General features: G+C 61.6%; 55 protein-coding genes and 2 pseudogenes (1 of these 57 only partly in view). 25 read left to right on the forward strand and 32 right to left on the reverse strand.

The genetic code is table 11. The features are described 5' to 3' along the window. Nucleotides 1–123: 123 nt before the first annotated feature. From B9Z48_RS17175 to B9Z48_RS17190, 3 genes and pseudogenes are all read right to left on the reverse strand, one after another. Nucleotides 124–1,110: a hypothetical protein gene (locus tag B9Z48_RS17175; RefSeq protein ID WP_146186320.1), complete on the reverse strand. Its 987-nt coding sequence runs from the start codon at nt 1,108–1,110 to the stop codon at nt 124–126. 73 nt (nt 1,111–1,183) lie between these two features. After that, a pseudogene (locus tag B9Z48_RS22130) lies at nt 1,184–1,441 on the reverse strand (GNAT family N-acetyltransferase); the annotation flags it as partial. 678 nt (nt 1,442–2,119) lie between these two features. After that, nucleotides 2,120–3,058, reverse strand: coding sequence for a LysR family transcriptional regulator (locus tag B9Z48_RS17190; RefSeq protein ID WP_108380130.1), 939 nt, complete (start codon nt 3,056–3,058; stop codon nt 2,120–2,122). Between the two features lie 253 nt (nt 3,059–3,311). Here B9Z48_RS17190 and B9Z48_RS17195 point away from each other — a divergent pair, with 253 nt between their 5' ends. Continuing rightward, nucleotides 3,312–4,823 (forward strand): CoA-acylating methylmalonate-semialdehyde dehydrogenase, encoded by a 1,512-nt coding sequence (locus B9Z48_RS17195; protein ID WP_108380056.1) that lies wholly within the window; start codon nt 3,312–3,314, stop codon nt 4,821–4,823. A gap of 222 nt (nt 4,824–5,045) precedes the next feature. On the opposite strand, the gene B9Z48_RS17200 is transcribed toward B9Z48_RS17195, so the two are convergent. Further along, nucleotides 5,046–5,765 carry an enoyl-CoA hydratase/isomerase family protein gene (locus B9Z48_RS17200; RefSeq protein ID WP_089952334.1) on the reverse strand — a complete coding sequence of 240 codons (720 nt, stop codon included), beginning with the start codon at nt 5,763–5,765 and terminating at the stop codon, nt 5,046–5,048. Nucleotides 5,766–5,928: 163 nt separating this feature from the next. After that, entirely contained in the window at nt 5,929–7,311 is a 1,383-nt protein-coding gene (locus tag B9Z48_RS17205) for a Fic family protein (protein ID WP_108380131.1), read from the reverse strand. Between the two features lie 323 nt (nt 7,312–7,634). Between B9Z48_RS17205 and B9Z48_RS17210 the strand changes: the two are divergent. Together B9Z48_RS17210 and B9Z48_RS17215 are read left to right on the forward strand one after the other, a co-directional pair. Continuing rightward, a pseudogene (locus B9Z48_RS17210) lies at nt 7,635–8,045 on the forward strand (aldehyde dehydrogenase family protein); the annotation flags it as partial. A gap of 303 nt (nt 8,046–8,348) precedes the next feature. Then, nucleotides 8,349–9,107 (forward strand): TSUP family transporter, encoded by a 759-nt coding sequence (locus B9Z48_RS17215; RefSeq protein ID WP_089952623.1) that lies wholly within the window; start codon nt 8,349–8,351, stop codon nt 9,105–9,107. Between the two features lie 7 nt (nt 9,108–9,114). Here the strand turns inward: B9Z48_RS17215 and B9Z48_RS17220 are convergent, their stop codons facing one another. The 7 genes from B9Z48_RS17220 to alr form a co-directional block, all read right to left on the reverse strand. Continuing rightward, a complete protein-coding gene (locus tag B9Z48_RS17220; RefSeq protein ID WP_228769046.1) occupies nt 9,115–10,047 on the reverse strand; it encodes a DMT family transporter in 933 nt (310 codons plus the stop codon). Between the two features lie 78 nt (nt 10,048–10,125). Continuing rightward, nucleotides 10,126–11,160: a DctP family TRAP transporter solute-binding subunit gene (locus B9Z48_RS17225; RefSeq protein WP_089952336.1), complete on the reverse strand. Its 1,035-nt coding sequence runs from the start codon at nt 11,158–11,160 to the stop codon at nt 10,126–10,128. Between the two features lie 36 nt (nt 11,161–11,196). Next, nucleotides 11,197–12,495 (reverse strand): TRAP transporter large permease, encoded by a 1,299-nt coding sequence (locus B9Z48_RS17230; RefSeq protein ID WP_089952339.1) that lies wholly within the window; start codon nt 12,493–12,495, stop codon nt 11,197–11,199. After that, nucleotides 12,492–13,010: a TRAP transporter small permease gene (locus tag B9Z48_RS17235; RefSeq protein ID WP_089952341.1), complete on the reverse strand. Its 519-nt coding sequence runs from the start codon at nt 13,008–13,010 to the stop codon at nt 12,492–12,494. Before B9Z48_RS17235 ends, B9Z48_RS17230 begins: the two co-directional genes overlap by 4 nt. A gap of 156 nt (nt 13,011–13,166) precedes the next feature. Then, nucleotides 13,167–14,141: an alpha-ketoacid dehydrogenase subunit beta gene (locus tag B9Z48_RS17240; RefSeq protein WP_089952343.1), complete on the reverse strand. Its 975-nt coding sequence runs from the start codon at nt 14,139–14,141 to the stop codon at nt 13,167–13,169. Continuing rightward, entirely contained in the window at nt 14,132–15,103 is a 972-nt protein-coding gene (locus tag B9Z48_RS17245; RefSeq protein ID WP_089952628.1) for a thiamine pyrophosphate-dependent dehydrogenase E1 component subunit alpha, read from the reverse strand. Before B9Z48_RS17245 ends, B9Z48_RS17240 begins: the two co-directional genes overlap by 10 nt. Nucleotides 15,104–15,276: 173 nt before the next feature. Further along, entirely contained in the window at nt 15,277–16,371 is a 1,095-nt protein-coding gene (gene alr, locus B9Z48_RS17250) for an alanine racemase (protein WP_089952345.1), read from the reverse strand. Nucleotides 16,372–16,562: 191 nt separating this feature from the next. On the opposite strand from alr, the gene B9Z48_RS17255 reads away from it, so the two are divergent. The 3 genes from B9Z48_RS17255 (at nt 16,563) to B9Z48_RS17265 (ending at nt 18,659) form a co-directional block, all read left to right on the forward strand. Beyond that, a complete protein-coding gene (locus B9Z48_RS17255; protein ID WP_089952347.1) occupies nt 16,563–17,198 on the forward strand; it encodes a DedA family protein in 636 nt (211 codons plus the stop codon). A gap of 11 nt (nt 17,199–17,209) precedes the next feature. Continuing rightward, nucleotides 17,210–18,106: a DMT family transporter gene (locus B9Z48_RS17260; RefSeq protein WP_089952630.1), complete on the forward strand. Its 897-nt coding sequence runs from the start codon at nt 17,210–17,212 to the stop codon at nt 18,104–18,106. Nucleotides 18,107–18,176: 70 nt separating this feature from the next. Then, nucleotides 18,177–18,659: a glutathione peroxidase gene (locus B9Z48_RS17265; protein WP_108380058.1), complete on the forward strand. Its 483-nt coding sequence runs from the start codon at nt 18,177–18,179 to the stop codon at nt 18,657–18,659. Between the two features lie 138 nt (nt 18,660–18,797). Here the strand turns inward: B9Z48_RS17265 and B9Z48_RS17270 are convergent, their stop codons facing one another. Continuing rightward, nucleotides 18,798–19,184: a hypothetical protein gene (locus B9Z48_RS17270; protein ID WP_233261178.1), complete on the reverse strand. Its 387-nt coding sequence runs from the start codon at nt 19,182–19,184 to the stop codon at nt 18,798–18,800. Between the two features lie 155 nt (nt 19,185–19,339). Next, nucleotides 19,340–19,951, reverse strand: coding sequence for an MSMEG_1061 family FMN-dependent PPOX-type flavoprotein (locus B9Z48_RS17275; RefSeq protein ID WP_108380062.1), 612 nt, complete (start codon nt 19,949–19,951; stop codon nt 19,340–19,342). 233 nt (nt 19,952–20,184) lie between these two features. On the opposite strand from B9Z48_RS17275, the gene B9Z48_RS17280 reads away from it, so the two are divergent. Genes B9Z48_RS17280 through B9Z48_RS17295 form a run of 4 tightly spaced genes read left to right on the forward strand, consistent with a single transcriptional unit; the run spans nt 20,185 to nt 23,207 of the window. After that, nucleotides 20,185–20,748 (forward strand): isochorismatase family protein, encoded by a 564-nt coding sequence (locus B9Z48_RS17280; RefSeq protein WP_108380064.1) that lies wholly within the window; start codon nt 20,185–20,187, stop codon nt 20,746–20,748. A 20-nt stretch (nt 20,749–20,768) separates the two neighbouring features. Beyond that, nucleotides 20,769–21,014, forward strand: a complete 246-nt coding sequence (locus B9Z48_RS17285; RefSeq protein ID WP_108380066.1) for a DUF1272 domain-containing protein — start codon at nt 20,769–20,771, stop codon at nt 21,012–21,014. A 49-nt stretch (nt 21,015–21,063) separates the two neighbouring features. After that, nucleotides 21,064–22,005, forward strand: coding sequence for a GlxA family transcriptional regulator (locus B9Z48_RS17290; RefSeq protein ID WP_108380068.1), 942 nt, complete (start codon nt 21,064–21,066; stop codon nt 22,003–22,005). A 50-nt stretch (nt 22,006–22,055) separates the two neighbouring features. Further along, entirely contained in the window at nt 22,056–23,207 is a 1,152-nt protein-coding gene (locus B9Z48_RS17295; protein ID WP_108380070.1) for an ATP-binding protein, read from the forward strand. Nucleotides 23,208–23,225: 18 nt separating this feature from the next. On the opposite strand, the gene B9Z48_RS17300 is transcribed toward B9Z48_RS17295, so the two are convergent. From B9Z48_RS17300 to B9Z48_RS17340, 9 genes are all read right to left on the reverse strand, one after another. After that, nucleotides 23,226–24,452, reverse strand: a complete 1,227-nt coding sequence (locus B9Z48_RS17300; protein WP_233261179.1) for a type II toxin-antitoxin system HipA family toxin — start codon at nt 24,450–24,452, stop codon at nt 23,226–23,228. Beyond that, nucleotides 24,449–24,793 carry a DNA-binding protein gene (locus B9Z48_RS17305; protein ID WP_089952357.1) on the reverse strand — a complete coding sequence of 115 codons (345 nt, stop codon included), beginning with the start codon at nt 24,791–24,793 and terminating at the stop codon, nt 24,449–24,451. Before B9Z48_RS17305 ends, B9Z48_RS17300 begins: the two co-directional genes overlap by 4 nt. Nucleotides 24,794–24,852: 59 nt before the next feature. Next, complete coding sequence (gene glcF, locus B9Z48_RS17310; protein ID WP_108380072.1) at nt 24,853–26,094, reverse strand: glycolate oxidase subunit GlcF; 1,242 nt, start codon at nt 26,092–26,094, stop codon at nt 24,853–24,855. An 11-nt stretch (nt 26,095–26,105) separates the two neighbouring features. Then, entirely contained in the window at nt 26,106–27,251 is a 1,146-nt protein-coding gene (gene glcE, locus B9Z48_RS17315; RefSeq protein ID WP_108380133.1) for a glycolate oxidase subunit GlcE, read from the reverse strand. A gap of 286 nt (nt 27,252–27,537) precedes the next feature. Further along, nucleotides 27,538–28,497 (reverse strand): SMP-30/gluconolactonase/LRE family protein, encoded by a 960-nt coding sequence (locus B9Z48_RS17320; protein WP_089952635.1) that lies wholly within the window; start codon nt 28,495–28,497, stop codon nt 27,538–27,540. Between the two features lie 60 nt (nt 28,498–28,557). Continuing rightward, a complete protein-coding gene (locus tag B9Z48_RS17325; protein ID WP_108380074.1) occupies nt 28,558–29,367 on the reverse strand; it encodes an SDR family NAD(P)-dependent oxidoreductase in 810 nt (269 codons plus the stop codon). 115 nt (nt 29,368–29,482) lie between these two features. Beyond that, a complete protein-coding gene (locus B9Z48_RS17330; RefSeq protein ID WP_108380076.1) occupies nt 29,483–31,027 on the reverse strand; it encodes an ammonium transporter in 1,545 nt (514 codons plus the stop codon). A 23-nt stretch (nt 31,028–31,050) separates the two neighbouring features. Further along, nucleotides 31,051–31,389 (reverse strand): P-II family nitrogen regulator, encoded by a 339-nt coding sequence (glnK, locus tag B9Z48_RS17335; protein ID WP_089952365.1) that lies wholly within the window; start codon nt 31,387–31,389, stop codon nt 31,051–31,053. A gap of 28 nt (nt 31,390–31,417) precedes the next feature. Continuing rightward, nucleotides 31,418–32,167 (reverse strand): TorF family putative porin, encoded by a 750-nt coding sequence (locus B9Z48_RS17340; RefSeq protein ID WP_108380078.1) that lies wholly within the window; start codon nt 32,165–32,167, stop codon nt 31,418–31,420. 198 nt (nt 32,168–32,365) lie between these two features. Here B9Z48_RS17340 and B9Z48_RS17345 point away from each other — a divergent pair, with 198 nt between their 5' ends. Next, nucleotides 32,366–33,898 carry a YifB family Mg chelatase-like AAA ATPase gene (locus tag B9Z48_RS17345; protein ID WP_108380080.1) on the forward strand — a complete coding sequence of 511 codons (1,533 nt, stop codon included), beginning with the start codon at nt 32,366–32,368 and terminating at the stop codon, nt 33,896–33,898. Between the two features lie 694 nt (nt 33,899–34,592). Beyond that, a complete protein-coding gene (locus tag B9Z48_RS17350) occupies nt 34,593–34,949 on the forward strand; it encodes a hypothetical protein (RefSeq protein ID WP_108380082.1) in 357 nt (118 codons plus the stop codon). A 27-nt stretch (nt 34,950–34,976) separates the two neighbouring features. On the opposite strand, the gene B9Z48_RS17355 is transcribed toward B9Z48_RS17350, so the two are convergent. Genes B9Z48_RS17355 through B9Z48_RS17365 form a run of 3 tightly spaced genes read right to left on the reverse strand, consistent with a single transcriptional unit; the run spans nt 34,977 to nt 38,047 of the window. Beyond that, entirely contained in the window at nt 34,977–35,747 is a 771-nt protein-coding gene (locus tag B9Z48_RS17355; RefSeq protein ID WP_108380084.1) for an SDR family NAD(P)-dependent oxidoreductase, read from the reverse strand. Between the two features lie 3 nt (nt 35,748–35,750). Beyond that, nucleotides 35,751–36,728, reverse strand: a complete 978-nt coding sequence (locus B9Z48_RS17360; RefSeq protein WP_108380086.1) for a tripartite tricarboxylate transporter substrate binding protein — start codon at nt 36,726–36,728, stop codon at nt 35,751–35,753. Beyond that, on the reverse strand, nt 36,722–38,047 hold the full coding sequence (locus B9Z48_RS17365; RefSeq protein ID WP_108380088.1) for an MmgE/PrpD family protein: 1,326 nt from the start codon (nt 38,045–38,047) through the stop codon (nt 36,722–36,724). The genes B9Z48_RS17360 and B9Z48_RS17365 overlap by 7 nt, the downstream gene beginning before the upstream one ends. A 129-nt stretch (nt 38,048–38,176) precedes the next feature. On the opposite strand from B9Z48_RS17365, the gene B9Z48_RS17370 reads away from it, so the two are divergent. The 6 genes from B9Z48_RS17370 to B9Z48_RS17390 all read left to right on the forward strand — a co-directional run bounded on the left by B9Z48_RS17370 (nt 38,177) and on the right by B9Z48_RS17390 (nt 42,599). After that, the gene (locus tag B9Z48_RS17370) at nt 38,177–39,415 is read left to right on the forward strand and encodes an MFS transporter (RefSeq protein ID WP_108380090.1); all 1,239 of its coding nucleotides are present in this window, start codon (nt 38,177–38,179) and stop codon (nt 39,413–39,415) included. A gap of 149 nt (nt 39,416–39,564) precedes the next feature. After that, a complete protein-coding gene (locus tag B9Z48_RS17375) occupies nt 39,565–40,515 on the forward strand; it encodes a sulfurtransferase (RefSeq protein WP_108380092.1) in 951 nt (316 codons plus the stop codon). A 9-nt stretch (nt 40,516–40,524) separates the two neighbouring features. After that, a complete protein-coding gene (locus B9Z48_RS17380) occupies nt 40,525–41,598 on the forward strand; it encodes a YeeE/YedE thiosulfate transporter family protein (RefSeq protein WP_108380094.1) in 1,074 nt (357 codons plus the stop codon). A 10-nt stretch (nt 41,599–41,608) separates the two neighbouring features. Then, nucleotides 41,609–41,776: a hypothetical protein gene (locus B9Z48_RS21685; RefSeq protein WP_199225068.1), complete on the forward strand. Its 168-nt coding sequence runs from the start codon at nt 41,609–41,611 to the stop codon at nt 41,774–41,776. Nucleotides 41,777–41,887: 111 nt separating this feature from the next. Then, entirely contained in the window at nt 41,888–42,157 is a 270-nt protein-coding gene (locus tag B9Z48_RS17385; RefSeq protein WP_089952387.1) for an AbrB/MazE/SpoVT family DNA-binding domain-containing protein, read from the forward strand. Nucleotide 42,158: 1 nt separating this feature from the next. Further along, on the forward strand, nt 42,159–42,599 hold the full coding sequence (locus B9Z48_RS17390; protein ID WP_108380096.1) for a PIN domain-containing protein: 441 nt from the start codon (nt 42,159–42,161) through the stop codon (nt 42,597–42,599). A 176-nt stretch (nt 42,600–42,775) separates the two neighbouring features. Here the strand turns inward: B9Z48_RS17390 and B9Z48_RS21930 are convergent, their stop codons facing one another. The 5 genes from B9Z48_RS21930 to B9Z48_RS17415 form a co-directional block, all read right to left on the reverse strand. Then, nucleotides 42,776–42,988, reverse strand: coding sequence for a hypothetical protein (locus B9Z48_RS21930; RefSeq protein WP_233261180.1), 213 nt, complete (start codon nt 42,986–42,988; stop codon nt 42,776–42,778). A 144-nt stretch (nt 42,989–43,132) separates the two neighbouring features. Next, nucleotides 43,133–43,912 carry a phosphonate ABC transporter, permease protein PhnE gene (gene phnE / locus B9Z48_RS17400; RefSeq protein WP_199233545.1) on the reverse strand — a complete coding sequence of 260 codons (780 nt, stop codon included), beginning with the start codon at nt 43,910–43,912 and terminating at the stop codon, nt 43,133–43,135. Nucleotides 43,913–43,977: 65 nt separating this feature from the next. After that, a complete protein-coding gene (locus B9Z48_RS17405; protein ID WP_108380099.1) occupies nt 43,978–44,838 on the reverse strand; it encodes an ABC transporter permease in 861 nt (286 codons plus the stop codon). A 28-nt stretch (nt 44,839–44,866) separates the two neighbouring features. After that, entirely contained in the window at nt 44,867–45,706 is an 840-nt protein-coding gene (locus B9Z48_RS17410; protein WP_108380100.1) for a phosphonate ABC transporter ATP-binding protein, read from the reverse strand. A gap of 18 nt (nt 45,707–45,724) precedes the next feature. Beyond that, nucleotides 45,725–46,594, reverse strand: a complete 870-nt coding sequence (locus tag B9Z48_RS17415) for a putative selenate ABC transporter substrate-binding protein (RefSeq protein ID WP_108380101.1) — start codon at nt 46,592–46,594, stop codon at nt 45,725–45,727. 114 nt (nt 46,595–46,708) lie between these two features. Here B9Z48_RS17415 and egtD point away from each other — a divergent pair, with 114 nt between their 5' ends. After that, entirely contained in the window at nt 46,709–47,680 is a 972-nt protein-coding gene (gene egtD, locus B9Z48_RS17420; protein WP_108380102.1) for an L-histidine N(alpha)-methyltransferase, read from the forward strand. Nucleotides 47,681–47,726: 46 nt separating this feature from the next. Here egtD and senA read toward each other — a convergent pair whose 3' ends face one another. Then, nucleotides 47,727–48,938 (reverse strand): selenoneine synthase SenA, encoded by a 1,212-nt coding sequence (senA, locus tag B9Z48_RS17425; protein ID WP_108380103.1) that lies wholly within the window; start codon nt 48,936–48,938, stop codon nt 47,727–47,729. A 64-nt stretch (nt 48,939–49,002) separates the two neighbouring features. Between senA and senB the strand changes: the two genes are divergently transcribed. From senB to B9Z48_RS17455, 6 genes are all read left to right on the forward strand, one after another. Next, nucleotides 49,003–49,989 carry a selenoneine biosynthesis selenosugar synthase SenB gene (gene senB / locus B9Z48_RS17430; protein ID WP_108380104.1) on the forward strand — a complete coding sequence of 329 codons (987 nt, stop codon included), beginning with the start codon at nt 49,003–49,005 and terminating at the stop codon, nt 49,987–49,989. Beyond that, entirely contained in the window at nt 49,976–52,342 is a 2,367-nt protein-coding gene (gene selD, locus B9Z48_RS17435; protein ID WP_108380105.1) for a selenide, water dikinase SelD, read from the forward strand. Before senB ends, selD begins: the two co-directional genes overlap by 14 nt. Nucleotides 52,343–52,373: 31 nt before the next feature. Further along, on the forward strand, nt 52,374–53,054 hold the full coding sequence (locus tag B9Z48_RS17440) for a cupin domain-containing protein (protein ID WP_233261181.1): 681 nt from the start codon (nt 52,374–52,376) through the stop codon (nt 53,052–53,054). 2 nt (nt 53,055–53,056) lie between these two features. Beyond that, nucleotides 53,057–53,761 (forward strand): haloacid dehalogenase type II, encoded by a 705-nt coding sequence (locus B9Z48_RS17445; protein ID WP_108380106.1) that lies wholly within the window; start codon nt 53,057–53,059, stop codon nt 53,759–53,761. Between the two features lie 91 nt (nt 53,762–53,852). Continuing rightward, nucleotides 53,853–54,605 (forward strand): ABC transporter substrate-binding protein, encoded by a 753-nt coding sequence (locus tag B9Z48_RS17450; protein WP_108380107.1) that lies wholly within the window; start codon nt 53,853–53,855, stop codon nt 54,603–54,605. A gap of 63 nt (nt 54,606–54,668) precedes the next feature. Then, on the forward strand, nt 54,669–55,182 hold the 5' portion of the coding sequence (locus tag B9Z48_RS17455) for a carboxymuconolactone decarboxylase family protein (RefSeq protein WP_108380108.1). The gene runs 62 nt beyond the window's last position; the window shows 514 of its 576 coding nt (coding positions 1–514); the start codon lies at nt 54,669–54,671; the stop codon falls past the right edge of the window.

Consider the following 55,182-nt stretch of genomic DNA (forward strand, 5'->3'; position numbering starts at 1 on the left):
CATATGGGCCTCAAGAACTCCCAGAAAACAGGCTCAATTGAATATCAATGTGGGAGTTTTGAGAATTGGGAATGACCCTGAAAGCCAGCATTCATGCGGGCTTCAGGGGTTTATCAGGGACGACTAATAAAAAAATGAGCCCTTCAGCCTGTTGCCCAGCAACTGCGAGAGGGTGACAACCGCTTGGTTTCTGTGGTTCATCACCGGCCCATCGCCAATGTTGACCAGAAAACTCAGGCCTCGGTCCAGATAGCGATGACACGAGCCTTTGTCCACCATCGCCGTCGTCAGCTCACCACTCAACACACGCTCTATCGCATTGGCATCGCCCTGCGTGACCATATAGGTGCCCAATGGCTGCGCCAACCGGGAAATCATTTCCGAGAACAAATGTCCAGCAGCGCCCACCCCCGAAATACCGCACTTTCGACTGGCCAATGGCACACGCTTCAAATCATCCAGCGTTGCGACAGTTTCTTGACGCGCAATCAAGACAGGATCATCACGGTAAAGAGACGCCACATAGCGAAATTGATCGACCGCTCTCACGTTGTGCATCGGGCTGGCCACCACCCCCGCCGTACTGACGACCGCCCCTGCAATCAATAGACTGGGGCGCTGTGGACGGCTGTGTCGCTCGGCATACTCCACCGCCTTCATGCCGGTATACCCGTGCTGGTGTGCCACTTGAACAGGCAAACCGGTCATGTTGGTCAGCGCCGCTTGGAAGTACCGGGCCACCTGACTGGTGATGCCATTGGCACCAAAAGGCACCACCAGTTCAATCCCCTCTAGGTCATGTGTTGGACTGTTTGCCCCCTTGGTCAGGGCAGGTGCCCCCATGCTGCAGCCCAGGCCCAAGGCTGCCAGTTTTTGCACAAAATCACGCCGCCGCATTCTGTCTCTCCCCATTGAGCCTTGCAGCGTGCGAATGACCGTCGGCCTTTGAAGCCTGATCCATGCTGCTTTGATGTTCTTTGAATCATTAATTATTACCAAAGAACTCAAATTATTCTGCCATTTGGCACGGTGCGGTAGCTCATGGCAGTCAGGCTGGCTCGAAGCAGGCGGCCATGGTACGCAAAATGGGCCTACAAAATGGACGTGCACGCAAGCGAACGCCAAGTCCTGGCAAGTCAGTGCCAGGAGGATTTGCACAACAAGCGCTTGTTCTGTGGGGTTTCTAAACCTGCAGATTGCAGGAAAGACGGATTTCTTCCACTTTCACGCCGCCCAGCTCCAGGGTTCTTGCAGGAACCGCATCCCGCTCAAACGCGGCCGCTTGGTAAAAACGCATCGCCCGGGTGTTTTGTGCCAAAACCCACAAGCAACATCTGCGATAAGCTTGTTCACGCAAGGTGGTTTGAGCCGCCCACCACAACTGACGCCCCACACCTGTAGACCAGACAGCAGGCGAAGCATACAAGGCCCAGATTTCGGCATCCCCCTTGGTTGCATCCGGATCACGACATGGATTTCAGCCACGGCCCGGGCATCTTCAGGCTCTGCATGACGAATTCGCATCACTGCCTCCTTTTCAAAGTGAACCACCGGTCAGGCACCCATTTGTGCTTCACGATGAAGGTGCGCATCATTCAGTGTATTTTTGAATTATTGATCCAGCCCTGAGAAGTTTGAAGTGGAAGGCTTGCCTTGGGGACAGTGATCAACGATGGGGGCTTTGTGGGAGCCCCGCCCTCGGGGCGATGGGTGGTGGTCTACGAGGCTCTTTCGCGGCGAGGGCGTCGCTCCTACAAAAAGGCGTTCATGCAAACTTCATCGGGCCGGATCAATAAGTCAATTTTTTGCCCAGTTCACTGTCCAAAGTGCATGAGAGCCCAAAACATTTCCCTTCCAGAAACCTTGAAGACCTTCGTGGATCGTCAAGTCAGCCAACGCGGGGACGGCACCCACAGTGAGTTCGTGCCTAAACCGATCCGCAAGGACCAGGATCGGCTGGAATGGCGAGAACAACTCCTGGCTGGTGCGAGTTCCGCCCCCTCAGCTCCCGTCAATGCCGCTTACTTTGATGGCCTGCGGGATCGGGTTCGCCAAGCCAAATTGAGCTCACCTTAGCGACATTGAAACAGCAGTGCCAAGTCTCTTCGCTGGCTATACATCACACCCCAAATCCCGTCGCCAATCCTGCCCTCAAATGCGCCACCAACGCCGCCACAGCCCGAGGCACATGCGGCGCATACGGGCGGATGGCGTAAATGGTTTCGGCAAAGGCCCCCACGGGTTTCCAGCCGGGCAGCACGCGGACCAACTGGCCTTTGCGCAGTTCGCCTTGGGCACTGAAGTCGGGCAGGAGGGCGATGCCAGCACCTGTGAGCGCGGCTTCGCGCAAGGCCTCGCTGTTGTTGGCGGCGAAGTGGCCACTCACAGGCACCGTGATGCGTTCACCCGCTTGTGAAGGCTCACGCGGCTCGAAGGTCCATGCAGGCGTGTCTTGCGAACGGGGGTAGTGCAGGCAGTTGTGGGTTTGCAGCTCGGTGGGGGTTTGCGGTTCGCCGTGTTGACGGATGTAAGCGCGGGTGGCCACCAGCACCGATTCGGTCGCACACAAGGCCCAAGCCACATGGGTGTCGGGCGGGCGAGCCGTGTGGCGAATGGCCAGGTCGTAGCCTTCGGTGGCCAAGGCACTGAGGCGGTCGGACAGGTCGAGTTCGATGCGCACGTCCGGAAAATCTTTCAAAAAAGCGGCCATCAGCGGCACCAGCTGCTGGCGGGCCAGCGCCACCGGGGCCGTGACGCGCAGCAAACCGCTGGGCTGTTCGGCCAAGTCGCGCACTTGGGCAAAGCTTTGCTCGATCTGCTCGAACGAGGCGCGCGTGTCATCCACCAGCCGCTGCCCGGCCTCGGTCAGACGCAGGCTGCGGGTGGTGCGCTGCACAAGGGTCACCTTGGCAGCCCGCTCCAGCTCGGCAATGCGCTGGCTCATCGCCGCCTTGCTCACGCCCAGGCGGGCGGCAGCGGCCGTATAACTGCCCTGCTGCGCCAGCACGCTGAGCCAGTGCAGGTGGGTCCAGAGGGTGTTGATTTTTTGCTCTTCCATGCAAGCATTGTTCACCATTTTGAACAATCAATTCAGCTTTACGGGCTTGTGAGGGGTGTCGGGGGTGCCTACACTCAGAACTCTTTCGGCGCTTTTTATCGGCAAGAGCTGGATACAAAGCGCCGAATTTTGGTAGGAGCCCACCCCTGTGGGCGATCAAACGGTCACCACATGATCGGAGATTCGCCCACGGGGTGGGTTCCTACAAAAGACAAATTCACGAGCAACAGGCGCAAGCCACAAGGAGCACACCATGAGCATCACGAACATCGGTCATTACATTGGCGGCCAAGTCGCCGCAGGCACTTCGGGCCGCAGCCAACCCGTGACCAACCCCGCCACAGGTGCCGTGACCGGCAACGTGGCCCTGGCCAACAGCGCCGAAGTGGCCCAAGCCGTGGCCGCTGCGCAAGCCGCTTTCCCCGCCTGGGCCGACACCCCGCCCCTGCGCCGCGCCCGCGTGATGTTCAAGTTCCTGGAGCTGCTGAACACCCACAAAGACGAGCTGGCCCACCTGATCACCGCCGAGCACGGCAAAGTGTTCACCGACGCGCAGGGCGAAGTCTCGCGTGGCATCGACATCGTCGAATTTGCCACCGGCATCCCGCAGCTGCTCAAGGGCGACTTCACCGACCAAGTCTCCACCGGCATCGACAACTGGACGTTGCGCCAGCCGCTGGGTGTGGTCGCGGGCATCACGCCCTTCAACTTCCCCGTGATGGTGCCCATGTGGATGTTCCCGGTGGCCATTGCGGCGGGCAACACCTTCATCTTGAAACCCAGCCCGACCGACCCCACCCCGTCGCTGTTCATCGCCGATTTGCTGAAAAAAGCCGGTCTGCCCGACGGCGTGTTCAACGTGGTGCAAGGCGACAAAGAAGCCGTGGACGCGCTGCTGGAGCACCCCGACGTGAAAGCCATCAGCTTTGTCGGCTCCACGCCAATTGCCAACTACATCTACGAAACCGGTGCCCACCACGGCAAGCGCGTGCAGGCCCTGGGCGGCGCGAAGAACCACTTGGTGGTCATGCCCGACGCCGACATTGACCAAACCGTCGACGCCTTGATCGGCGCAGGTTACGGCTCGGCTGGCGAGCGCTGCATGGCGATTTCGGTGGCGGTCTTGGTTGGTGACGTGGCCGACAAGATCTTGCCCAAGCTGATCGAGCGCACCAAGGCGCTGCAAGTGCTCAACGGTGAAAACCTGGCCGCCGAAATGGGCCCCATCGTGACCGACGCTGCGCGTCAGCGCATCAAGGGCTACATCGACGCGGGCGTTGCCGAAGGCGCACAGCTGTTGGTCGATGGCCGCGAGTTTGACGGTGCAAAGGCCGGTGCCGGTTGCGAACAAGGTTTCTGGCTGGGCGGCACGCTGTTTGACAACGTGACCACCGACATGAAGATCTACAAAGAAGAAATCTTTGGCCCGGTCTTGAGCTGCGTGCGCGTGCCCGACTTCGCCACCGCCGTGCAAATCATCAACGACCACGAATTCGGCAACGGTGTGAGCTGTTTCACCCGCGACGGCAATGTGGCCCGTGAATTCAGCCGCCGCATTCAAGTGGGCATGGTCGGCATCAACGTGCCAATCCCCGTGCCCATGGCCTGGCACGGTTTTGGCGGGTGGAAGCGTTCGCTGTTTGGCGACATGCACGCTTATGGTGAAGAGGGCGTGCGTTTCTACACGAAGCAAAAGTCCATCATGCAGCGCTGGCCTGAGAGCATTGGCAAGGGGGCTGAGTTTGTGATGCCGACCGCCAAGTAATCATCACTTCTTGCAGGTGTGAATGGCCTCGTTGCGCTTCGGCGTGCCGAGGCCTTTTCTTTGGCTTCTCGCGTTGCGGGTCTGGAGAAGCGTTAAGCACTCACGAAAGTGAGCGTGCGTGCCGAGCTGTTGCTGTGGTGACCTGCTTGAGGGACTCGTTTCGACCCAAAGTAGACGTCACCCATGCCAAAGAACGGACCCAACCCAAGGCATACGAGTTCTTCAACTACCTGCTGCATTTGGCTCACTGACCACGACAGCCCTATGGGCTTCGTTTTCGATGTCGATGGTTTGGTGAAATTTGTGAAGTCCTACTTCGTTCAGTGCCCGTTTAAAGCGAGCAGCCAAATCGGGTTTCAGCGATGCCAGCTTTTGGGTGATGCGCTCTGATTCTGGCTCCAGTTCCTCAGGTTCGACAACACGCCAGATGAGACCCCATGATTGCGCATCTTCGGCGGAGAACTCATCGCCCAAGAGCATGAGTGCTTTGGCCCGGGCAACACCCACATAGGCAGGAAGGGTAGCAATCAGTCCCCCCGTCACAAACACACCAAGGGATGCCTCGGGCAGTTTGAAACGAGCACTGGATGCAGCAATCACCACATCTGCGTTAAGCATCCATTCCAGGCCCGCTCCAACGGTCCAGCCATGAACCGCTGCAACGACAGGCTTGGACAAGCCGACGATGGCTTGTGCAACCGCTTGGACAGAGGTCAAGTCTTCCTCGGTTGGAGCGGCAGCGATATCCCGCCCTGCGCAGAAGGCTTTGCCATTGCCTCTGAGTAATACGACTTTGACGGATCTGTCTTCATTGGCTAAGTGCAATGCTTCGAGTAGTTCGTGAGACAGCTCGTTGTCAATCGCATTGAGCTTTTCAGGTCGGTTCAACGACAAGATCATGGTCCCGTCATGGATTTTGCAGAGGAGTTTGGGATTGGTCATATTCGGTGATTTTGTTGCATATCTTTCACTGCATGTGAGCAAAATGATTTGGGTGGATGCGCTGAAAGTGACTGCCCTCGCAAATAACGCTCATCGCTACCGTCCGTTAATGGCCGAAACGGGCCCCTCGAAATTGAATGAGCGCAGCGCCACGAGCGCCTGCTTACCGCCCCACCCAAGTCGAAAACTCCAACGGCCGAATCCCAAACCGCACCGCATTGCCCGCATGCAGCGCCGCAAACTCGGCCAGCACCAGCGCGGTGAAGTGCGCGTGCTCGTCCGGCGGCACCGATTCGGGTATCTTGCTTTTCACCGCCTGCTCGGAGGCGGCTTCGCCTTGGCGCACGATGGCGGCGACCACTTCGGCCAGGGCCTGCCGATGGCGCAGCCGAAATATGTCGGGTGGCACCAGGGTTTGCTGAATGGCCACGTACTGTTGGCATGAGCGTTCATAGGCCCACACAAACACGTCGCACAGCAGCTCCACCCGGTTGAGTTCGTACACGCCCAGCATGGCGTGCCCATAGGCTGGCTGCGGCACGTCGATGAATGACAGTGGGCAGAGGTTGTGGCGGATGAACGGGATGTTGGCGGCCAGCCGCGAGACGCGTTTGTTCACGTCTTCAAACGGTTGCAGATAGGGCAGGTGCACCATCAAAAAGAAGGCCTGCTCAAACGGGTCGGCAATCTCGGCGGCCATCTGCACCACGATGCCCAGCAACTCTTCCAGCCGCTGGGGCAGCGCCAGCGGCAGGTAAACGCTGCCACCAATCTCCACCGGGCGGCGGCGTACGCGGCCCACAGCGGTGGGGTCGGCCATCAGGCCGTCCGACAAAAAAGCGTGCAGCGCGATCACGGTGTCGGTCTGCACACGCGCGTTGTCGGGGCTGAGCACCAGGTATTCGATGGCCTGTTTGTGGTTCAAGATCATCTGCGTTTCCAGCGCGTCCTTGCCTTCGGCGGCTTGGCCAAAGGCGATCAGCCGCTCGGTGTCAAGGCGGCTGTAGGTGTTGCCCTCCAGTTGCGACGAGGCCCAAGACAGGTCGATCAGCAAGCGGTTGAGCATGTCCCGCGCGAAAGTGCCCGCAGGGGTTTGCGCGGCGGGCGAGCGGCCCATGGTGTGCAGCTGCTCGCGCAAGTCCAGCGGCAAGTAGGCGGTGTGGTTGGGCTGGTATCGCTCCAAGAACGATGGCCGGTAAGCCACTGGACGGCGCAGGTGGCGCGGCTGGGTCACGTAGGCGCGGACCTCGGCCCCTGGTGCCGACACGGGCAGGTCATCAGGCGGCGGGGCGATGCGCCAATCGACCTCTGGCTCTTGTGCGCGAATGGCGGCAGATGTCGTGCGGCGGTAACGCGCCGTGCGGCGATCGCCCAGCATCTCGATGCGTTGCTGCGCCACCAGCAAGGCCAAGCGCCGTTGCAGTGTGCGGCGGTGGATCGGGGTTCCCCATTGCTGCGCGAGGGTGTCAATGCCCACGCCATCGGCGGCGGTGACGATGAGTTCGAGCAAGCTGTCCAACTCTTGTGTGGGGGTCAGGCGTGGCATGAGACGGGGTTTGAAGAAGTGTGTGGTTTGCGACAATCAATTGTCGTAAAACATTTTATGCGACACAAAAATTGTCGCAAAGACCTATTTTGACGCCCTTATGCGCCAGCTCTTTAGGTCCTATTGATCCGGCCCTGAGAAGTTTGAAGTGGAAGGCTTGCCTTGGGGACAGTGATCAACGATGGGGGCTTTGTGGGAGCCCCGCCCTCGGGGCGATGGGTGGTGGTCTACGAGGCTCTATCGCGGCGAGGGCGCCGCTCCCACAAAGAAAGCGTTCATGCAAACTTCATCGGGCCGGATCCATAACACTGTGGCCTGGCAGCTTCTGGCTGGGCGGCACGCTGTTCGACAACGTGACCACCGACATGAAGATCTACAAGGAAGAGATCTTTGGCCCGGTCTTGAGCTGCGTGCGCGTGCCCGACTTCGCCACCGCCGTGCAAATCATCAACGACCACGAGTTCGGCAGCGGCGTGAGCTGCTTCACCCGCGACGGCAATGTGGCCCGTGAATTCTCGCGCCGTATCCAGGTGGGCATGGTCGGTATCAACGTGCCGATCCCCGTGCCCATGGCCTGGCACGGTTTTGGCGGCTGGAAGCGTTCGCTGTTTGGCGACATGCACGCTTATGGCGAAGAAGGCGTTCGTTTCTACACGAAGCAAAAGTCCATCATGCAGCGCTGGCCCGAGAGCATTGGCAAGGGCGCTGAGTTTGTGATGCCGACGGCGAAGTAAAAAATCCAAAAAACAGTCAGGGATTTCCCGAAAATCGGGAAATCCCTGAGGAAATTCAGGGTCTTGTTCCCTTACAGTTCAGCCACTCGATGCAAAGCAGTATCTGCATCCCGAGGGCCGAGGAGACAACTCGAACCCCAAAAATTCGAACATCAACCAACATCCGAACGAGATGTATTTCCAAAGCGTCGCGCAAGCGGCGCTTTTTTTTGGCTTTGTCCATCGCCCTTGGCGCTGAAGGCAACAAAAGCACCTGCCGATGACGACATGCCCTCACATGACGCCACGGCACAATCACTCCCCATGGAATTACTGATTGTTTCACTGGCCTCATTTTTGGCTGGCCTGATCGACTCGATTGTGGGCGGCGGCGGCTTGATTTTGATCCCGGTTCTGTTTGCCACCTTTCCCCAAGCGCCACCGGCCACCTTGTTTGGCACCAACAAAAGCGCCTCAATCTGGGGCACCGCCTTTGCAACCGTGCAATACAGCCGCAAAGTGGTCATGCCCTGGCGCTCTTTGCTGCCTGCAGCGGGGGCTGGATTGATCGGCTCACCGATGGGCGCGTGGACCGTCTCCCAAGTCGACCCCGGGGTGTTTCGCAAAATTTTGCCCATCTTGATGCTGGCCTTGCTGCTGTACACCCTGGCCAAAAAGGACATGGGCCGTCATCACGCACCACGATTTGCTGGTGCCCAAGAAGCCTGGGTGGCTGCAGCCATCGGCTTGACCATTGGCTTTTACGATGGTTTTTTTGGCCCCGGCACCGGCAGTTTTCTGGTCTTTGCCTATGTGCGTCTGATGGGCTACGACTTTTTGAACGCCTCGGCTTCGGCCAAATTGATCAACATGACCACCAATTTCTCAGCCTTGGTGCTGTTCACCCTGCAGGGCCATGTGTGGTGGCACCTGGCGTTGGCCATGGCGGTGTCCAACATTTTGGGCAGCTTGATCGGCACACGCCTGGCCCTCAAGCACGGTGCGGGTTTTGTGCGACACGCCTTCATTGGGGTGGTGGTGGTCTTGATCTGCAAAACCGCCTACGACACTTGGCTGAGCTGACAAGCGCTCAGCGCCTGCGCCATTTGATCTGCCCGGCATACTGCGCCAGCGCCACGCCCAGCAAGGTCACGCCAGCCCCTGCGATCTTGGCCCAACTGTAATGCTCACCCGACAGCGCCCAGGCAAACAAGCCTGCCATCGGTGGCATCAAGTACATCAGGGGCGCACTTCGGGCCACACCGCGGACCGTGTTGATCCAGCCCCAGGCCAGCCAACCGATGAAGGCCGACACCAAGATCGACCAAAACAAGCCCACCCAAGCCCAAAAATCAAGCGCCCCCCAGTTGGCAGCCATGCCAGCGGGCACCGACAAAAGCATCACCGGCAACCCGCCCAGCAAGGTGGCGTACCCCATGGTCAAGACCGGTCCGTGTTTCTCCATCACGGGTTTGACCGCCACGGTGTAATAAGAAAAGAAAGCCGCAGCGACCAGCAAAACCAAATCGCCCCCGCCTGCCCGCCAATTGCCACCCAGCAACTTGTCTGACAGGAACATCAACACGCCCCCAAAAGCCAGTCCCACACCCGACATTTGCGGGGCAGTCAGTCGCTCCAGACCCTGATAGCGCAAGATCAACAAGGTCAAAATCGGCCCGCACGCCAAAATCACCGAACTGGAAAAGGCCGTGGACCAATGGATGCCATAAGTGACCAAGCCCACATGCAAAGAGTGGCCGATAAAACCCAACCAAGCCATCTGCAGCACGTCCTTGCGGGGCAAAGGCGGCAGCCAACGACCAAAACGCCAGCGCATGAGCAGCAGCGCACACACGGGCATGATGAGGTAACGCGCCCACAAGAAGCCACCGGGCGTGATCAGGTCGAACAGGTACTTTTGCAGGGTGAAGTTGCCACCCCAAATGACAATCAACACCAAGGCAATGAGCAAGGCCAGCTGGTCATGACGGTGCAGTGGGGCGCTGTGGGACATGGTTTTCATGGTGAGCCTTCAGGCTTCAAAGGCTGACACCCTTAAAAAAATGCGTGGCCAGCCATGCATGACTGGCCACGTCTGACATCACTTTTTACGCGCAGCGACAGCGGCTTCGGCCTCTTTCACCAGAGCAGGGCCCACGGTATTTTTCCACTTGTCATACACCGGGCGGGTGGCTTTGACGAAGGCTTCGCGCTCGCTGGCCGAGAGCGACGTCACTGTCACGCCCATGGCGGCGATGTCCTTGAGCACAGGCTTGTCGGCTTCAACCAAGCCTTTGCGGGCGATGGCGATTTCGGCTTTGCCTGCATCCACAGCGGCCTGGCGCACGATGGCCTGGTCAGCAGGCGTCCATGAAGCCCAGATGTCTTTGTTGACCACAAAGATCAGCGGATCGGCCACATAGCCCCAGGTGGTCACGAATTTCTGGCCCACGTTGTGCATTTTGAGCACAGTGAACAAGAACAAGGGGTTTTCCTGACCGTCCACAGCGCCGCTGGACAGTGCAGGCTGCGCATCGGCCCAGCTCATTTGTGTGGGGTTGGCCCCCATGGCGCTGAACATGTCCGAGTAAATGGGCGAGCCCACCACGCGAATTTTCATGCCCTTCAGATCGGCTGGCGACTTGATGGGGCGCTTGGAGTTGGTCAGTTCGCGGAAGCCGTTTTCACCCCAGGCCAAAGGCACCACGCCCGATTTGTCCAGCGTCTGGAAAATCTTCTGGCCCACGCTGCCTTGTGTCAGCGCGTCAATGGCGGCGTAGTCGGGCATCAAAAAGGGCAGCGAGAACAGGTTCAGTTCTTTGACCTGGGGTGACCAGTTGATGGTCGAGCCCACGGCCATGTCGATCACGCCCTGGCGCAGTGCGCTGAATTCGCGGGTCTGGTCGCCCTGGATCAGCGACACACCGGGGTAGAGCTTGATGTTGATGCGCCCCTGCGTGCGTTCCTTGACCATGTCGGCCCACATCTTGCCGGCCTGGCCCCAGGGTGTGGGGGGGCCCAGCACCAGCGACATGCGGTATTCGGCTTTGTAATCGGCGGCCACGGCCGGGGCAGTGAAAGCGCTCAAACCAGCGGCTACAGCCAGCAGGCTGAGCAAGTGACGACGAAGTTTCATGGTTGTCTCCTTGTTGAAAAAATAAAAACGGGGGGATCAATAGCCCAGATAACGCGGCAGCCACAGGGCCAGCTCAGGCCAGGCGATGACGGCCAGCATGACCAGGAACATCGAAAACAGCATCCAGCCGACCCAACGCACGGTTTCTTCCATGCGCACGCCGGCAATGCGGCAAGACACCATCAGGTTCACAGCCAAAGGCGGCGTGAACTGGCCCAGCGCCACTTTGAGCGTGAGGATCACGCCAAACCAGACCGGGTCCCATTTGTAGTACTGCACGATGGGCCACAAGAGTGGCACAAAAATCAGGAAGATGGACACGCCGTCGAGGAACATGCCCACAGTGATCAACATGAGAATCAGCAATGCCAGCACACCGTATTCACCCAAGCCCGAGTTGACGATGGCGGTGGTCACCGGATCGATCACCCCCAACGTGGACAGGGAAAAGGCAAAAATACCGGCCAAAGACACCACCAGCAAGATCACGGCCGACAACTCGCCGGATTCGCGCAAGATGACAAACAGGTCGCGCACCTTGATCGTGCGGTAAATCACCATGCCCACAAACAAGCCATAAAACACCGCCACCACCGCCGCCTCAGTCGGCGTGAACCAGCCGGCACGCATGCCGCCCAAAATCAAGACCGGCGCGGCCAGGCCCCAAGTGGCCTCCACAAAGCTTTTCCACAACTCGGGACGCGGCAAGCTGGCCTCGAGCGCACCCATCTTGTGTTTGCGGGCCATCCACACGGTGGGCACGATCAGGGCAATGCCCGCCAAAATGCCGGGAATCATGCCAGCCGCAAACAAGGCGGGCACCGAAGCACCGGGCACCAGCACCGAATACACAATGAAGGCCACCGAAGGCGGAATCAAGATGTCCGTGGCCGCTGCCGCGCCAACCACACTGGCCGAAAATGGTGCCGGGTAACCGGCCCGCGACATGGCCGCGATCATGACCGCACCCACGGCAGCGGCATTGGCTGGGCCTGAGCCGGAAATGCCGCCCAAAAACATGGCCACCACAATCGCCACCAAAGGCAACATGCCCGGGCCACGACCCACGATGGCCACGGCAAAGTTGACCAGCCTGAGCGCCACGCCAGAGCGGTCAAAAATCGAGCCCACCAGCACAAACATGGGAATGGCCAGCAGCGGGTACTTGCCCAGACCCGCGTAAAAGTTTTGCGGCACAGCCAACAGGCCAAACCACTGCGCGTCCGAATTGGCCAAGGCAATGCAGGCGGCTCCTGCCAAGCCCAGCGCCGCGCCAATGGGCACGCCCATCAGCATCATGACCACAAAGGCGACAAACAGAAGGGTCGGGATCATGGCTGACGCCCCCGGCGGATGAACAGGCCCAAGGCACGTCCGGCAATGGCCACCGACAAGACCGGCAGCCAGATGGTGTACCACCACTGCGGCACCCCAATGCCCGGCGAGGTTTCGCCAAAGCGGAAATCGTCCCAGACTACGCGCACACTCAGCACCGCGATCAGCGCAAACAGCACAAACACCATCAGCGCACCAAAGCGGGCCAGCGCCCGCTGGCGTTTTTCAGGGCCGCTGTCGGCAAAGTATTCAATGCGGATTTGGCGGTTGCGGGCCACCGAGGCCGAGCCCGCCACCAGCGCCAGCACAATCATCAGGAACACCGAGAACTCTTCGGTCCAGGCAAAAGACTGGTCGGTGAAATAACGCACCAGCACATTGGCAAAGGTGATGAGCGACAACAGGCCCATCACGATCACCGTGAGCCAATCCTCGATTTTCAAGGGCACAGCAGTTTGTTCATCGGGTTCAGCAGCGGCCACTTTGGCGGGGGCTTGTTCGTGCAAATGGGTCATAGGTTTCAAGCCAAATTTAAAGTTCAATTTACCATGGCGCTCTTGGTCACATGCCTCTCGAACAGTCCCCAAAGCGCCTCGGAGACACAGGGATTACCCCATGAAAAAACCCGCAGAGTGCACATGCAAGCTGATCGCAAACATGGGGCAACATCCTCACCGCGTGACGGGCTTCAGGCAATCTTGCGCTGCCGCCACGATTTGATCAGCCGACACGCGGGCGACCGCTTCCAGCACGGGGGCGTAGCCCACCGGGATGCGGGGTGCGCCCAAGCGTTTGACGCGCACGCCCAGAGTTTCGGCCACGGTGGCGGCGATTTCTGCGCCAAAGCCTGCCGCCTGAATCGCCTCGTGCACCACCAGCAAATGGCCTGTTTTGGCGGCCGACTTGAGCACCGTTTCCCGGTCCCAGGGCCACAGGGTGCGCAAATCGATCAGCTCCACCTGAACGCCCAATGCCGCCAATTGTTCGCAAGCCGTTTGGCACACCTGCACCTGACGGCTCCAACTGACCATCGTCAAATGATCACCCGGGCGCAGCACCGCAGCTTGGCCCAAGGGCACCTGCACGCTTTCGTCCACCGGCCCTTCCAGGCCCCAGAGCGTTTTGTGTTCCATATAGACCACCGGGTCGCCGCACTGCATGGCCGAGCGCAACAAGGAGTAGTTGTCTTGCACCGAGCCCGGGCACACCACCACCAAGCCAGGCATGTGGGCAAACCAGGCTTCGAGTGACTGAGAGTGCTGCGCCGCCGAGGCGTCCCAGATGCCTATGGGCATGCGGGCCACCAAAGGCACGCGGCCTTGGCCACCAAACATGTAACGGTTTTTGGCCGCCTGGTTGATGATTTCGTCCATGCCGCACAAGGCAAAGTCGACCACACGCATCTCCACCACCGGGCGCATGCCCGCCAGCGCCATGCCCACGCCGCCGCCCATGATGGCCGCTTCGCTGATGGGCGTGTCGATGATGCGGTGCGTGCCAAAGGTCTGTTGCAAGCCTTTGTACTGGCCAAAAATGCCGCCCCGACCCACGTCTTCGCCCATGACCACCACGCGCTCGTCGGCTTCCATTTCGCGCTGCACGGCCAGCACGGCGGCCTGGCTGTAACTCATCGTGTTCAAAACCATTGACCTTCTCCTGTGGTCTGGATGTCGGTGTAAGCGGCGGACACATCGGGCCATGGCGCTTGGTCCGCTGCCTGCATGGCCGCCTGCACTTCGGCCTGCGCTTGCTGGTCCATCTGGTCGCACACGGCATCGGTACTGCCCAGCGCCAGCAGGGCGCGGCGGGCGTTCTGGATGGGGTCGTTTTTCAGGGCTTCTTCGACTTCTCGGGGGTCGCGGTAAGCGGCCAGGTCCACCGACACATGGCCTTTGACGCGGTAGGTGCTGGCATGCAACAGCCGCGGCCCTTGGCCTGCGCGAATGGCCTGCACCAGCTCGGCGGCTTTTTCATAAACGGCCCAGACATCGTTGCCATCCACCGGAGTCGCTGCAATGCCCAGGCTTTCGCTGCGGGCCGAAGCACCAGGGCCAGCGATCATGGGACCACTGGCAGTGGTGGCGCTCCAGCGGTTGTCTTCGCACACAAACAGCACCGGCAGCTGGTGCACTTGCGCCCAGTTGAGGGCTTCCAGAAACGGCCCTCGGTTGATGGCGCCGTCACCAAAAAAGCAAACAGTGATGTCGCTGCGCCCCTGCAGTTTTTGTGCGTGGGCAGCGCCCACGGCAATGGGCAGGCCCGCCGCCACCACGCCGTTGGCCCCCAGCATGCCGACGGAAAAATCGGCAATGTGCATGGAGCCGCCTTTGCCCCCGTTGAACCCTGTGGCCTTGCCGTACAGCTCGCACATCATGCGGCCCAGATCTGCCCCCTTGGCCAGGGTGTGGCCGTGGCCACGGTGCGTGGAGGTCAGGTAGTCGCTGGGGCTGAGGTGGGCGCACACGCCAGCGGCCACGCCTTCTTGCCCGGTGGACAGGTGCAAGGGGCCGCGAACTTTGGCGCTGCCGTCGGCGGTTTTGTTGTAGGCGCTGACACCGCCCTGGCTCAGGATTTCGGCGGCATTTTCAAACGCCCGGATGCGGGCCATGCACAGGTACAAAGCGGCCAATGCGTCTTTTTGAGCGGTGGAGGGCAATCGATGTCTCCTGTGATGAGATCGCCCCGGAAAACAATTTTCTCAAGGCCATGTGCACTCTAATGGCATTTGACAGGCAGGCCTGCACGCAGGCGACAGGGCCCCTTGAGCGGGTTGACAGGGTCTTAGACCACCACCACGGGCACACGCGCAGCCAACGCACACATGAGCTCATAGCCCACCGTGCCCGCCGCTTGCGCCACCTCGTCGATGCTGAGCACCGCGCCTTGCGCCGACTGCCCCCAGAGCGTGACCATGCTGCCCACACCCGCATCGGGGAAGGAACTCAGGTCCACCGTCAGCATGTCCATGCTCACGCGGCCCACCGTGCGGCCCCGCTCACCATCCACCAGCACGGGCGTGCCCGTGGGGCAGATGCGCGGGTAACCATCGGCGTACCCGCAGGCCACCACACCGATGCGCAGGGGGCCATCGGCCACAAAGCTGGAGCCATAACCCACGCTGTCACCCGCCTGCAGGTGCTGCACCGCGATGATGCGGGCATTCAGGCTCATGGCGGGCAACAAACCCCAGTGCGAGGCGTTGTGCTCGGGAAAGTCCGGCGAGCTGCCATAGACCGCGATGCCAGGGCGAATCCAGTCGGCTTTGACGGTGGCATCGTGCGCATGACGCAAGCTGGCCGCACTGTTGCTGACACTGCGCTCGCCAGGCAGGTCGCGCGTGGCCTCTTCAAAACGGGCCATCTGCTCGGCGATGCCTTTGGGGCCGTCGGCGTCACTGAAATGGGTCATGAGCGAGATTTCGTCCACCTGCGGCAAGGCGTTCAGCCGCGTCCAAGCCGATCGAAAGCGGTGCGGGGCAAAGCCTAACCGGTTCATGCCCGAGTTCATTTTGAGGAAAACCCGGTGCGGCTCGTGCGTCTTGTGCAGCGCCAGCATGTCGATTTGCTCGTCACAATGCACCGTGTGCCACAGGTGCAGGCGCGAGCACAGCTCCAGGTCCCGCGCCTCAAAAGCGCCTTCCAGCAACAAGATCGGGCCGCGCCAGCCCAGTGAACGCACCCGTTCGGCCTCACTCAGGTCCAACAACGCAAAACCATCGGCCCCGCGCAGACCGTCGAACACCCGTTCAATGCCGTGGCCGTAGGCGTTGGCCTTGACCACCGCCCAGGCTTGGGCGTCGGGTGCGGCCTGGCGGGCATGGCTCAGGTTATGGCGCAGGGCGGCGGTGTCGATGGTGGCTTGTATGGGACGGGGCATGGGGGTTCAAGACAGAATGAGCCAATCAAGTATGCCAGCTTCAAGGGTCTCCAAATTGGACTCAAGCATAGGGATAACACAGCCTTTCCCCTGCCCGGCAGGGGCTTACAAATGATTTACACTGACCCGCAGCCTGTTAACCCCGCGCCATCTGCCTGAACTGTTCAGACGCTGGCAGAACCTTGACATCCATGGAAGTTTTTCAGTTTTTGATGCCCATCTTCACCGAATACGGTTATCTGGCCGTGTTCGTGATGTTGTTGATCTGCGGCTTTGGCGTGCCCGTGCCTGAAGACGTGACCTTGGTCACGGGCGGTGTCATTGCAGGTTTGGGCCACGCCGATGTGAACACCATGTTTGCAGTGGGCATGGCGGGCGTCATGGTCGGTGATGGCCTGATGTTCACCCTGGGTCGTCTGTATGGCCAGCGCATTTCCAAATTACCGGGTTTCCGCAAAATCCTCACGCCCGAGCGCTTTGCCAGCGCCCAAGACGCCTTCCAGAAATACGGCAAATGGGTCATGTTCGTGGCCCGCTTCTTGCCCGGTTTGCGCACGCCGGTATTTTTCTCGGCGGGCATGAGCCAGCGCGTGAGCTTTGCCACCTGGTTTTTCATGGACGGCTTTGCCGCCTTGATCAGCGTGCCGATCTGGGTGTACCTGGGTTACTTTGGTGCGCAAAACTGGGACTGGATGTTTGGCGTGCTGCGCCAGTTCCAACACGGCATCTTTGCCCTGCTGGGCATCGGTATTGTCTGGTTGGGCTGGCGCTGGTGGCGCAAGCGCCAGGCCACGGCAGCGGCCAAAGCTTCTGGCGACGCCTCCTGATCCGCCCACGCATGGGCCACACCTCCCCCAAAAGCCTGGCGGTTGCCGGGCTCCTGTTCAACGCCTTTGTTTGGGGCGTGTGTTGGTGGCCCTTCAAGCAACTCGAAGCCCAGGGCTTGCACCCGCTGTGGGCCACGGCGCTGGTCTACGCCTTTGTCTTTGTGTCCATCGCCTTGTGGCTGTGGCGCAGCGGGCAGCTGCAAAGCTGGCGCGGCCACCCCGGGCTGTGGCTTTTGCTGCTGAGCTCGGGGCTGACCAATGTCGGCTTCAACTGGGCCGTCACGGTGGGCGACGTGGTGCGCGTGGTGCTGCTGTTTTATTTGATGCCGGCCTGGTCGGTGCTGGTGGCCTGGTGGCTGCTGGGTGAAAAACCCACCCCCATGGCCTTGCTGCGCTTGCTTTTGGCGCTGGCCGGTTTATTCATCGTGCTCAAAACCCCCGAAACGCCCTGGCCCGTGCCCGAGAGCCTGGCCGATGGGCTGGCGCTGATGGGCGGCCTGACGTTTGCCATCACCAACGCCTTGCTGCTCAAGCTCAAAGACACGCCCAGCGCGTCGCGCACCCTGGCCATGTTTGGCGGCGGCGCGGTCATGGCCACGCTGGCGGCCTTTGTGGGTTTGGCCTCGGGCGTCGTGGCCATCGGCGCGGCACCCGCCTGGAGTTGGTTGCCCCTGGTGGCCCTGCTGAGCCTCTCGTTTTTGTTGGGCAACCTGGCGCTGCAATACGGTGCCGCCCGCCTGGCCGCCCACACCACGGCGCTGGTCATGCTGTCCGAAGTGCTGTTTGCCAGCGTGTCCTCGGTGCTGCTGGGCGCATCCAGCTGGGACAGCCGCACCCTGATTGGCGGGTCTTTGATTTTGCTGGCGGCTTTGCTGTCCATCGTCGGGCCTGGCCACAAGGCCAAATGACGCAGCTTGCACAGCCATGGGCTGTCGCTGGCATGATGTCCTTTTGCTCACTACCACCGGAAAGCACCCCATGAGCCTGTACGACCTCGAAGCCCAAAGCATCGACCACCAAACCGTGCCCCTGTCGCGCTACAAAGGTCAGGTGATGCTGATAGTCAACACCGCCAGCGCCTGCGGCTTCACGCCCCAATTCACCGGGTTGGAAAAATTGCACAAAGCCTACGCCGACCAAGGCCTGGCCGTGCTCGGCTTTCCCTGCAACCAGTTCGCCAGCCAGGACCCGGGCGACGACGCACAGATTGCCAACTTCTGCCAGAAGAACTACGGCGTGAGCTTTCAGATGATGAGCAAGGTCAAAGTGAACGGCGACGAGGCACACCCGCTGTACCAATGGCTCACCGCCGAAGCCCCCGGCATTTTGGGCAGCAAGGCCATCAAATGGAACTTCACCAAGTTTCTGGTTGGCAAGGACGGGCGGGTGATCAAGCGCTATGCGCCGCAAGACTCACCCGAGAAGATGGCCAAGGACATTGAGGCGGCGCTGGAGGCTTGATGGTGTTTTGATGTTGTTTTGATATCAAATTGAGGGGGTTTGGTATCAGACGACTCGGTTATCCCCCTGCCCGTTGGTCTGCCAGCCGTGACCAACGGCTCTGCATGATGGGCCTCCAACCCGTTCCGGCTCCTTGATTCAACCCCTCCAAGTCAGCACCACCAACCAAACCAACATCGCCACGCCACCCCACACCAACACCCGTGTGCGCAGGCGCAGCATTTCCACGGCGCTGACCAAACGCGCATTTTGTTCGGCCAACTCGGCCAGGGTTTCGGTCAGCTCGCGCTGGGTTTGGGCTTGGCGGTCGATCTGGCCTTGTGCGGCGATCAAGGCGTTTTTGAGTTCTCCCAAGCTGGGCACCGCACTGACCGGGGTCGTTGTAGCAGGCGTGCCTGCTTGGCCGGGCGGCTGAGGGGGTTGGCGGTCCATCAGCTTGCGTGCGGCTTTGAGCACCGAAGGTGCGTGTTCGATCACATCGCCCCAGGGAATCACTTTCAGCGCCATCAACCAAGGTATCGCCATCGTCTTGTCCTTTGTGTGCGCTTTGCAAGCGCGGTCTGCCATCTCAGCGTTCAATCCTACCCGGGTGGGCATTTTGGCGTGCTCGGGCGCGGGCCTTGCCGGATGGGGAAAAGGACTTTGAACTTCGGTTGAATACGCTGAAGGAGCCAGGATTTTTATAAATCTGTTTGATACCGACTGCGCACACCTGCATCCAACTGAGTGACCGCATCCAACACTTCTGAAGAGGCCCCCAAAATTTCTTCACCGAATGAAACGGCCTGTTTGGGTCCCCACGAATCTGCTCGCCACGCTTGGCTGCGCAAAAACGCCTTTGCACAATGAAAGTAACACTGCGTGACGGACACTTCAATGACCAGTAAAGCATCCTGCGTGGCAGATGCCAAGGACTGGCACAGTGCAACATCATGCAGAACCTTTGCATGACCTTGAACTCGCAATGTCTCATCACTTCCGGGCACCATGAAGATCAGTCCCAGCTTGGGATTGATCAATAAATTTTCGAAGGTAAAAGCCAACTTATTGCCCTTGCGCTCCGGTATCCATAAAGTGCGCTCATCTGGAACCTGCACAAACCCTGGCTGGTCGCCCTTTGGTGAGACTGTTGGAAAACCCATTTCATCAACTGTTGCCAACATCACAAGAGGGGAAGCTTTGATAAAACGCATCATTGCTTGATGCAAGTTTCCCTTGATTTTTTGGCGGGTCAATGCATTGGGAGTTCCGAGAATTTCTCGAATTCGACTTTGTTCAATGATGTATTCCATAAAGCGTGTCCAACGGAAAATGTCAGTATGCGCTTGAATATAAAGTACTTTACGATGCTTTTTTATCAGCCAAATCGCTTCCAAGATGACTCACGATTGCTGAAATTGCATGACTGATGTTGCCTGCATGTCCATCTGTCTTTTTTCGTCCCCTTATCGTCTCGCCCAGCCCTGTGCAACGTCCGGTCTGATTCGCACAATGACGGCATGTTCAACGCCTGAGCCAGCGCATCATGACCCGCCACACCAAGCCGCCCAAATCCACCCTGCTCATCGTCGATGTTCAGCAGTCCTTCATGCGCATGCCGTATTGGTCGTCTGGACAACTCGCGCCATTTCAGCATGCGCTCCTGAAACTGGAAGCGGCTTGCCGTCAAGCGGATGTACCGGTAGTGCACATTTTTCACATCGACGACGATGCGCCTTTTCATGCCGACTCGGGCCTGATCCGTGCCATGGACTGGCTGCCCGGCGAGCCCGCCGCACGCTTTGACAAGCATGTGCACAACGCCTTCACCGACACCGGGCTCGACAACTGGCTGCGCCGTCAAGGCGTGCAGCGCATCATCATCAGCGGCATCCGCACCGAGCAGTGTTGCGAGACTACGGCCCGTGTGGGCTCGGACCTGGGTTATGCGGTGGACTTTGTGTCCGAGGCCACACTCACTTTCCCGATGACGCACAAAGGCACCGGTCAGACCTTCAGCGCACAGGACATCATCACGCGCACCGAGCTGGTCTTGGCCGATCGCTTTGCGCGCATCGTGAACGTGGATACTTGCCTGTCCAGCCTTTGAAACGCCCATCAGGAAACCCCATGCTCCAACTGCGTCCCAACTGCGAATGCTGCAACCGCGACCTGCCGCCTGAGGCGCTGGAAGCGCGGATTTGCTCTTTTGAATGCACCTTTTGCGCCGATTGCGCAGACACGCGCTTGAAGGGCATCTGCCCCAATTGCGGTGGCGAACTGGTGCGCCGCCCGGTGCGCCCTGCGGCCAAGCTGTTGAACAACCCGGCTTCGACCGCACGTGTGTTCAAACCGCAGGGCTGCGCGTCCGAATGACTGGCCTTTAAAAACCAGGCATGACAGTCAAGCTGCTCAACCGCTGGCCATGGAAAACTTGAGTCTGTCGGTTTATCTGGTTGTCACGCCAGGCGTGCTGCTGCTCGACTACGCCGGCCCCGCCGAAGCCCTTCGCATGGCGCGAGACATGGGCGCACCGCTCACGCTGTACACCTGCGGGCCGCTGCCCGATGTGCCCACATCGCTGGGCACCCAACTGACCGGGCTTGAACCCTTGCCCCAGCCACTGCCGCCCAACAGCCTGGTGCTGATCACCGGCAACAGTCACGAGCGCGAAGACTACGCAATGCCGGCAGCCCATCAAGTGGTGCGCTGGTTGCGAACCGCCGTTCAGCCGGACACGCGCTTGGCCAGCATCTGCTCGGGCGCTTTGCTGCTGGCCATGGCGGGCCAGCTCGACGGCCTGCGCTGCACCACACACCACACGCTCCTCGACGATTTGCAAGCCTTGGCCCCCACCGCCCAAGTGCAAGCCGACCGGATTTTTGTGGATGACGGCCGGGTGCTGACCAGCGCAGGCATCACCACCGGCATCGATCTGGCGCTCTACATCGTTGAACAAGTGGCCGGTGCTGCGCTGGCAGCGCAGGTGGCGCGGCGTTTGGTGATGTACACCCGTCGCGGCCCCAACGACCCACAGCTCTCGCCTTGGCTGGCGCACCGCAACCACATACACCCGGCGGTGCACCGCGCACAAGACGCCATCGCGCACAGCCTGGCCCAAGACCCGGCGCGCCGCTGGTCGCTAACGGAGTTGGCAGAGGTGGCTTGCGTGAGCCCCCGGCATTTGTCGCGCCTGTTCATGCAACACACCGGCATCAGCGTGCTGGACTACCAGCAGCAACTGCGCATGGCGCGTGCGCAAGAGTTGATGGCGCACAACCCGTCACTGACCCAGGAGCAACTGGCCGAGGCCTGCGGTTTTGGCTCTGCGCGAGATTTCAGGCGAGTTTGGGCCAGATGCTTTTAGAAAGTCGATTTATCCTTGTATTTTGAATATGGCATATTTAATTTACAAGGATGTTCAAACGCATTGCCCAAAGCACACTGGCCTCACACCTCACATGGAGCCCAGCTGTTTCCAGCTTGGGACCGCGCCAGATTGGCAAAACCACCTTGGCCCGCGCTCTGCTGGACACCCATCCAAATGCCATTTATCTGGACCTGGAATCCCCACAAGATCAGGCACGCCTGGGCGAGGGCCCGCTGTTTCTGCAAGCCCACGCAGACCGGCTGGTGATCCTGGACGAGGTTCAAAATGCACCGCAGTTGTTTTCGGTGTTGCGCGGTGAAATCGACCGCATCCGTCGCCCCGGGCGCTTTGTCTTGCTGGGCTCGGCTTCGTTTGAATTGCTGCGCCAATCCCAATCCTTGGCCGGACGGTTGAGTCTGATTGACATGTTCCCGCTCCTCTTCAACGAAGTCGGCTCGGAGCTCAGTACCGTGCAGAACTTGTGGGTGCGCGGCGGCTTTCCGCCCAGCTTCACCGCCGTCGATTCACACGCCTCTTGGGCTTGGCGTGATGCGTTCATCCGACACCTGCTGCACACCGATTTGCCAGCTCTGGGCTTGCGCGTGGATGCCGAAAGTCTGCGCCGTTTTTGGCGCATGCTGGCGCATGTGCATGGCCAGCTGTTCAATGCATCGGCCATCGCCAACTCACTGGACGTGAGCGCCCCCACGGTCAATCGCTGGCTCGATCACATGGTGGGTGCCTTGCTGGTCAGAAAACTCGAACCCTATCACGCCAACCTGGGCAAGCGTTTGGTCAAGGCACCCAAGGTTTATGTTCGCGACAGCGGTCTGCTGCACAGCCTTCTGGGCTTGAGCCATCCGGACGACCTGCAAGGCCACCCCATGGCAGGTGCGTGCTGGGAAGGCTTTGTCATCGACCAAATTGCCGCCCACATGCCCACTGGGGCCAGCCTGTCGTTTTACAGAACAGCGGCGGGTGCCGAACTGGATGTGGTGGTGGAAACCGGGCAGCGAAAAATCGGTTTCGAAATCAAGTTCAGCGTGGCGCCCAAAGTCACCAAAGGCTTCTGGCAATCCCTGCAAGACGTGCAACCCGAGAAAACCTACATCGTCGCCCCCGTGCAGCAGCGCTGGCCTTTTGCCGAAGGGGTTGAGGTGATTTCCGTGGGTGATATCGCAGGGGTTCTGGCGGGTTGAAGGCGCAGCCCACATTCATCAACAAAGTCGGCGCTGCTCACGCAAATGCGCGCCATCCAGATACTGCGCCAGCAGGTCAATGTCCTGATCTCGCACATTCAGACCTTTGAACACCGCTTTCCACTGCGCCACCTGACAGGCGATCTCGGCCACGGTTTGCTGGGCTTGCGCGTCCGTCAGCCCGAAGGCCCGCGCTTCTGACATCGCATTGGTCAGGCTGGCCTCATGACCCAGAGCGCCCACACGCATTTGCTGATAAGCCAGACCCTGCGCGGCAGGCAGCACATCAAAAGCGGGTGACAACGCATAAAGACCATCAGCGCCTCGCACCAGCGCGTGGTTCTTTTCATGGTCGTCGGTGTTGTCGATCAGGATGTTGAAGACCATGCGCCTGAACAACTCTTGCTGCTGCGCTCGCACTTGGTCAGGCCGCCCCAAGCGGCGAATCAGTTGCGCCAGTTCGGGGTAGCCGAGGACCTCACCTGCGGCCCGCAATGCGACGCAGGCGGACTGGACATGCTGGCGCTGTGAGCCCGCGCGGTCAAAGCGCCGGACAGCCACAGCGTGGCCTTGCGGCAATGGCAGCGCCAAGGTGTCTGCCGTTTGGATGCCGCAACGGCGCGCCAGCTGCATGCTGGCGTGTTCGATCAGTGGCGAGTCCAGATCTCCGCCTTCCGAAAACTTGACCATCCAGGACACACCATCGATTTGCATCAAGGACTTCGGCCGTGCGCCGCCCATGCTCACGCCAGGCTGCAGCAAACGACGCTGCTGTTCGCTGACGGCATCGCCCGCCATAACGCGCTGCACCGCCTGATGCATGTCGGCCAGTCCGTCAAACGTGGGCATGGCGGCTGTTGCGGCGGGGACATAACTTTCCGCAAGCAATGAAACGCCCAAAGCCCCAAAGCGGTCATCGCCAGCAAAGTACAAATACTCCAGCAAAGACAAACGCGCAGGCCGCTCGATCAATCGGATAACACGCTCGCCCCATTGATCGGGTCGTGCATCGTCCACCGCACCCGCCGCGGTATCGCGTTCGGCGGGCAACATCAGCCCCAGGCGCAAGGGCAGGTCTTCGCTCAAGGCGAAGCCTTTTGGCGAGGCGATCCATACGGGGTCGGAAGTCAGGGCGACTTTGCGGCGCTGGTCTTGCAGGCTCAGGGTACCGATACGCTGAGGCGCATGCGGATCACCCAACCACCACAGGCTCATGCTGTCTTGGGGTTCATAGGCCTGGCTCACAGTGAGGGCTCCGGTTTGCGCGACAAGCGCTTGCTGCGCTGGCGCACGGCTTCAATGTCTTGCTCCAGCGCATTCAGGTCTTGTGCAGGTGCCGCCATCTCAGGCAACGCTGCATGCCGGCCCATGAGCCAAAGGGCCGTGGCGTAGACGCCCATGCCGACCGAAGGGTCGCCCTTTTCCATGCGAATGAGCGTGGGCACCGAGACCGAAAGGCGAGTGGCCCAAGTACGCTGACTTTCTTTGCGGCGCTGGCGGGCCAGCGCTAAATTTTCACCCAGGTCTTTCAGGGCGCGGGCAACCGCAGCAGGCAGAATTTCTGTGGCGTGAGCAGGCTTCGACATGAAACAAAATTTACCATGAAATCAAACCATGTCAATTTTGTTTTACCTCAACGGGATCGTCACCCGACCAGCAGCGCCTCATCCAACAACTCCACCCAGTGCCGCACCGGCAGGCCACTGCCGCTTTGCAGGTGGGTGATGCAGCCGATGTTGGCGCTCAGCACGCCCTGCGGTTGCAGCGCATTCAGGTGGCCCAGTTTGCGGTCGCGCAGCTGTTTGGACAAATCCGGGTTGAGCACGCTGTAAGTGCCCGCCGAGCCGCAGCACAGGTGCGATTCATTGGCGGTGACCTTGATCTGAAAGCCCAGATCGCCCAGATGCTTTTCGACGCCGCCTTTGAGCTGCTGGCCGTGTTGCAGCGTGCAGGGTGGGTGGTAAGCCTGAAGGCCTGCGGCTTGCAGGGCCTCAGGTTTGAGCTTGTCTTTGAGCAAGGGCACCAACTCGGGCAGCAACTCGCTCAGGTCGCGCGTCAAGGCACCAATCCGGGCGGCTTTGTCGGCGTACTCCGGGTCGTCTTTCAGCACATGGCCATAGTCCTTGACCATGACGCCGCAGCCCGAGGCGTTCATGACGATGGCTTCGACTTCGCCGCATTCGACCAGCGGCCACCAGGCGTCGATGTTGGCCCGCATGTGGTCCTTGCCACCGTCGTGATCATTCAGGTGGAATTTGAGCGCGCCGCAGCAACCGGCCTTGGGGGCGGTCACGGCTTGGATGCCTGCGGCGTCCAATACGCGGGCGGTGGCGGTGTTGATGTTGGGGCTCATGCTCGGCTGCACGCAACCGGCCAGCATCAGCACTTTGCGGGCGTGCGTTCGGGTGGGCCAGATGCCAGCGTCTTGCGGCGCGGGCACTTTGGCTTTCAGGCTGTCGGGCAGCAGGCCGCGCACCATCTGGCCCATCTTCATGGCCGGGGCAAACAGGGGCGAAGGCAGACCTTCTTTGAGCACCCAACGGACCAGTTTTTCAGAGGCGGGGCGCTCGACTTTGGCGTCCACCAGCTTGCGGCCGATGTCCACCAAATGGCCGTATTGCACGCCGCTGGGGCATGTGCTTTCGCAGTTGCGGCAGGTCAGGCACCTGTCCAGGTGCATCTGGGTTTTGCGGGTGGGCGTTTCGCCCTCCAGCACCGCCTTCATCAGGTAGATGCGGCCACGCGGGCCATCCAGCTCGTCACCCAGCAGCTGGTAAGTGGGGCAAGTGGCGGTGCAAAAGCCGCAGTGCACACACTTGCGCAGGATGGCTTCGGCTTCGATGCCGTCGGGGGAGTTTTGGTATTCGGGGGCAAGGTTGGTTTGCATGACGATTCGCCTCAGAGGGGGTGCAAGCGGCCGGTGGCGAACACGCCTTTCGGGTCGAACTGCTGTTGCAATTGCTGCTGGATGCGTTGCTGCACCTGCTCCAAAGGCGTGTTCACGCCCACGGCTTTGTCCGATGCGGCATGGGCGGCGCTGGCTCGGAACAGCGTGGCATGGCCGCCGACCTTCTGGGCCATCGCGCGCAAAGTCACCGCGGCCGATGCGGGTGCCCACAACCAACGCTGCGCACCTTGCCACTCCACATAGGTGGAATAAGGCAGGTCCAAAACCGGTGCGGTTTGCGGCACCGACAGACGCCACAGGCAGGCATCGGGGCTGGGCGCATCAAAAAACGGCAAAGTCTGCTCGGTGCTGGCACGCCAGTCCAAGGCAGCTTCGGCATTGTCCATGGTCTGAACCTGCGCGCCCAGGGCAGCGGCATCGGCGCTCATTTTGACGGTGGCCGACTGCACCGCCGCCACCGCGCCGCGCAGGCGCACAAACACATAATCGGCCACGGGTTGGGCCGTGCTGTCGCGCACCCAGGCGCTGGCATTCAGGGGCAGGGGCTGGCCACCCCAGCGGTGCAGCAAATCCAGCGCCGGGCCTTGGGCCAGACCCGCGATCATCAGCGTGGCCTCGGCCGGGGCCACGGGCAAGACCTTGAGGCTGACCTCGGTGATCAGGCCCAGCGTGCCCCAGCTGCCGGCCATGAGGCGGCTCACGTCGTAACCGGCCACGTTTTTCATGACCTGGCCGCCAAAGGTCAGGTGCTCGCCCAGACCGTTGATGAAGCGGGCCCCGAGCACGTAGTCACGCACAGCGCCAGCCGTGGCGCGGGCCGGGCCGCTCAAACCAGCGGCCACCATGCCGCCTACTGTCGCGCCGGGGCCAAAGTGCGGCGGCTCAAAAGCCAAGCACTGCCCTTTCTCCGCTAAGGCAGCTTCCAGTTCGGCCAAGGGCGTGCCGCACCGGACGGTGACCACCAGCTCGCTGGGCTCGTAACTGACGATACCCCGGTAGATTCGGGTGTCCAGCACCTCGCCCGTGAGGCTCTGGCCCCAGAAATCTTTGCTGCCACCGCCGCGCAAACGCAAGGTGCGGCCTTGGGCTGCGGCGGCACGCACGGCGTCGATGAGTGAATTGAGTTGAGCATCCATGGGCCAAGATGGTAACGCCCGGCCCCGTGAGGGCGCGTGAATTTTTTGAACGATGGGGTTGTGGGAAATTGCGGCATCTGGCCTTTGTGGGCGCTGCAGAGGCAGTTGCGGCAAAGGGTCAATTTGAAGCATTGTTCAAATGTTGACGTGGCCATCGTCCCGCTTGCAAGTGCACCAGACATGCACCGCATCAAATGCCTGACTGATCCCGCAGACGATCAATGAGTTCATGGGTGATTTGCACCCCTCGTGCTGGCAGAGGTTCGATACCCAAATCCGCCAGTTTTTAGCGGGGCCGGACCGCAAACCCATTCACCGGCAAACCCGCCACCGCCACCCGCGTCGCAAACACACACCCTGCCGCCGGGTACTGCGCCAGCTCTTGCGGGCTGCGGCCTTGGCGGGAGGTGGTGATGAACAGGGTTTTCAGGTCGGGCCCACCAAAGCAGGGCATGGTGGGGCAAGGCACGGGCGTGGCCACTTCGGCCAACACTTCGCCTGAGGGCGACAGGCGCAGCAAGCGATGGCCTTCGTATTGGGCAGACCAATAACAGCCTTCGCTGTCCACCGCCGCACCATCAGGGCGGCCGCCATATTCCGCAGGGGGTGTGGGCTGGCCCCAGACCCAGCCTGCGGGTTTGGGGGGCATTTGGTGGAACACGCGCCCGGCAGACAGCTGGCCGGAGGCCAGATCAAAGTCAAAAGCGCGAATCTGGTGCGCGGCCGTGTCGGCCCAATAAGCGGTTTGGCCATCGGGTGACCAGGCCAGGCCATTGGCGGTCACCACACCGCCCTTCTCACCGCCCATCATGGCCTGTAGGCCTTGCTCGTCCAGCTTGTACAACACGCCCAGCGCCTGGTCTTTGGGTTCGTACAGGCTGCCTGCCCAAAATCGGCCTTGGGCGTCGCACTTGCCGTCGTTGAAGCGCAGCTTGGCTGTGTCGTAAGGCGCAGCGGCCAGCGGCTGCAAGTCACCACCCCACTGCCTCGCCAGATAAATGCCATCGCGCAGGGCCACGACCAGGCCGCCACCTGGGTCATCGCCTTGCACAGGGGCAATGCAGCCGGGTTCTTCGCCCATGGCCCAGTACTCGACCGCGCCACGGGTCTGCAGGCCATCGAGCTGGACGCGGGCGATGCGTCTGCCGGGGATGTCCACCCAATACAGGCGCTGCTCTTGCGGGTGCCAAAAGGGCGATTCGCCCAAGGCGTCGGGTTCGGGGGTGATGCGGGTCCAAGGGTTCATGCGGGGCATTGTGCCCTCAGCGGCCCTGTTTGCATGCCCTGAGGGCGTTAGGTAACCCGATCAATCGACTTGGCCCACGGTTTGCAGCTCGGCCGTGGTGCGGCGAAGGGTGGGCAGGCCCACGCCCGAGGCGTCAAAGCCGCCATCGACCGCGATGGATTGGCCGTTGATGTAACTGGCCTGGGGGCTGCACAAAAAGCCCACGGTGTTGGCCATCTCTTCGGTGCTGCCGTTGCGACCCAGCGGGATGGTGTCGTAGTAGTCGGCGCGGATGGCAGCGCTGTGCACCAGCTTGGCCATCTCGGTCTCGACCGGGCCGGGGCAGATCGCGTTGACGCGCACACCGTAATTGCCCAATTCGGCGGCGTACTGCTTGGTCAGGTGGATCAGTGCAGCCTTGCTGGTGCCATAGGCCAAGCGCAAGGTGCTGGCGCGCAGACCCGAGATGGACGCGATGTTGACCACGGCCCCGCTGCGCTGGCTCGCCATGATGGTGCCAAACGCCTGCGTGCACAAAAACGCGCCATCCAGGTTGGTCGAGAGCACATGACGCCATTCATCAAAATGGGTGTCGAGTGCGGGCTTGAACACCGCCACGCCCGCGTTGTTGACCAGCGCGTCCACACGGCCAAAACGCGCCATGACTTGGTCGGCAGCGGCTTGGACTTGGTCTGGCTGCGACACATCGGTGTGCAGGCACAGCACGTCGCCTGACCTGCTCAGTTGCTTTTGCGTGGCGTCCAGCGTGGTGGAATCCACGTCGAGCAGCACGACCTGGTGTCCGTTGGCCAGAAACCACTGGCCAATGGCCAGACCTATGCCTCGGGCACCGCCCGTCACCACAGCCACTTTTCGATCTGCCCATGTCATGCGTCTACCTCTGTGCGTCAAAGCCAACACCATAGCAAAAAAGCCCGTGCACAGGGTGCAACGGGCTTGGGAAGATGGGAGGTGGCAAACCACCCTAAGCATTCAACTTGCCAGATCAGCCGTGGTAAGCCGACTCGCCGTGCGAGGAGATGTCCAGACCTTCGCGCTCTTCTTCTTCGGTGACGCGCAGACCAATGGTCAGGTCAACAATCTTGAAGGCGACAACCGAGACCACACCCGACCAGACAATGGTCAGCAGCACCGCTTTGGCCTGGATCCACACTTGTGAGGCGATGGAATAAGCATCAGGCGTGACCATGGTCAGTGTGACCCAGTCGCCCATGGCGCTGGGGCCACCCAAGGCGGGCGAATTGAACACACCGGTCAACAAGGCACCCACAATGCCGCCGACACCGTGCACACCGAACACGTCCAAGGAGTCGTCTGCACCCAGCATCTTCTTCAGACCATTCACGCCCCAGAGGCAAGCAAAACCTGCAATGAAGCCGATGATCAAAGCACCACCCAGACCCACGTTGCCCGCTGCTGGTGTGATGGCCACCAAACCGGCCACGGCACCCGAGGCGGCACCCAACATGGAGGCTTTGCCACGCATCAGCGCTTCACCCACACACCAGGCCAACACAGCACCGGCTGTCGCGATCAAGGTGTTGATGAAGGCCAGGGCAGCGAAACCGTTGGCTTCCAGAGCAGAACCCGCGTTGAAACCGAACCAACCCACCCACAGCAAGGAGGCACCGACCATGGTCAATGTCAGGCTGTGAGGGGCCATGGATTCACGGCCATAACCCACGCGCTTGCCCACCATGAAGGCACCCACCAAGCCAGCCACAGCGGCGTTGATGTGCACCACGGTTCCGCCAGCGAAGTCCAAAGCGCCCCACTGCCACAGCAAACCGGCTTTGGATGTCATTTCGTCGGCGACTTCTTTGGTCGTGTAGGCGTCAGGACCCATCCAGAACCAGACCATGTGCGCCACAGGCAGGTAGCTGAAAGTGAACCACAACACCATGAAAGCGAGCACAGCAGAGAACTTGATGCGCTCAGCGAATGCACCCACGATCAGTGCGCAAGTGATGCCTGCGAACGTGGCCTGGAAGGCGGCGAACGAGATTTCAGGAATCACCACACCCTTGCTGAAGGTGGCGGCGTTGGCAAATGTGCCCGCGACGTTGTCCCAAATGCCCTTCATGAACAGGCGGTCAAAACCCCCAATGAAGGCATTGCCCTCGGTGAAGGCCAGGCTGTAACCGTAGATGAACCACAGCACAGTGATCATGGAGAAGGTGACCACCACCTGCATCAGCACCGACAGCATGTTTTTGCTGCGTACCAAGCCGCCATAGAACAGGGCCAAACCAGGGATGACCATCAAGATCACCAGGATCGTGGACAGCATCATCCAGCCCGTGTCGGCCTTGTTGGGCACGAGCACAGGCGCGGCTTCGGCTGCTGCGGGTGCAGCGGCAGCAGGCGCTGCAGGGGCAGGTGCCGCATCGGCCTTGGCCTCAGCAGCAGGTGCCGTGACGGCGGCGGGGGCGGTTGCAGGGGCGGTTTGTGCGGTGGCGACAGAAGCCGTACCGAACACACCCAAACCCAAACTCAGGCCCAAGGCCAAAGTAGCGAGTAACTTTTTCATTGTTTGACTCTCTTTCTTCTTGATCAGAGGGCTTCGCCGCCGGTTTCACCGGTGCGGATGCGAACCACTTGTTCGAGGTCGTACACAAAGATCTTGCCGTCACCGATCTTGCCGGTGCGGGCACCCGACTCGATGGCTTCGATCACACGATCGACGAGGTCGTTGGACACAGCGGCTTCGATCTTCACTTTGGGCAAAAAGTCGACCACGTATTCCGCGCCACGGTACAGCTCGGTGTGGCCCTTTTGACGACCAAAGCCCTTGACTTCGGTCACGGTGATGCCCTGCACGCCGATGCCCGACAGTGCTTCACGCACCTCGTCCAGCTTGAAGGGTTTGATGATGGCGGTCACCAGTTTCATGATGGCTCCTTGTTGGGTTGAACGGCGATCAGAAGGCGTATTTCAGGCCGACAACAACACCTGTCTTGCCTGTGAACTTGCCTGCGGGGGTGACATACAAGGTTTTGTCAGCGTCGGTTGCCACCAAGGCGGCTGTGGCCGACAAGCCATTGCCCAGGTCTTTGCCCAATGTCAGCGAGTAATCGGTGTACGACCAATTGCTGCTGTTTTTGATGGACTGGTAGCCCACATGTGGCACCAGACTCAAGCCATTGCCCAGGTCAAACGTGCCGCTCAGGTCCACGTAATAGCTGTTTTTGCTGTCGATGAAACTGAAGATGTTGGAGATGGCGTGCGAATACTTCAAGGTCACAGGACCCATGGTGCCCGCTGCATAAATCTCATTGGTGTTGGCGTTTGCAAAATCTGGAACTTGGGACAGTTTGTTACCCGAGTACTGATAGCGCAAGAAACCCACGTCATAGGCCACATCGCCCACAGCCCCCTTGTAGCCGGCATACAGGTCCAATTCCATGTTGGTGTCGCCACCCGCATCCTTGACCCACTTGATGCTCGAACCCCAAGCACCCACATAAAAACCGCTCTTGTCAGCGTAGTCGATGCCACCTTGCACAGCAGGCTGCAGACGCGACTGAGAAATGCCACGGTAACGGTAATCGGTGGTCGCACCGACGTTGTAGGACAGGCTGCTCTCGGGAGCCGCTGTTTGGGCTTGGGTCAGACCGCTCACGCCGCCCAAAGCCAGGGCGATCAAAGTAGGAACAAGGATTTTTTTCATGAGGAACTCCAATAAAGTGAAGAAAAGACAAGCCATCTATGCACAGAGCGTGCCAACCCATGCGGCGTCTCTCATACCCGGGGATTTACCAGTGCATTTGCCCACAGTGCATGTTTGAATGGCATTTCAACAAGAAGCGCATGCACTGACGGCGTGCCAGAACACACACCATGCACCAGCATGGGGCAGGGAGGGGATATGAGTCTCAGTTTGGTGCACAGCCGCGCCTTGATCGGCCTGCAAGCGCCCGCCGTGACCGTGGAGGTGCACATGGCCAATGGCCTGCCCAGCTTCACACTGGTCGGCTTGGCGGACGTCGAGGTCAAAGAGGCACGCGAGCGCGTGCGTTCTGCCCTGCAAAACAGCGGCTTGGACTTTCCGCACAACCAACGCATCACGGTCAACCTGGCCCCGGCCGATTTGCCCAAAGACTCGGGGCGTCTGGATTTGCCCATCGCTTTGGGCATCTTGGCGGCCAGCGGGCAAATCGATGCCAGCAAACTGGCCGGTCACGAGTTTGCGGGCGAACTGTCGCTGTCGGGCGAACTGCGCCCGGTGCGCGGCGCACTGGCCATGAGCCTGGTGCTGCGCCAGCAGCAGGTGCGCACGCGGCTGGTGTTGCCCCCGGGCAGCGCCGAAGAAGCGGCTTTGGTGCCCGACACCGAAGTGTTCAGGGCCCGCCACCTGCTGGATGTGGTGCAACAGTTTTTGCCCCCCTCCAACGACACCCCGCCTGCGCCCAGCGAGGGATGGTCCCGCATGGCCGCCACCACGCCCAGCGCACCTCCTCGTTATGCCGACTTGGCCGATGTCAAAGGTCAAGCGGGCATCAAACGGGTGCTGGAGATCGCCGCCGCCGGAGGCCACTCATTGCTCATGGTGGGCCCGCCAGGCTCGGGCAAGTCCATGCTGGCACAGCGATTTGCGGGTTTGTTGCCACCCATGGCGATTGAAGACGCCTTGGAATCAGCGGCCATCGCCAGCTTGGCCGGGCGCTTTGACCTGAGCCGCTGGGCGCAGCGCCCCACCGCCCAACCGCACCACTCGGCCAGTGCAGTGGCTTTGGTGGGGGGTGGCTCCCCACCCCGACCGGGGGAAATTTCGCTGGCGCACCACGGCGTGCTGTTTTTGGACGAGTTGCCCGAATTTCCCCGTGCGGCCCTCGAGGCCCTGCGCGAGCCCCTGGAAACCGGCACCATCACCATCGCCCGGGCTGCCCGGCGGGCCGAGTTTCCGGCGCGTTTTCAGTTGATTGCGGCCATGAACCCCTGCCCTTGCGGCTATTTGGGCAGCACCACGCGGGCCTGTCGCTGCTCGCCCGACCAGGTCAGCCGCTACCAGGGCAAGCTCAGCGGCCCCTTGCTCGACCGCATCGATTTGCACATCGAGGTGCCCAGCCTGCCCGCACAAGACCTGCTGAACGCGCCGCCCGGTGAAAGCACAGAGGCGATTGCTGCCCGCAGTCTGGCGGCACGCCAACGGGCCTTGGCCCGCCAAGGCTGCGCCAACGCCGACCTGCAAGGTCAAGCCATTGACGCCCAAGCGCAGCTGGACGACAAGGCCACGGTTTTGCTGCAAAAAGCAGCGGCCAAATTGGGCTGGAGCGGACGCAGTGTGCACCGCAGCCTGAAAGTCGCCCGCACCATCGCCGACCTGGCGGGCAGCAGCACCATCGAGGCAGCGCATGTGGCCGAAGCGGTGCAATACCGGCGAGTGCTCAAAGAGCACTGATGATCCGGCCCTGTGAAGTAGGAGCCCCGCCCTCGAGGCGATTGGGGGTGGTTTGCGAGGGTGATCGCGACGGGGGCGTCGCTCCTACAAGGGAGATGCCCCGCATTTTGTAGGAGCCTCGCCCTCGGGGCGATTGGGGGTGGTTTGCGTGGGTGATCGCGACGGGGGCGTCGCTCCTACAAGGGAGATGCCCTGCATTTTGTAGGAGCCCCGCCCTCGGGGCGATTGTGGGTGGTTTGCGTGGGTGATCGCGACGGGGGCGTCGCTCCTACAAGGGAGATGCCCTGCAGTTTGTGGGAGCCCCGCCCTCGGGGCGATTCTTGGTGGTCTGCGAGGCTTTTCGCGACGGGGGCGTCGCTCCTACGAGGGGGATGCCCTGCAGTTTGTAGGAGCCCCGCCCTCGGGGCGATTCTTGGTGGTCTGCGAGCGTGATCGCGACGGGGGCGTCGCTCCTACAAGGGAGATGCACTGCAGTTTGTAGGAGCCCCGCCCTCGGGGCGATTCTTGGTGGTCTGCGCGGCTTTTCGCGACGGGGGCGTCGCTCCTACAAAAGAGCGTTGATGCCAACATCATCGGGCCGGACCCATGACCAAGGTGCGTGGCAGTGACAACTGAAAACAAGTTCAGGTGTGCTGCGGTCAACGGCCCGTGCTGACCGGCGTTATGCAGGGACACACTTGCCAAAGGTTTTGCCATGAAAAAAAGTTTCCGCGTCTTCGTTTTGGGGCTTGTGCTTGCCAGCATGAGCAGTCTGGCCATGGCGGGGCCTCACCACGGGCAGCACCACAACCGTCATGGGGGTGGACGTCACGGTGCGGGCGACTGGATCGGGGCTTTGGTGGTCTTGGGCTTGGCGGGGGCGGTCATTCAGGCTACCACCAGCACACCGGTGCTGTCCGTACCACCGGTGACTTATGCCAACCCTGTCAACCCGTCTTTTCCACCTCCGGCTCCGGCAGAAGCCCATTATTTTTGTGCTTCGGTCAGGCAGTTTTACCCCGACACCCGCTATTGCCCAGAAGGCTGGCAGTTGCTGACCCCTGCACGTTGAGCGCAGGGGCGGCCAGCCAGCTGGCCATCACACCAAAGACAAACCCCCGTCCATCATCAGGGTGTGTCCCGTGACCAGCCCCGAGGCCGACGAGGCCAAAAACATCACTGCGTGAACGATGTCCTCTTCGGTGCCGGTGCGCTTGAGCGGAATGCTTTGCGTCTTGGTGCGCACGTAATCCGGGTTGGCAAACAAGTCCTGCGTCATGCCCGAGGGAATCGCCGTGGGGGCCACCGCGTTCACACGCACCAACGGTGCCCACTCGACGGCCAGCACCTTGGTCATGTGTGAGACGGCCGCTTTTTGAATGCCATAGGGCGTGCCCTTGCCCGAGACCACCACCCCGTTGACGCTGCCAATGTTCACAATCGCGCCGCCGCGTGTACGCATAGGCTCGCCAAAGACCTGGCAGCTGCGGTAAACGCCATTCAAATTCACATCGGTCAGGGTCATCCAGGTCTCTTCGTCGCAGCCCGCAAAGTCCGAGCGGATCTGCAAGCCGTGGGCATTGACCAGCACATCCAGGCCCGCCGTCTGCGCCAGCTCGGCCTGCACCGCCTGCAGTGAAGCGCGGTCACGCACATCGGCCACGCGCTGTGTGATGCGCGGATCGTTCTCACCCGCTTGTATCGGGGACTGGTCCACGCACCAGACCTGCGCGCCCAGCGATGCAAAGCCCCGGCTGATGGCCGCGCCCAAAGTGCCACGCCCACCGGTCACCAGCACCTGCGTGCCGACCAAGTCCCGGTAGGGAAACGCATAATCACCCGAAGGCGCAAAGTTGCCCAAAGCCGCCATGGCTCAGTCCACCGTGGCGCCAGAGATCTTCACCCCCTCGGCCCACAACTCGATCTGGCGGCCCACAAACTGGCGGAACTCGTCGGGTTTGTTGCCCACCACGGTGCTGCCCAGCTCGTTCATCTTTTGCACCACGTCGGGTTGCTTGAGTGCATCGGCCAAGTCCGTGGCCAGTTTGTCAAGCACCGGTTTGGGCGTGCCCTTGGGCGCAAAGAAGCCGGCCCAAGGCGCGGCATTGAAATTGGCAAAGCCTTGCTCGGCCACCGTTTTGTAATCGGGTGCACCGGGCGCACGCTGGGGGGTGGTGATGGCGATCATCTTGAGCTTGCCCGCCTTCAGGTGCTGCTGCACGGCTGGCAAGCCGGTCACACCCACCATCAAGGTGCCGCCCAGCAAGTCGGTGATCATGGGCGTGCTGCCCCGGTAGGGAATGTGGGTCAGCTGCACATTGGCCTTGGACTTCAGGATTTCCATGCCCAAGTGCGATGCCGTGCCGTTGCCGTCCGAGCCATAAGAGAGTTTGCCCGGCTCTTTTTTCAGCAGCGCGATCAACTCGGTCAGGCTGTTGGCCGGCACCTGGGGGTTGACCACAATCGCGTTCGGATAGATCGTGGCCTGTGTCAGCGGCTCAAAGTCATTGAGCGGGTGATAAGGCATCTTTTTGTATAGGGAGATGTTGATCGAGTGCGAGCCCGTCACGCCCAGCACGATGTTGTAACCATCCGGTGCCGATTTGGCCACCAGGTCCGAGCCCACGTTGCCGCCCGCGCCCGCTTTGTTGTCGATGACCACAGGCTGGCCCCATTTGGTGCTGAGTTTTTCGGCCACCACACGGGCCGTGATGTCGGTGGCGCCGCCGGGTGGAAAAGGCACCACGATGCGCACCGGCTTGTTCGGAAAGTCGGTGGTTTGTGCGGCCACTGGGCCGCTCAGCCAGGCGGCGGCCAGCACAGCGGTCGTCACAAGGGTTTTCTTCAACATGGTGTTTTCTCCTGGGATGAATGCCAAAACGGAAAGGGACGGGCGTCAAGCGGGGCGTGCAGCAACTGCGCGGCCCAGTCTGCGGCCTGCGCGGCAGGCAGGCTGCCCTCGCAGTAACTCAAAAATTTGTCCTGCAGCTCGGGCTCGGTGAAGGGCATTTGCGCGTCGCCGGGCACGGCTGTGATGACGTGCTCATGCCGGGTGCCATCGCTGCAGTCGATCAACACCCGCGCTCCGCGCTGTTGCTGCTGGGTCCACGGGGCATCGATTTGCACCTGCACTTTGGCTTCCAGCGCACGCAGCAAAGGGTCTTGAAACTGTGGCTCACGGTAGACCCACGGGTCGAGACGCCCCCAACGCAGCATGGCGGCCAAACCGAAGCTGAGAGAAAACTGCGCCTGCAAAGGCGTTTGGGGTGCCCGGTTGCCGCAGTAAATGGTGGCCTCTTCGTAGACCTGCAGCACCACGCGATCGATTTTGGCCACATCCAGCGACAGCCGCAGCGCGTGGGCCGCCAAAGCACCGTAATGCACATGGCGCACCGCCGCATAAGGCTTGAAATAGGCCTGCAAGAGTTGAAAACCCGGCGAATCATCCCAAGGCAGGGGCGGCTTGCCCAGGCCGATTTGGGCATATTCGGCCAGCGCCCCGGCAGGTGCCGTGATGCCACTGGCCACAGCCAACGCGGCAGTTTGACCCAGCTGCGCTGCGTGGCCCAAATAGGTGTTGCGCGAGGTGTCGCCCGAACGCACGGGCAAATACAAACTCATGGGCAATTGGCAAGCGGCCACCTGAACCGCTTGCGCGATCTGCTCGGGGCTCAGCCCCAGCGCGTGCGCCACGGCAGCGGCTGCGCCCAAGGCTGGCCAGTTGCCATCGACGTGCATGCCTTTGTTGATGCGCAAGCTCGCCCCCATGCGGGCCCCGACCTCATAACCCACCACAAAAGAGGTCAGAAATTGCCCATACGTCAGCTGCGAAGCCATCGGCAAGAGCGCTGCCAAAGCCGCCACCCCCGGGCGTCCATGGGCACCGGCATGGCCCTCGCAGGCCTCATCCCAGCAAGCGGCCATGGCCAGCACCATGGCGGCATGGGCCGCCGACAGGCCCGGACCCCCATTCGGATTGAACCGGAATCCGCCGGGGTCTGCGGCTGCAGCGGCCTGCGAGAGGCTGGCCACGGGCTGTGCCCGCAAACCCGCTGTGATGCAACCCAAGGTGTCCAGCACCAGCCAGCGGGCATGGGTTTGCAAGGCAGGTTCGGCCGCGAGGTCAAGCCGGGCGAGTTGATTCAAAATCGACAGCAATTGAGCGTTCATGTCCAGTCCACTTAGCCTGCCACTCTAATGCGTGTTCCCAAGCCCACACCGCACGCAGGCGACAGGTTTTCCGGCATCACAGCCGCAAGATGAACGCCAGCCCTGCCCACTGAACACGATCCTTCGTCCATGCCTCACGTCCCCCGTCAACCCTTGAAGTCTTCAGGTTTAGGGCCTTTCAGCTTTTGGCTGTCTTTGCCCCAGCTCATCACCTGGGGCAGCGTGTTCTACACCTTTTCCTTGCTCATGACCCCGTTAGAGGCCGAACTGGGCATGAGCCGCGCCGAATCCTCGGTGGCGTTCAGCTTGGCCCTGTTGGCCGAAGGCTTGATGGCGTATCTGGTGGGGCGGTGGATCGACGCTGGCCATGAGCGCTGGGTCATGGGTCTGGGCTCTGTCTGGATTGGGCTTGGCCTGCTGGGCCACAGTGAAGTTCAGTCGGTGGCTGGTTTTTATGCGGCCTGGATCTGGCTTGGACTGGGCACGGCCGCGACTTTTTATACGCCGGCGTTTGCCGTGGTCACCCGGCGCTTTCCACAAGACTTTCGGCGGGCCATCATCACCCTCACCTTTTTGGGCGGTCTCGCCAGCACGGTGTTCATCCCCTTGTTTTCGTGGTGGATGAGCTTGTGGGGCTGGCGTCATGCGCTGTGGGCTTTGGCTGCACTGCAGTTTTTGGTGTGCGCCCCATTGCACTTTTGGCTGCTGAAAAAACCCGCTGAGCAGCCCCACGCCCACCCCTTGGCTTCGCATCACGCCAGCGCACACGCCCCCACCCCCCTGTCGGTGCGCGAACACCTGCGCCACGCGCCCTTTTGGTTGTTGGCTTTGTTCATGGTGCTGACCATGTCGGTGACCTCGGCCCTGCCCGCACACATGATCGCTTTGCTGCAAGAGTCCGGCCTGTCCCCAACCTGGGTCATCGCCATCCCCGCAGCCATTGGCGTGATTCAAGTGGTCGGCCGTCTGGTGTTGTTTGTGTTCGAGCGGTATTGGGATGTGCACGCCGCCAACCGCTGGATTCCAACGCTGATCCCGGCGGGCATTGTGGCCTTGCTGCTGGGCGGCTTGAACCCTGTGGCCTCGCTGGTGTTTGTGTTGCTCTATGGCTTGGGCAATGGCATGAACACCATCGTCAAAGGCACGGCCATGGCGCAATACGTCAGCCGTGCGCATGTGGGCCAGCTCAATGGCTTGCTGGGCATGCCGATTGCCTTGGCCCGAGCGGCCGCACCGCTGACACTGGGCCTGCTGTGGTCACCGCAACACGGTTACACCCTGGCGTTGTGGTGGCTGCTGGTGGCCAGCGTGATGGGCACAGGGGCACTGTGGGCAGCGCAGCGTTACGCCCTGAACCCAGGGCATTGATGGCCTCATGACTGACCGGCATTGCAAAAGGCCCATCCATGTCTTTATATTCATCTTGACATATATAACCAACTAAAAAATCGTTCCCATGTCTGAAGCGGCTGGCCACAATCGCGCCATCTTTTGCTTCATCCATTCAGGAACGCCCCATGAAACGCCTCACTGCCCTGGTTCTGACCGTGTCGGCTGCCGCCTTGTCTGCACCCGCTTTCGCCTCGCAACCCTTGCTCAGCCCCACCGAGCTGCAGGCCAAACTCTCCGACGCCAACGTGCGCGTGATCGACATCCGCGACCCCAAGTCATATGCGGCCAACCACATCCCTGGCGCGGTCAATGCGCCTTATGGCACCTGGCGCGGCCCGGCCAGCAACCCCGGAGAATTGCCCGCCCTGCCCAAACTGACCACCTTGGTGCAAAGCCTGGGCCTGACCCCCAGCACCCACGCGGTGATTGTGTCGAGCGGTGCCGATGCCACCGACTTTGGGGCCTCGGCCCGCGTTTACTGGACCCTGAAAGTCCTGGGCCTCAAAGAGCTGTCGGTGCTCAACGGCGGCGTGAAGGGCTGGTCCACAGCCGGTTTGCCGCAAAACAACCAAGCCGTGAAAGTGGCGGCCAGCAGCTTCCAGCCGCAAATCGACAAGAGCCTGGTCGCCACCAAGGAAGAACTGGTCGCCCGCGTGAAAGCCGGTGACGCCGCCTTGATCGACGCCCGCCCAGCCGAATTCTTCAAGGGCGACACCCGCCATGTGGCCGCCAGCGTGCCCGGCACCTTGCAAGGCGCAGTGAACGTCGAACACGACAAATGGTTTGCCCCCGGCACCTCCACCTTTGTGAGCACCGACCAAGCCCAAAAAGTGGCCGCGGCCAGCCCCATCGACCCAGCCAAAGAGACCGTGTCCTTTTGCAACACCGGCCACTGGGCAGCGACCAACTGGTTTGCCATGTCCGAAGTGCTGGGCCAGAAAAACGTGAAGCTCTATGCGGGCTCCATGGTGGAGTGGTCCAAAGACGCCAGCGGCCTGCCCATGGCCAACGTGCCCAGCCGCCCCAAGCAACTCTTGATCGACGCCAAGTTCTGGGCCGAGAAAACCTTCAAATAAGTTCGGGTCATGAAACGCCTTCCTTTGGCGGCCTTGCTGGCCGCCTTTTTCATCTTTTTGGCGCTGTCCGTGTCCATCCGCCAAGCCGTGCTGATGCTGGTGGGCGTAGGCATGGGTGCGGCTTTGGCTGCCGCCCGCTTTGGTTTCACAACGGGTTGGCGCCAACTCATTGAGCAGCGCAACCCACAGGGCGTGACCGGCCAAGTGCTGCTGCTGGCACTGGCCAGCTTGGCGGCGCTGCCGCTGCTGGGTCAATTTTCCGAACTGCACGCGGCCCTCGGGCCACCGAGCGTGAGTTTGCTGGTGGGCGCTTTTGTGTTCGGGCTGACCATGCAGATTGCCGACGGCTGCGGCTCGGGCAGTTTGTACAAGGCGGGTCTGGGCGTGCCGCTGAACATGGGCATCTTGCCGCTGTTCGCCTTGGGCAGCTTTTTGGGTTCGGTGCACCTGGACAGCTGGTTGTCACTGGGCCAAACGGCCCCGGTCAGTTTTTCTGCCGAATACGGCACGGGCGGCGCTTTGGCCTTGACGCTGGCCCTGCTGGCCGCCGTGTTGGTGGCCGTGCGCCTGTGGGTGGGCGCGGGCCAAAGCTGGCTGGACAAACGTTGGATTTGGGGCGCCGTGGCGTTGGCGATGCTGGCCACACTCAACTTGCTGCTGGCGGGCCAGCCTTGGGGTGTGGTTTACGGCTTTGGCCTGTGGGCTGCCAAGATTTCGGTGGCGCTGGGCGCGTTTGACCCCACGGCCAACGCGTTTTGGGGCCAGGCGGGCAACGCGCAACGCTTGACACAAACCGTGTTCATGGACGTGACCACCATCACCAACATCGGCATTCTGGGCGGTGCGTTGTGGGTGTCGGCCAAGTCCCCGGCTGGCAGCAAGCCCCTGACCACGCAGCAATGGGTGGTTGGCCTGGTGGCCGGTTTCGTCATGGGCTACAGCTCGCGCCTGGCCTTTGGTTGCAACATCGGCGCCATGCTCAGCGGCATCTCCACCGGCAGCCTGCACGGCTGGCTATGGGTGCCTTTGGCCTTTGCAGGCACCTTGATTGGCGTGCGCGTGCGCCGCCACTACCAGTTCTGATGGAGGCCACATGAACACGACGCACAAACTGCAAGCGGTTTTCTGGCTCACCCTGGCCGCTTTTTTGGCCTGGGACTTTCAGGCCTCTGACCCGGTGGATCTGCGGAATGAACCACCCCTGATCGCTGCAGGCTCCGGCCAGGCGAGCAGCGGGGGGCATTGCTCGATGGCGAAGTGAGGTGAAAAGGTGAGGCTGAAAGCCAAATTCCAGCCCTTGACCTCCGCCGCTCAGGCTTGACCGATCGGTGCTGGATGGCTATTCTTCCTTACCGCATCGTAAGGAAAAATCATGCTCAGCACCCTGACCAGCAAAGCGCAAATCACGCTGCCCAAAGATGTACGGCAGATGCTGCAACTCGAGCCCGGCGACAAAGTAGCCTTTGTGGCGCAGGCCAATGGGCAAATTGTGGTGAGCAAAGCTTCCAAGGCCTCCTTTGCCAGCTTGCGCGGCTTGCTGCCAGCGCCCACCCAGGCGCACACGGTCGAAGAAATGAACCAGGCCATCGAAGCACAGGCCAGCGGCAAGCCTTTGCTTGCCCGCAAAACACGCAAGCCTTGACATGCTGGCGGTCGACACCAACGTCCTCGTTTGTCTAATAACGAACGACGACCCCAAGCAAGCGCTGCGCGTGCAAATGGCCTTGGACACCGAACTGGATGCAGGCCGGGAATGCATGGTCGGGCACATTGTGGTGTGCGAAGTGATGTGGGTTCTGAAGGGGCTCTACGGGTATTCATTGGCGCAATGCCAAGCCACTTTGGCAGCCCTGCTGGCTTTTCCTGGACTGCGCTTCGAGGCCGTGCCGGTCTTGTTATCCGCCGCCAAAGCCTGGCAAAACCAGGGGGGAGATTTCGCAGATCACCTGATCGGTGCACAAATGCAGTCACTGGGCTGCGAAGCCGTTTTGAGCTTCGACAAACGGGCCAGCAAGTCTGGCACACACCGCGCTGTTGAGGTCAAGGACTTGGGACGTCGGGGTTCTATTGATCCGGCCCTGTGAAGTTTGAAGTGCAAGGCTTGCCTTGCGTACAGTCATCAGCGATAGGGGCATTGTGGGAGCCCCGCCCTCGGGGCGATTCTGGGTGGTCTGCGGGGCTTTATCGCGACGAGGGCGTCGCTCCCACAAAAAAAGCGTTCATGCAAACTTCACCTGGCCGGATCAATAACATTCAGCGGTCATGCCCCCTGCACCTGCTGCAAATGCAAACGCGCAGCGGTTTTGACGGCTTCGGTCAGGCGCTGGGCTAAAGGGGCCTTGCGCGCACCGCTTGGGGTGGACGTGCCTTGCAGACCGCCCAGCAAATCGGCTTGCATCATGCGCACCTGTTTGACATGGGCCAGCAGGCTCTGCCCAGCCGGGGTGGCGCGCACTTGACGGCGCGGTGGCATTGATGATGTGGGGCACAGCCGCGTGGCTGGGCTTCAGTCTGGTTTGAATGGGCACATCGGCTGAGCGTCTGCGCAGCAGCGCACCACGCATCTTCGCCCACGAGGTGGGCACCTACAAAGTCCATGCGCAGACAGTTCAGCGCATTACCGTGTCAACCAGCGCCGCGCCGCAAAACTCAGCGCGTCCACACAGGCCACCATGAGCAGCATGGCCGCCAAAATGGTGGCGGTCTTGTTCATGTGGAACAGGCCCATGTGGAAAGACAGCATCTGGCCCAAACCACCCGCACCCACCACGCCCAGCACAGCGGCGGCGCGGATGTTGTTCTCCCAGCGGTAGAGCGTGTAGCTCATGAGCTGCGGCAGCACCTGCGGCAAGGTGGCATAAAAGAACACACGCAATGGCCCCACGCCCTGGGTGCGCAAGGCATCGCCCGGCCCGGTGGGCACGTTTTCCATGGCCTCGGCAAACAGTCGGCCGAGAACACCGCTGGTGTGCAGCGCCAGCGCCAAAGTGCCGGCCATGGGCCCGAGGCCCGCCGAAATCAAGAGCAAAGCGGCCCACACCAATTCAGGGATGGCGCGCAGGGCGTTCAGCAACCAACGCGTGGGGCCGCGCAGCCATGCCGGGTCTTGGGTGGACATGCGGCTGGCGGGCACGGCCAGCGCCAAGCCCAATACAGCCGCAATGGCCGTGCCCAGCGCCGACATGGCCAAGGTTTCCCAAGCGGCCCCAACCACCTTGTTCACAAACACGGGCGACAAATCAGGTGGAAAAAACTCCGCCACAAAGCGGCCCATGCTGCGTGCCGCTTCCATGGACGCAAAAGACGCCCAGTCCAGATCGAGCGAGACAAAACTGGCCACCACCAAGACCAGCAAAGCCAAAGTGAACCAACACGCCTTGCAGCGGGCGTCAAACATCGGCGGCGGCAATTTGTAGGGGGGGTTGGCCGCTTCGCGTGAAGAAAACAAGGTGCTTGAAGACTTCATGCCAGCGCCTTTCGAAGCCAGGCGCTCACGCGGTCGGCCAGCGCCACCAGCGCGATGAAGACCAGCAGCATGGTGGCCACTTCGCCGCCGTTGAACATCTTCATCGAGTTGTCGAGTTGTTGGCCCAAGCCCCCCGCACCCACAAAGCCCAGCACCACCGAGGAGCGGATCGCACATTCCCAGCGGTACACGGTGTAAGAGGCCAACTCAGCCGCGTGGCTGGGCAGCAAGGCGTAAACAAAGGCCTGCAGACGGCCACTGCCATTGCGCATCAGGTTTTGGGTGGCATGGCTCTCGCCGCTTTCCAAAATCTCGGCATACACCTTGCCCAGCATGCCGCCATAGGTCAGGGCAATGGCCAGCACGCCCGCCGTAGGCCCCAGGCCCACCACGCGCACAAACACCAGCGCCCAGATCAACTCCGGAATGCTGCGCAGTACGATCAGAGTAGCACGCACCAGCCAGCGCAGCACTGCGGGCCAACGGTCCATGCGGCCCGACAAAGCCGACAGCGACAAAACCCGTGTGGCCAACAAGCTCAAGGGAATGGCCAGCACCAGCGCCAGCGTGACGCCCGCGGTGGCCATAGCCACGGTGCGCCAGGTCTCACGCACCACCATGTCAATGAACTCGGCGTTGTAAATCAGCGGCCAAAAGGTGGACAAGAACTGCGCCGTCACTTTTCGGTTTTCAGGCTCCCACAGCACCCACAAACGGAACTCGGTGGCCACGCCCAATGGCCACAACAGCACCAAAGCCAGGCTCAGCCAAAACACCCGCTTGAAAAAAGCCGGGTCGCGGGCAGGCGCATCCTGGCGAGGCCGCGGCTTAGGCAGGTGTGAAACAGAAGCGGTCATCTTGAGCGTGGCGCAGACAGCTACAGCGTCAACGGCAGTGCATCACCACAGGCGCGGACTGGGTTGAAGAGGCTTCTGCTGAGGGCATGGGTGGGGCTTCGCCACGCAACTCGTGCTCGAACTGGTCGTACAAGTGTGCCAAGCGCTCGGGGCTGACCTGCGCAGAAGGCAAATCAAACACCAGCTGACCATCACGCAGACCGATGATGCGCGGAAAGTGCGCCAGCGCCATGTCCACCTGGTGCAGTGTGGCCACCAACGTGACCTGACGCTCGGCCGCCAAGCTCACCAAAGCGGCCATGGCCATGCGGGCGCGCATGGGGTCGAGCGCCGACAGCGGCTCGTCGATCAGCCAGAGGCTGGCCGGAGCCAACAGAGCGCGGGCCAGACCCACGCGCTGGCGCTCACCGCCCGACAGGCGGTCCATGCGGGCGAACAATTTATCGCCCAGGTCAAAGTGCACCAGCGCTTCGTAAGCAGCCGGGATGTCGGTGGGGTAGAACAAGGAGCGCAAGCTGGACCACAAACCCATGCTGGGCAAACGCCCGGCCAGCACCGAGGTCACCACGCGTTGGCGCGGCGGCAGCGGCGGCACCTGCGGGGCCAGAAACAACTGGCCGCGCAAACGGCGCAGCGCACCCGCCGATTGTGTCCAAGGGTTCACGCCCGACAGCTGCAAGCGGCCTTGTGTGGGCCGCTGCGCACAGGCCAGCACCTGCAACAAAGTGGTCTTGCCCGCGCCAGACGGGCCGATGATGGCCACCTGTTCGCCTGCGACCAAACGCAGGTTCAGCGCACGCAAGGCCGCTGGCGCACCGGGCAGCGCGGCCGGGTGCCGCGCCTCCAAGGCCGAGAGTTCGATCTTCACCGCCGTGGTGCTCAGGCTTTACAGCAAGCCCGCGCTGCGCGCGGCCGACTCGAGGCCTTTGTAGTTTTCGGGCGTGGTGGAGATGTAGCGGGTCGAGCGGTTGAGTTTGAGGATCTCGGCGTGCTCGGGGTTGGCGGGGTTCAGGGCCAACAAGGCGGCCTTGATTTTTTCGCGCAAGTCGGCAGGCATGTCGGCGTGCACCGACCAGTTGTAGTTGAAGTAAGGGGGCGTGGTGTAGAACACGTTCACGTCTTGCGTGTTGACCTTGTTTTCGGCCACAAACTTTTTCCAGACCGTGATGTCCAAGGCCGCAGCGTCCACCTTGCCGCTGACCACCGAGGCGATGGTGGCGTCGTGCGCGCCGCTGTAGGCGATGCGCTTGAAGTCCTTTTCAGGCTCGATCTTGGCTTGCAGCAAAAAGCTGCGCGGCATCAGGTGGCCCGAGGTGCTGCTTTGCGAGCCAAAAGAGACTTGCTTGCCCTTCATGTCGGCCAGCGTCTTGATGCCCGAATCGGTCTTGGCGATGAACACCGACTGGAAACGTGTGTCTTCTTCGCGTTGGGCAATGGGCACGATCTTGCCGCCCGAGCGGATACTGGCTTGCACAAAAGTAAAGCCGCCAAACCAGACCACATCGACCTTCTTGTTGACCAGCGACTCCACCGCAGCAGGGTAATCGGTCACGGGCGTGAACTGCACCTTCATGCCCAGCTGCTTTTCCAGATAGTTGGCCAAGGGTGTGAACTTGCGCACCTGCTCGGTGGCGGCTTCCTCAGGGATGGTGGTCACGCGCAGCGTGGTCTGGGCTTGGGCGGTGCCGATGGCCGACAAAGCCAACAAGCCAGCACAGGCTGTGGACAGAATTTTGGAAAAGAAGGCGTGGGTCATGGTGGCTTTGTGAAAAACAAACAGCTGAGATTACACACTGAAACCCTTGCACCCCACCAGACAGTGGCCAAACATGCGCAAGTCTGCGGCTCGTGCAGTGACTTAATATGCCGCATGACCACGCCCCGATTCATCCAGCTGTACCAGCACAACGCCTTTGCTGTGGCGCAAGAACTCTTACAAGGCCTCAGCGCCCCGCAGGCCTTTACCTCGCCCAAATACCTCTACGACGCGCTGGGCTCGCGCCTGTTTGAAGCGATCACCGAGCTGCCCGAGTACGACCTGACGCGCACCGAGGCGCAACTCATGCGCTTGCACAGTGCGGACATGGCCCTGCGCCTGCCCAAAGGCGCTTGCTGGATCGATCTGGGCGCGGGCAACTGCGAAAAAGCCGGACGACTGCTGGGGCCGCTGCAGGCCGGGCGCTATGTGGCGGTGGACATTTCGGTGGATTTTGTGCGCCAAGCCCTGGACAGCCTGCAGCGCCAGCACCCGGGCCTGGCCATGACGGGCCTGGGCACCGACTTTTCGGGCGGGCTGGATTTGCCAGACGCGCTGGGGCTGGACCCGGCGCAGCCGCGCGTCTTGTTTTACCCGGGCTCGAGCATCGGCAACTTCACACCCGATCAAGCCCTGGGCTTTTTGCAAAGCCTGCACCGCGCTTGCGGCACGGGCCTGGGCAGCGGTTTGCTGATCGGGGTGGATTTGCTCAAGGACGCGGCTGAATTGGAAGCGGCCTACGACGACGCCTTGGGCGTGACTGCGGCCTTTGACCTGAATTTGCTGCTGCACATCAACCGCCTGGTGGGCAGCAACTTTGTGGTGCGCGACTGGCGGCACTTGTCGCGCTTCAACGCCAAGCAGTCGCGCGTGGAAATGCACCTGCAGGCACGCCACGCGGTGCGCGTGCAGTGGCCGGGCGGCGAGCGGCTGTTTGCGGCAGGCGAGACCATCCACACCGAAAACGCCTGCAAATGGACAGTGCCGAACTTCGAAGCCTTGATGCGCTCGGCAGGCTTTGCCCAGACCCGCGCCTGGACCGATCCGGCCCAGCGCTTTGCGGTGTTGTGGGCCATGGCCTCATGACACCATTGGTGGCGCTGTCAGCGATGACGTTTTAGCCGATGAATTTTTAAACTGCCACCGACCGGAAGCCCGCAAAAATATCGCGCCGCTCGGGCACAAAGAAGTTGCGGTAACGCACATCGACCACATGCGCCGAAGTGGCGGCACTGGCCCCACGCAGCACCCGGTGGTCGTGCCACCAGGGCGCTGAATAGTCGCGGTAAGGGTGCACCTCAAAGCCCGGATAGGGCGCAAAGTCACTGGCCGTCCATTCCCACACTTGGCCCCACTCAAAGCCGGGCTGCTGCGCGGCGCATGCCCATTCGGCCTCGGTGGGCAAGCGCCTGCCCGCCCATTCACACCAAGCCTGGGCATCGAACGCATTCAGATGCACCGCCGGGGCCTGCAGGTCGAGCTGCTGCCACTGCCCAAAGCACTGCGCTTGCCAGGTGCCGTCAACGCAACGGACATGGGGCGGCTGCGCATGGCCGGTGGCCTGCACAAAAGGCAAGTACCGCGCCCAGGTCACGGCTGCGGCGTCGATCTCGAAAGCGGCCAGCGCCTGCGGATGGGCCTGGCGCTCGTTGTCAAAAGCAAAGCCTGGCCCCGCATGACCCAAGGTGTCAACCTGCGCGGGCACCCAGATGCCCCCATCCTGGCCCGAAGGCGCTTCATGCCTTGCCGCATCACCGGCCGTGGGTTCACGCCAGCACAGGGCCGGCGGCAAAGCCAGCCCCAGGGCTTGGGCCATGTAAACCGAGGCTTCGTTGTGCATGTCTTCGTGCTGCAGCACCAGACGCCAAAAATACAGCGCTTCGTCGCTCACACCCTGACCGGCCGCAAGGGCAGCTTGCAGGTGGTCCAAGCTTCGCTGCAGCACCTGCGCCAAATAGTCCTGCGTGCCGGCCAGGTCGGGCAGAGGCAAAACCCAGCGGCTGTCGTGCGCAACCTCGCTGGAGTTGTAAAGCGCGTCGGCATCGGGCAGCAGCGAGGCGTCAAACTCCGCGCCGCTACTGGCACTGCGCGTGCCCAGGTGACGCTGGCGGTTGCGCACCGTCCACCACTCCTGAAACCAGGCGATGTGGCCCCACTCCCACAGCGGCGGGTTCATGCTGGGCAAGGGCGGCACCGACAGATCGGGCATGGCGTTTTGCCAGGCCTGCATCAGACCCAGCGTGCGCGTGCGGGTGTGTTGCAAGGCCAGGGCCAGATCCGCCGCACTGGCCGTGCGCACCGCGCTGTGCACAGGCCCCAGACAGCCTGCAAAAGACCCGCCCATCGTCGCACTTAGACCTGTCTGCCCTGCCCCCGCCGAGGTACTCTCATTCATGTATAAATCGCCCATGCAAAAACTTCGAGTGGTGATTGTCAGCCCCGCCTTGGCCGACGCCAACAACGGCAATTGGCAAACCGCCCGGCGCTGGCAACAGCTCTTGTCTGCCCATTCTGCCCGCATCGTGCGCCAGTGGCCCGACGCGCAAGCGGATGACGACGACGTCATGCTGGCCCTGCACGCTCGCCGCTCGGCCGACTCGGTGCAGGCCTGGCACGCGCGGCACGGCCAGCGCGGCCTGGGCGTGGTGCTGACCGGCACCGACTTGTACCGAGACATTGCACAAGACCTGTTGGCGCAGCGCTCGCTGGCCCTGGCGCATTCGCTGGTGGTCTTGCAAGGTCTGGGGGTGCGAAGCCTGCCCAGCGCGTACCAAGCCAAAGCCCGCGTGATTTTTCAGTCCACCAGCACACGTCAAACCCTGCCCAAAACCCCACGCCACTTGCGGGCGGTCATGGTGGGCCATTTGCGCGAAGAAAAAGACCCGCTCACCCTCATGGCTGCGGCACGCCTGTTGCCGCCCGATGCGGGTGTCTTCATCGACCACATCGGGGCGGCGCTCGACCCTGCGCTGGGCCAGGCCGCACAGGCCACCCAGGCGCAGTGTCCGCATTACCGCTGGTTGGGTGCCGTGCCCCACACTCAAACCCTTCAGCGCATTCAACGCGCACACCTGCTGGTGCACTGCAGCCGCATGGAGGGGGGTGCACATGTGCTGATGGAAGCCATTTGCAGCGGTACACCCGTGCTGGCCTCGCGCATCGACGGCAATGTGGGCCTGCTGGGGGAAGATTACGCGGGCTACTTCGAGCCGGGCGATGCGCCCGCGCTGGCCCATTTTTTACGCGCCTGCAGGACAGCGCCAAACGGACACAGCCTGGTGGCACACTTGAGGCATCAGTGTGCCTTGCGTGCACCCTTGTTTGAACCTCAGGCCGAACGTGCCGCCTTGCACCACTGGGTGCAAGACCTCTGGACCTTTGATGAAACCCTCTGAACAACCCGTTCTGCGCGATCTGGTGCTGATAGGCGGCGGCCACAGCCATGTGGGCGTGCTGCGCATGTTCGCCATGAAGCCTGAGCCGGGCGTTCGCATCACCGTGATCTGCACCGACATCGACACGCCTTATTCGGGCATGCTGCCAGGCTACATTTCGGGCCATTACAGTTTTGACGAGGTGCACATCGACTTGGGCCGCCTGTGCGCTTACACCGGTGCACGCTTTTTCCACGATGCGGTGGTCGGCATTGACCGCCAGAACCAGAAAGTCATTTGCCAAAACCGCCCGCCCGTGGCGTACGACCTGTTGTCCATCAACATTGGCTCAACACCGCAGGTGCGCCATGTGGCGGGTGCCCAATCGCTGGCCGTGCCGGTCAAGCCGATTGCGCAGTTCAACCAGCGCTGGCTGGCTCTGCTCGACAAAGCCCGCCAGTGGCCAATCCACCGGGGCCGCATGACGATAGCCGTGGTGGGCGCGGGCGCAGGCGGTGTGGAGCTGGTGCTGTCCATGCAGTACCGCTTGCGCAACGAACTCAAAGCGCTGGGCCGCAATCCCGAAGACCTTCAGTTTGTGTTGTTGACGGCGGGTGAGACGATTTTGCCCACCCATAACCCTGGGGTTCGAGCCCGCTTTGCGCGTGTTTTGCAAGCGCGCAATGTCACTGTCCACACGCAAGCCGAAGTGGTCGAGGTCTCGCCTGGCTGCCTGCACACGCGCGATGGCCGCACTTTTGATGCCGACGACACCCTGTGGGTTACCCAAGCCGGTGGCCCCGCCTGGCTGAAAAGCACGGGCCTGGCGCTCGACAAACAAGGCTTCATCCTGGTGCACCCCCAGCTGCAAACGCTCAACGACCCCTTGGTCTTTGCGGCCGGCGACATCGCCTCGTTTGTGGAACGCCCGCTGGAAAAAGCCGGTGTGTTTGCCGTGCGCATGGCCAAGCCCCTGGCCGAGAATCTGCGTCGCAGCCTGCGCGGCCAAAAGCTGCTGGCCTACGACCCGCAACGCCATTGGCTGGCCCTCATTTCCACCGGCAACCGCTTTGCCGTGGCCTCACGCGGCCCGCTCGGCTTTGCCGGGGCCTGGGTCTGGCGCTGGAAGGACCGCATCGACCGGGAATTCATGCGCCGCTTCACCGAGTTTCCGGCCATGCCGGGGGCGGGTGGCCCCGCTCAACCCGGCGCCAGTGTGCGCGACGCCGTTCAGGCCATGGGTCAACTGCTCAAGGACATCCAGGCCCAAGGCAAAGCACCCACCACACACCTGACGCTGACCTCCGAAGAATCGCTCCAAGCCATCTCGGCCATCGCCATGCGCTGCGGAGGCTGCGGCGCCAAAGTCGGCTCCAACATCTTGTCCCGCGCTTTGGGCAGCTTGCAGCCGGTCGAGCGGCCAGATGTGCTGATCGGCCTGCACTCGCCTGACGACGCAGCCGTGGTGCGCGTGCCACCGGGCATGGCCGTGGTGCAGACGGTGGACTTTTTCAGGGCCTTCATCGACGACCCGTATGTGTTTGGCAAAGTCGCCGCCAACCACGCGCTGGGCGATGTGTTTGCCATGGGCGGTGAGCCCCAAACCGCCACTGCGGTGGTCACCGTGCCGCCGGGCTTGGAGAGCAAGGTCGAAGACCTGCTGACCCAAATGATGGGCGGCGCGATCGAGGTGCTGAACGCCGCAGGTTGCGCCCTGGTGGGCGGACACACGGGCGAAGGTGCCGAGCTGGCCCTGGGTTTTGCCATCAACGGCCTGATCGACGAAAAAATGGACGGCGTGATGCGCAAGGGCGGCATGCAGCCGGGCGATGTGCTGCTGTTGACCAAGCCGATTGGCACCGGCACCTTGTTTGCCGCACATGCCCGCTACGCCGCCAAAGGCCGCTGGATCGATGCGGCGCTGCAATCGATGGTGCTGTCCAACCAATCGGGTGCTGAAATTTTGCGCACCCACGGGGCCACCGCCTGCACCGACCTGACCGGTTTTGGCCTGCTGGGCCACCTGGTGGAGATGACGCGGCCGTCCGGCGTGGACGCCGAGCTTCAGCTGAGCGCCCTGCCGCTGCTGGACGGCGCGGTGGACTGCGTGCAGGCGGGCATCGTCAGTTCTTTGCAACCGGCCAATGTGCGCCTGCGCCGCGCCCTGCGCAATGGTGACGAGTTTGTGGGCGACCCACGCTACCCCTTGCTGTTTGACCCACAAACCGCTGGCGGCCTGTTGGCCAGCGTGCCCGCCGCGCAAGCAGCCGCTTGCGTGCAGGCGCTCAAGGCCGCTGGCTACGGGCACACCGCCATCATTGGCCGCATCACCCCGCAAGGTGATGCCATCGAGCCGGTGCTGCTGAAAACCTGAACGCCTTCGCACCTGAAAAAACTGAACCCTCATGACCACCGAACAACTCACACACCCCATCACGCTGAATACCGACCGGACCCAGCGCTGCATCGTGCACAGCCCATCGCTCGATTGGGTGGACTCACCCGCCTCGGGCGTGTCGCGCCGCATGCTCGAGCGCGACGGCGGTGAAGTGGCGCGCGCCACGTCCATCGTGCGTTATGCACCCGGCTCGGCCTTTTCAAACCACACACACGGTGGGGGCGAAGAAATTTTGGTGCTCGAAGGCACGCTGCACGACGAGCACGGGGTCTACGGCCCCGGCACCTACATCAAGAACCCGGTGGGCAGCTCACACGCGCCGTCCTCTCCCGAGGGCTGCACGCTGTTTGTGAAACTGCGCCACCTGGACCCCCGCGATGACGAGCGCGTGGTCATTGACACGCGCCGCAGCGAGTGGCGTCAGGGCATGGTCGAGGGCTTGAAAGTCTTGCCGCTGAACACCTTCGAAACCCAAAACACCGCATTGGTGCGCTGGGCACCCCAAACGTTTTTCAACCCGCACCGTCATTGGGGCGGCGAAGAAATCTTGGTGATCGAAGGCGTGTTCTCGGACGAGCACGGTGACTACCCCGCAGGCAGCTGGCTGCGCAGCCCGCACATGAGCCAGCACCAACCGTTCAGCCGCGAGGGCTGCTTGATTTTGGTGAAAACCGGGCACCTGGTTTGAACATGACTTCCCCCACACCCCCCATTCGCGCCGTCGTGTTCGACGCCTACGGCACGCTGTTCGATGTGTACTCGATCGGCGCTTTGGCCGAAAAACTCTACCCCGGTCAAGGCGCAGCCCTGTCGGTGCTGTGGCGCGACAAGCAGATCGAGTACACGCGCCTGATCTCGCTGAGCGACCCCGATCCAAACGGCAGCAAGCATTACCAATCGTTTTGGGACATCACACGCGCGTCGCTGCGTTATGCACTGGCGCGTTTGGGCTTGGTGCACACCAGCGCGAATGAAGACTCGCTGATGGCGCAATACGCCCAGCTCACAGCCTTCCCGGAAAACCTGGGCGTGCTGCAGGCACTGCGTCAGCGCGGCGTGGCCACGGCGATTTTGTCGAACGGCAGCCCCGAGATGCTGCAATCGGCCGTGCACAGTGCGGGCATGAGCGATTTGCTGGATGCGGTGCTGTCGGTGGACAGTGTGCGCCAGTTCAAGACCACACCCACCAGCTACCAACGGGTGCAGGACCACTTTGGCTTTGCACCCGCCGATGTCTTGTTTGTGTCGAGCAACGCCTGGGACGCGCTGGGGGCCACTTGGTTTGGTTTTCAAACCCTGTGGGTCAACCGTCAGGGCCTGCCGCCCGAGGCCATTGGCCCGGCGCCACAGCACACGGGCCGAGACTTGAGCGAGGTGCTCAAGATCATGGCTTGATAGGCCAATGAAGCCGAGGCCTGTAAGCCGCTTGCACGGCTTAGTTTTCTAGAATGCCGCATCGTTGAACCCACCGTTTGCAAAGATTTCCATGAGCCATCCATCTGCCTCGCCTTTGGCCTCCCTTGTCGCACCCCACGGCGTTTTGCGCGTGGCCATCAACCTGGGCAACCCGGTGCTCGCCGGGCTCGATGCGGCGGGTGAGCCCTCGGGCATCTCTGCCGATTTGTCACGCCTGTTGGCCGCTCAGTTGGGGGTCGGCATTGAATGGCGCATCTTCAAAAAGGCCGACGAATCGGTGCAGTGTGTGCGCTCTGACGAGGCCGATATCGGCTTTTTTGCCATCGACCCTGTGCGTGGTGAAGGCCTGCATTTTTCACCGCCTTATGTGCAAATTGAAGGCGCTTACATGGTGCGCAGCGACTCGCCCCTGCAAAGCAACAACGAGGTGGACCAGGCCAGTCACCGCGTGACGGTGGGCGCGGGCAGCGCCTACGATTTGTTTCTCACCCGCCACCTGAAACACGCCACCATCGTGCGTGCCCCCAGCTCGCCCGCCGTGGTCGATGTGTTCATGGCCCAACAGCTTGAAGTGGCCGCAGGCGTCAAGCAGCAACTGCAAGCCGACGCCCAGCGCCTGCCCGGCGTGCGCCTGCTGCCCGGCCGCTTCATGGTCATCCACCAGACCATGGGCATGCCCGCCCAGCGCAGCGAGCCAGCGCAGCAATTTTTGAACGCTTTTGTCGAAGACGCCAAGCAATCTGGCTGGGTGGCAGAGGCTTTTGTGCGGCATCAGATCCAAGGCGCAGCGGTGGCCCCACCAGGCTATCCCGCACACGACTGAGGGCCGTCAGGTCCGGTGATAAATTGGGGCTTGATCTTTCAACACATCCCAAGAGACACACCAATGACCTCCCCCAAAACAGACCGCCTGCCCGAAATTCCGCGTGAACAAATGACCGACGCACAACGTGCGGCGGTCGACGAACTCGTCAGCGGGCCCCGAGGCAAACTCTCGGGCCCGTTTGTGCCTTTGATGCGCAGCCCCGAGCTGATGCGCCGCTTGCAAAAAGTGGGGGAATACCTGCGCTACGACAACACCGTGGGTTTGCACAATTCGGAATTTGCCGTGCTGGTGGTGGCACGCCACTGGTCACAGCCTGTGGAGTGGCACATCCACAAACCGATTGCCATGAAAGCGGGCGTGAGCGAAGAAACCTGCGACGCAATTGCCGAGGGCCGCCGCCCACCGAACATGACAGCGCAAGAAACCGTGGTGTACGACTTCTTGCAAGAGCTTCTGCACAACCAGTCGGTGAGCGACGTGACCTGGGCGGCAGCACAACAGATGTTTGGCGACCAGGGTGTGATCGACATGACGGCGCACTGCGGCTACTACAGCTTGCTGGCCATGGTCATGA

The organism is Limnohabitans sp. WS1, assembly GCF_003063265.1.
Taxonomy (GTDB): domain Bacteria; phylum Pseudomonadota; class Gammaproteobacteria; order Burkholderiales; family Burkholderiaceae_C; genus Limnohabitans_A.

Coding starts and splice junctions, on each gene's coding strand:
- B9Z48_RS17240 (WP_089952343.1), bottom strand. CDS start 14,141: ATGGTTTTGAACACGATGAGTTACAGCCAGGCCGCCGTGCTGGCCGTG.
- B9Z48_RS17380 (WP_108380094.1), top strand. CDS start 40,525: ATGAAACGCCTTCCTTTGGCGGCCTTGCTGGCCGCCTTTTTCATCTTT.
- B9Z48_RS17415 (WP_108380101.1), bottom strand. CDS start 46,594: ATGACCCACGCCTTCTTTTCCAAAATTCTGTCCACAGCCTGTGCTGGC.
- egtD (WP_108380102.1), top strand. CDS start 46,709: ATGACCACGCCCCGATTCATCCAGCTGTACCAGCACAACGCCTTTGCT.
- B9Z48_RS17205 (WP_108380131.1), bottom strand. CDS start 7,311: ATGCCACGCCTGACCCCCACACAAGAGTTGGACAGCTTGCTCGAACTC.
- B9Z48_RS17330 (WP_108380076.1), bottom strand. CDS start 31,027: ATGAAAAAGTTACTCGCTACTTTGGCCTTGGGCCTGAGTTTGGGTTTG.
- glcE (WP_108380133.1), bottom strand. CDS start 27,251: ATGGATGCTCAACTCAATTCACTCATCGACGCCGTGCGTGCCGCCGCA.
- B9Z48_RS17305 (WP_089952357.1), bottom strand. CDS start 24,793: ATGTCGAAGCCTGCTCACGCCACAGAAATTCTGCCTGCTGCGGTTGCC.
- B9Z48_RS17385 (WP_089952387.1), top strand. CDS start 41,888: ATGCTCAGCACCCTGACCAGCAAAGCGCAAATCACGCTGCCCAAAGAT.
- B9Z48_RS17370 (WP_108380090.1), top strand. CDS start 38,177: ATGCCTCACGTCCCCCGTCAACCCTTGAAGTCTTCAGGTTTAGGGCCT.
- B9Z48_RS17280 (WP_108380064.1), top strand. CDS start 20,185: ATGACCCGCCACACCAAGCCGCCCAAATCCACCCTGCTCATCGTCGAT.
- B9Z48_RS17215 (WP_089952623.1), top strand. CDS start 8,349: ATGGAATTACTGATTGTTTCACTGGCCTCATTTTTGGCTGGCCTGATC.
- B9Z48_RS17270 (WP_233261178.1), bottom strand. CDS start 19,184: ATGGCGATACCTTGGTTGATGGCGCTGAAAGTGATTCCCTGGGGCGAT.
- B9Z48_RS17220 (WP_228769046.1), bottom strand. CDS start 10,047: ATGAAAACCATGTCCCACAGCGCCCCACTGCACCGTCATGACCAGCTG.
- B9Z48_RS17290 (WP_108380068.1), top strand. CDS start 21,064: ATGGAAAACTTGAGTCTGTCGGTTTATCTGGTTGTCACGCCAGGCGTG.
- B9Z48_RS17235 (WP_089952341.1), bottom strand. CDS start 13,010: ATGACCCATTTGCACGAACAAGCCCCCGCCAAAGTGGCCGCTGCTGAA.
- B9Z48_RS17375 (WP_108380092.1), top strand. CDS start 39,565: ATGAAACGCCTCACTGCCCTGGTTCTGACCGTGTCGGCTGCCGCCTTG.
- B9Z48_RS17225 (WP_089952336.1), bottom strand. CDS start 11,160: ATGAAACTTCGTCGTCACTTGCTCAGCCTGCTGGCTGTAGCCGCTGGT.
- B9Z48_RS17355 (WP_108380084.1), bottom strand. CDS start 35,747: ATGGCGGCTTTGGGCAACTTTGCGCCTTCGGGTGATTATGCGTTTCCC.
- B9Z48_RS17260 (WP_089952630.1), top strand. CDS start 17,210: ATGGGCCACACCTCCCCCAAAAGCCTGGCGGTTGCCGGGCTCCTGTTC.
- B9Z48_RS17440 (WP_233261181.1), top strand. CDS start 52,374: ATGACCACCGAACAACTCACACACCCCATCACGCTGAATACCGACCGG.
- B9Z48_RS17450 (WP_108380107.1), top strand. CDS start 53,853: ATGAGCCATCCATCTGCCTCGCCTTTGGCCTCCCTTGTCGCACCCCAC.
- selD (WP_108380105.1), top strand. CDS start 49,976: ATGAAACCCTCTGAACAACCCGTTCTGCGCGATCTGGTGCTGATAGGC.
- B9Z48_RS21685 (WP_199225068.1), top strand. CDS start 41,609: ATGAACACGACGCACAAACTGCAAGCGGTTTTCTGGCTCACCCTGGCC.
- B9Z48_RS17325 (WP_108380074.1), bottom strand. CDS start 29,367: ATGACATGGGCAGATCGAAAAGTGGCTGTGGTGACGGGCGGTGCCCGA.
- senA (WP_108380103.1), bottom strand. CDS start 48,938: ATGGGCGGGTCTTTTGCAGGCTGTCTGGGGCCTGTGCACAGCGCGGTG.
- B9Z48_RS17275 (WP_108380062.1), bottom strand. CDS start 19,951: ATGGAATACATCATTGAACAAAGTCGAATTCGAGAAATTCTCGGAACT.
- B9Z48_RS17230 (WP_089952339.1), bottom strand. CDS start 12,495: ATGATCCCGACCCTTCTGTTTGTCGCCTTTGTGGTCATGATGCTGATG.
- B9Z48_RS21930 (WP_233261180.1), bottom strand. CDS start 42,988: ATGCCACCGCGCCGTCAAGTGCGCGCCACCCCGGCTGGGCAGAGCCTG.
- B9Z48_RS17360 (WP_108380086.1), bottom strand. CDS start 36,728: ATGTTGAAGAAAACCCTTGTGACGACCGCTGTGCTGGCCGCCGCCTGG.
- alr (WP_089952345.1), bottom strand. CDS start 16,371: ATGCCCCGTCCCATACAAGCCACCATCGACACCGCCGCCCTGCGCCAT.
- senB (WP_108380104.1), top strand. CDS start 49,003: ATGCAAAAACTTCGAGTGGTGATTGTCAGCCCCGCCTTGGCCGACGCC.
- B9Z48_RS17350 (WP_108380082.1), top strand. CDS start 34,593: ATGAAAAAAAGTTTCCGCGTCTTCGTTTTGGGGCTTGTGCTTGCCAGC.
- B9Z48_RS17345 (WP_108380080.1), top strand. CDS start 32,366: ATGAGTCTCAGTTTGGTGCACAGCCGCGCCTTGATCGGCCTGCAAGCG.
- B9Z48_RS17265 (WP_108380058.1), top strand. CDS start 18,177: ATGAGCCTGTACGACCTCGAAGCCCAAAGCATCGACCACCAAACCGTG.
- B9Z48_RS17365 (WP_108380088.1), bottom strand. CDS start 38,047: ATGAACGCTCAATTGCTGTCGATTTTGAATCAACTCGCCCGGCTTGAC.
- B9Z48_RS17405 (WP_108380099.1), bottom strand. CDS start 44,838: ATGACCGCTTCTGTTTCACACCTGCCTAAGCCGCGGCCTCGCCAGGAT.
- B9Z48_RS17295 (WP_108380070.1), top strand. CDS start 22,056: ATGTTCAAACGCATTGCCCAAAGCACACTGGCCTCACACCTCACATGG.
- B9Z48_RS17245 (WP_089952628.1), bottom strand. CDS start 15,103: ATGGCCCGCATCCGGGCGTTTGAAAATGCCGCCGAAATCCTGAGCCAG.
- B9Z48_RS17320 (WP_089952635.1), bottom strand. CDS start 28,497: ATGAACCCTTGGACCCGCATCACCCCCGAACCCGACGCCTTGGGCGAA.
- B9Z48_RS17255 (WP_089952347.1), top strand. CDS start 16,563: ATGGAAGTTTTTCAGTTTTTGATGCCCATCTTCACCGAATACGGTTAT.
- B9Z48_RS17195 (WP_108380056.1), top strand. CDS start 3,312: ATGAGCATCACGAACATCGGTCATTACATTGGCGGCCAAGTCGCCGCA.
- glcF (WP_108380072.1), bottom strand. CDS start 26,094: ATGCAAACCAACCTTGCCCCCGAATACCAAAACTCCCCCGACGGCATC.
- phnE (WP_199233545.1), bottom strand. CDS start 43,912: ATGTTTGACGCCCGCTGCAAGGCGTGTTGGTTCACTTTGGCTTTGCTG.
- B9Z48_RS17390 (WP_108380096.1), top strand. CDS start 42,159: ATGCTGGCGGTCGACACCAACGTCCTCGTTTGTCTAATAACGAACGAC.
- B9Z48_RS17190 (WP_108380130.1), bottom strand. CDS start 3,058: ATGGAAGAGCAAAAAATCAACACCCTCTGGACCCACCTGCACTGGCTC.
- B9Z48_RS17200 (WP_089952334.1), bottom strand. CDS start 5,765: ATGACCAATCCCAAACTCCTCTGCAAAATCCATGACGGGACCATGATC.
- glnK (WP_089952365.1), bottom strand. CDS start 31,389: ATGAAACTGGTGACCGCCATCATCAAACCCTTCAAGCTGGACGAGGTG.
- B9Z48_RS17340 (WP_108380078.1), bottom strand. CDS start 32,167: ATGAAAAAAATCCTTGTTCCTACTTTGATCGCCCTGGCTTTGGGCGGC.
- B9Z48_RS17285 (WP_108380066.1), top strand. CDS start 20,769: ATGCTCCAACTGCGTCCCAACTGCGAATGCTGCAACCGCGACCTGCCG.
- B9Z48_RS17445 (WP_108380106.1), top strand. CDS start 53,057: ATGACTTCCCCCACACCCCCCATTCGCGCCGTCGTGTTCGACGCCTAC.